The organism is Nocardiopsis deserti (assembly GCF_008638355.1).
In the GTDB taxonomy this organism is placed as follows: Bacteria; Actinomycetota; Actinomycetes; order Streptosporangiales; family Streptosporangiaceae; genus Nocardiopsis; species Nocardiopsis alborubida.
Window position 1 is genome coordinate 517,453 of the sequence record NZ_VWVS01000004.1, and the last position, 44,321, is coordinate 561,773.

Annotated in this window: 38 protein-coding genes, 1 other RNA gene and 2 pseudogenes (1 of these 41 running past the window's edge); 18 read left to right on the forward strand and 23 right to left on the reverse strand. The window is 73.5% G+C overall.

Annotated features, from left to right (window positions below):
- A protein-coding gene (locus FYW99_RS14930; protein ID WP_150252630.1) for an ATP-binding cassette domain-containing protein crosses the window boundary here: on the forward strand, window positions 1-212 show its end. It extends 763 nt beyond the left edge of the window; the window shows 212 of its 975 coding nt (coding positions 764-975); its start codon lies off the left edge, out of view; its stop codon occupies window positions 210-212.
- Window positions 209-1,042 carry an ABC transporter permease gene (locus tag FYW99_RS14935; RefSeq protein ID WP_150252631.1) on the forward strand — a complete coding sequence of 278 codons (834 nt, stop codon included), beginning with the start codon at window positions 209-211 and terminating at the stop codon, window positions 1,040-1,042. Before FYW99_RS14930 ends, FYW99_RS14935 begins: the two co-directional genes overlap by 4 nt.
- A 124-nt stretch (window positions 1,043-1,166) precedes the next feature.
- Here the strand turns inward: FYW99_RS14935 and FYW99_RS14940 are convergent, their stop codons facing one another.
- A complete protein-coding gene (locus FYW99_RS14940) occupies window positions 1,167-4,439 on the reverse strand; it encodes an AfsR/SARP family transcriptional regulator (RefSeq protein ID WP_150252632.1) in 3,273 nt (1,090 codons plus the stop codon).
- Between the two features lie 324 nt (window positions 4,440-4,763).
- Here FYW99_RS14940 and FYW99_RS14945 point away from each other — a divergent pair, with 324 nt between their 5' ends.
- The 3 genes from FYW99_RS14945 to FYW99_RS14955 all read left to right on the forward strand — a co-directional run bounded on the left by FYW99_RS14945 (window position 4,764) and on the right by FYW99_RS14955 (window position 10,665).
- Window positions 4,764-5,420: a YbhB/YbcL family Raf kinase inhibitor-like protein gene (locus FYW99_RS14945; RefSeq protein ID WP_150252633.1), complete on the forward strand. Its 657-nt coding sequence runs from the start codon at window positions 4,764-4,766 to the stop codon at window positions 5,418-5,420.
- Window positions 5,421-5,772: 352 nt separating this feature from the next.
- Window positions 5,773-7,962: a hypothetical protein gene (locus FYW99_RS14950; RefSeq protein ID WP_150252634.1), complete on the forward strand. Its 2,190-nt coding sequence runs from the start codon at window positions 5,773-5,775 to the stop codon at window positions 7,960-7,962.
- Window positions 7,963-8,301: 339 nt separating this feature from the next.
- Window positions 8,302-10,665, forward strand: a complete 2,364-nt coding sequence (locus FYW99_RS14955) for a SulP family inorganic anion transporter (RefSeq protein WP_150252635.1) — start codon at window positions 8,302-8,304, stop codon at window positions 10,663-10,665.
- Here FYW99_RS14955 and FYW99_RS31785 read toward each other — a convergent pair.
- The 6 genes from FYW99_RS31785 to FYW99_RS14980 all read right to left on the reverse strand — a co-directional run bounded on the left by FYW99_RS31785 (window position 10,614) and on the right by FYW99_RS14980 (window position 15,025).
- A complete protein-coding gene (locus FYW99_RS31785) occupies window positions 10,614-10,763 on the reverse strand; it encodes a hypothetical protein (RefSeq protein ID WP_017567933.1) in 150 nt (49 codons plus the stop codon). The two genes, FYW99_RS14955 and FYW99_RS31785, sit on opposite strands and share 52 nt — an antisense overlap.
- A gap of 426 nt (window positions 10,764-11,189) precedes the next feature.
- Window positions 11,190-11,575: RNase P RNA component class A (gene rnpB / locus FYW99_RS14960), an RNA gene on the reverse strand.
- Between the two features lie 52 nt (window positions 11,576-11,627).
- A complete protein-coding gene (locus FYW99_RS14965) occupies window positions 11,628-12,269 on the reverse strand; it encodes a histidine phosphatase family protein (RefSeq protein WP_150252636.1) in 642 nt (213 codons plus the stop codon).
- Window positions 12,266-13,027 carry a zinc ribbon domain-containing protein gene (locus tag FYW99_RS14970; protein ID WP_150252637.1) on the reverse strand — a complete coding sequence of 254 codons (762 nt, stop codon included), beginning with the start codon at window positions 13,025-13,027 and terminating at the stop codon, window positions 12,266-12,268. Before FYW99_RS14970 ends, FYW99_RS14965 begins: the two co-directional genes overlap by 4 nt.
- Before the next feature lie 118 nt (window positions 13,028-13,145).
- Entirely contained in the window at window positions 13,146-14,009 is an 864-nt protein-coding gene (locus FYW99_RS14975; protein WP_150252638.1) for a Nif3-like dinuclear metal center hexameric protein, read from the reverse strand.
- A gap of 53 nt (window positions 14,010-14,062) precedes the next feature.
- The gene (locus FYW99_RS14980) at window positions 14,063-15,025 is read right to left on the reverse strand and encodes a helix-turn-helix transcriptional regulator (RefSeq protein WP_150252639.1); all 963 of its coding nucleotides are present in this window, start codon (window positions 15,023-15,025) and stop codon (window positions 14,063-14,065) included.
- A gap of 62 nt (window positions 15,026-15,087) precedes the next feature.
- Between FYW99_RS14980 and FYW99_RS14985 the strand changes: the two genes are divergently transcribed.
- Window positions 15,088-16,491: an FAD-binding oxidoreductase gene (locus tag FYW99_RS14985; RefSeq protein WP_190394667.1), complete on the forward strand. Its 1,404-nt coding sequence runs from the start codon at window positions 15,088-15,090 to the stop codon at window positions 16,489-16,491.
- Window positions 16,492-16,659: 168 nt separating this feature from the next.
- Complete coding sequence (locus FYW99_RS14990; protein ID WP_150252641.1) at window positions 16,660-17,523, forward strand: deoxyribonuclease IV; 864 nt, start codon at window positions 16,660-16,662, stop codon at window positions 17,521-17,523.
- A gap of 15 nt (window positions 17,524-17,538) precedes the next feature.
- Here FYW99_RS14990 and FYW99_RS14995 read toward each other — a convergent pair whose 3' ends face one another.
- Together FYW99_RS14995 and FYW99_RS15000 are read right to left on the reverse strand one after the other, a co-directional pair.
- Complete coding sequence (locus FYW99_RS14995) at window positions 17,539-18,201, reverse strand: ArsR/SmtB family transcription factor (protein WP_150252642.1); 663 nt, start codon at window positions 18,199-18,201, stop codon at window positions 17,539-17,541.
- Window positions 18,202-18,296: 95 nt separating this feature from the next.
- A complete protein-coding gene (locus tag FYW99_RS15000; RefSeq protein ID WP_150252643.1) occupies window positions 18,297-19,598 on the reverse strand; it encodes an MFS transporter in 1,302 nt (433 codons plus the stop codon).
- A gap of 228 nt (window positions 19,599-19,826) precedes the next feature.
- On the opposite strand from FYW99_RS15000, the gene FYW99_RS15005 reads away from it, so the two are divergent.
- Both FYW99_RS15005 and FYW99_RS15010 read left to right on the forward strand, forming a co-directional pair.
- On the forward strand, window positions 19,827-20,177 hold the full coding sequence (locus tag FYW99_RS15005) for a hypothetical protein (RefSeq protein ID WP_150252644.1): 351 nt from the start codon (window positions 19,827-19,829) through the stop codon (window positions 20,175-20,177).
- A 392-nt stretch (window positions 20,178-20,569) separates the two neighbouring features.
- Entirely contained in the window at window positions 20,570-22,978 is a 2,409-nt protein-coding gene (locus FYW99_RS15010; RefSeq protein ID WP_150252645.1) for a Tex family protein, read from the forward strand.
- 297 nt (window positions 22,979-23,275) lie between these two features.
- Here FYW99_RS15010 and FYW99_RS15015 read toward each other — a convergent pair whose 3' ends face one another.
- The 3 genes from FYW99_RS15015 to FYW99_RS15025 all read right to left on the reverse strand — a co-directional run bounded on the left by FYW99_RS15015 (window position 23,276) and on the right by FYW99_RS15025 (window position 28,312).
- Entirely contained in the window at window positions 23,276-25,309 is a 2,034-nt protein-coding gene (locus tag FYW99_RS15015; RefSeq protein WP_150252646.1) for a CocE/NonD family hydrolase, read from the reverse strand.
- The gene (locus FYW99_RS15020; RefSeq protein WP_150252647.1) at window positions 25,309-26,610 is read right to left on the reverse strand and encodes an ATP-grasp domain-containing protein; all 1,302 of its coding nucleotides are present in this window, start codon (window positions 26,608-26,610) and stop codon (window positions 25,309-25,311) included. Before FYW99_RS15020 ends, FYW99_RS15015 begins: the two co-directional genes overlap by 1 nt.
- 196 nt (window positions 26,611-26,806) lie before the next feature.
- Window positions 26,807-28,312: a carboxylesterase/lipase family protein gene (locus FYW99_RS15025; protein ID WP_150252648.1), complete on the reverse strand. Its 1,506-nt coding sequence runs from the start codon at window positions 28,310-28,312 to the stop codon at window positions 26,807-26,809.
- Between the two features lie 199 nt (window positions 28,313-28,511).
- Between FYW99_RS15025 and FYW99_RS15030 the strand changes: the two genes are divergently transcribed.
- A complete protein-coding gene (locus FYW99_RS15030; RefSeq protein WP_150252649.1) occupies window positions 28,512-29,468 on the forward strand; it encodes a quinone oxidoreductase family protein in 957 nt (318 codons plus the stop codon).
- A 158-nt stretch (window positions 29,469-29,626) separates the two neighbouring features.
- Here the strand turns inward: FYW99_RS15030 and FYW99_RS15035 are convergent, their stop codons facing one another.
- A complete protein-coding gene (locus tag FYW99_RS15035; RefSeq protein ID WP_150252650.1) occupies window positions 29,627-29,920 on the reverse strand; it encodes a GNAT family N-acetyltransferase in 294 nt (97 codons plus the stop codon).
- Between the two features lie 150 nt (window positions 29,921-30,070).
- Between FYW99_RS15035 and FYW99_RS15040 the strand changes: the two genes are divergently transcribed.
- The 4 genes from FYW99_RS15040 to FYW99_RS15055 are packed head-to-tail and all read left to right on the forward strand — an operon-like array spanning window position 30,071 to window position 33,842.
- Window positions 30,071-30,826 carry an SDR family oxidoreductase gene (locus tag FYW99_RS15040; RefSeq protein WP_150252651.1) on the forward strand — a complete coding sequence of 252 codons (756 nt, stop codon included), beginning with the start codon at window positions 30,071-30,073 and terminating at the stop codon, window positions 30,824-30,826.
- Between the two features lies 1 nt (window position 30,827).
- Entirely contained in the window at window positions 30,828-31,604 is a 777-nt protein-coding gene (locus tag FYW99_RS15045) for an SDR family oxidoreductase (protein WP_150252652.1), read from the forward strand.
- Window positions 31,601-32,626: a phosphotransferase family protein gene (locus FYW99_RS15050; protein WP_150252653.1), complete on the forward strand. Its 1,026-nt coding sequence runs from the start codon at window positions 31,601-31,603 to the stop codon at window positions 32,624-32,626. The genes FYW99_RS15045 and FYW99_RS15050 overlap by 4 nt, the downstream gene beginning before the upstream one ends.
- A gap of 1 nt (window position 32,627) precedes the next feature.
- Window positions 32,628-33,842 carry an acyl-CoA dehydrogenase family protein gene (locus tag FYW99_RS15055; RefSeq protein WP_150252654.1) on the forward strand — a complete coding sequence of 405 codons (1,215 nt, stop codon included), beginning with the start codon at window positions 32,628-32,630 and terminating at the stop codon, window positions 33,840-33,842.
- Window positions 33,843-33,933: 91 nt separating this feature from the next.
- Here FYW99_RS15055 and FYW99_RS15060 read toward each other — a convergent pair whose 3' ends face one another.
- The 4 genes and pseudogenes from FYW99_RS15060 to FYW99_RS15070 form a co-directional block, all read right to left on the reverse strand.
- A complete protein-coding gene (locus tag FYW99_RS15060) occupies window positions 33,934-34,548 on the reverse strand; it encodes a TetR/AcrR family transcriptional regulator (RefSeq protein ID WP_150252655.1) in 615 nt (204 codons plus the stop codon).
- 98 nt (window positions 34,549-34,646) lie between these two features.
- Window positions 34,647-34,988, reverse strand: coding sequence for a glyoxalase/bleomycin resistance/dioxygenase family protein (locus FYW99_RS32355; RefSeq protein ID WP_223839049.1), 342 nt, complete (start codon window positions 34,986-34,988; stop codon window positions 34,647-34,649).
- Window positions 34,989-35,150: 162 nt separating this feature from the next.
- Window positions 35,151-35,402, reverse strand: a pseudogene (locus tag FYW99_RS32360) (HD domain-containing protein); the annotation flags it as partial.
- A 63-nt stretch (window positions 35,403-35,465) separates the two neighbouring features.
- Complete coding sequence (locus FYW99_RS15070; protein ID WP_150252657.1) at window positions 35,466-35,882, reverse strand: VOC family protein; 417 nt, start codon at window positions 35,880-35,882, stop codon at window positions 35,466-35,468.
- 84 nt (window positions 35,883-35,966) lie between these two features.
- On the opposite strand from FYW99_RS15070, the gene FYW99_RS15075 reads away from it, so the two are divergent.
- Both FYW99_RS15075 and FYW99_RS15080 read left to right on the forward strand, forming a co-directional pair.
- On the forward strand, window positions 35,967-36,563 hold the full coding sequence (locus tag FYW99_RS15075) for a TetR/AcrR family transcriptional regulator (RefSeq protein WP_150252658.1): 597 nt from the start codon (window positions 35,967-35,969) through the stop codon (window positions 36,561-36,563).
- 100 nt (window positions 36,564-36,663) lie between these two features.
- Window positions 36,664-37,155 (forward strand): GbsR/MarR family transcriptional regulator, encoded by a 492-nt coding sequence (locus FYW99_RS15080; RefSeq protein WP_150252659.1) that lies wholly within the window; start codon window positions 36,664-36,666, stop codon window positions 37,153-37,155.
- An 82-nt stretch (window positions 37,156-37,237) separates the two neighbouring features.
- Here FYW99_RS15080 and FYW99_RS15085 read toward each other — a convergent pair whose 3' ends face one another.
- Genes FYW99_RS15085 through FYW99_RS15100 form a run of 4 tightly spaced genes read right to left on the reverse strand, consistent with a single transcriptional unit; the run spans window position 37,238 to window position 41,187 of the window.
- Complete coding sequence (locus FYW99_RS15085; protein WP_150252660.1) at window positions 37,238-38,023, reverse strand: ABC transporter ATP-binding protein; 786 nt, start codon at window positions 38,021-38,023, stop codon at window positions 37,238-37,240.
- Entirely contained in the window at window positions 38,020-39,126 is a 1,107-nt protein-coding gene (locus FYW99_RS15090) for a FecCD family ABC transporter permease (protein ID WP_394350362.1), read from the reverse strand. The genes FYW99_RS15085 and FYW99_RS15090 overlap by 4 nt, the downstream gene beginning before the upstream one ends.
- Window positions 39,123-40,148: a FecCD family ABC transporter permease gene (locus tag FYW99_RS15095; protein WP_150252661.1), complete on the reverse strand. Its 1,026-nt coding sequence runs from the start codon at window positions 40,146-40,148 to the stop codon at window positions 39,123-39,125. The genes FYW99_RS15090 and FYW99_RS15095 overlap by 4 nt, the downstream gene beginning before the upstream one ends.
- Before the next feature lie 7 nt (window positions 40,149-40,155).
- On the reverse strand, window positions 40,156-41,187 hold the full coding sequence (locus FYW99_RS15100) for an iron-siderophore ABC transporter substrate-binding protein (protein ID WP_150252662.1): 1,032 nt from the start codon (window positions 41,185-41,187) through the stop codon (window positions 40,156-40,158).
- A 290-nt stretch (window positions 41,188-41,477) separates the two neighbouring features.
- Between FYW99_RS15100 and FYW99_RS15105 the strand changes: the two genes are divergently transcribed.
- Together FYW99_RS15105 and FYW99_RS15110 are read left to right on the forward strand one after the other, a co-directional pair.
- Window positions 41,478-41,702 carry a hypothetical protein gene (locus tag FYW99_RS15105; RefSeq protein WP_150252663.1) on the forward strand — a complete coding sequence of 75 codons (225 nt, stop codon included), beginning with the start codon at window positions 41,478-41,480 and terminating at the stop codon, window positions 41,700-41,702.
- Between the two features lie 292 nt (window positions 41,703-41,994).
- The gene (locus FYW99_RS15110; RefSeq protein WP_150252664.1) at window positions 41,995-42,801 is read left to right on the forward strand and encodes a cyclase family protein; all 807 of its coding nucleotides are present in this window, start codon (window positions 41,995-41,997) and stop codon (window positions 42,799-42,801) included.
- A 26-nt stretch (window positions 42,802-42,827) separates the two neighbouring features.
- Here FYW99_RS15110 and FYW99_RS15115 read toward each other — a convergent pair whose 3' ends face one another.
- Complete coding sequence (locus FYW99_RS15115; protein ID WP_150252665.1) at window positions 42,828-44,048, reverse strand: PP2C family protein-serine/threonine phosphatase; 1,221 nt, start codon at window positions 44,046-44,048, stop codon at window positions 42,828-42,830.
- A gap of 94 nt (window positions 44,049-44,142) precedes the next feature.
- Window positions 44,143-44,321, reverse strand: a pseudogene (locus tag FYW99_RS15120) (ATP-dependent Clp protease ATP-binding subunit ClpX); the annotation flags it as partial.

Below are 44,321 nucleotides of genomic sequence, written 5' to 3' on the forward strand. Positions count from 1 at the left end.
CGGTGTCCTCCGACGGGCTGCTCGCCAGCGTCCCGGTCACCGACTCGGGGATCCTGCCCGAGGTGGTGCGCCGCCTGGACGAGCAGGGCGTGACCGTCGCCGAACTGTCACTGCGCAAGCCCAGCCTGGACGAGGTCTTCCTCGCCCTGACCGGGCACGCCGCCGAGGAGGAGACCCCGCGGGAGTCCGTTGACGAAGGGACACGAACATGAGCGCCGTGACGACCCGGACGCCGTCGGCGCGGCCGGATGACGCGCCGACCACGCCGGAGCGGATCAGTCCGCTGATCACCGTGCGCAACGGCCTGCAACTGGCCTCGCGCAGCGTGCTGAAGATCAAGGCCAACCCCGAAGAGGTCTTCGGGCTGATGTTGCAGCCGGTCATGTTCGTGACCCTGTTCGTCTTCGTCTTCGGACAGGCGATGATGGGCGACTGGCAGACCTACCGCGACTTCCTGATGCCCGGCATCATCGCCCAGTCGGTCATCTTCGCCACGCTGGGCACCGGCTTCTCCCTCAGCGAGGACGTGGAGAAGGGCATCTTCGACCGCTTCCGGTCCCTGCCCATCGCCCGATCGGCCCCGCTGACGGGCGCCATCCTCGGCGACCTGGTCCGGTACTCGATCACCGTCGTGATGGTGCTGGTGGTGGGCCTGGCCATCGGGTTCCGCCCCGAGGGCGGTGTGGTGGGCGTGGTCGTCGCGGCCGCCCTGGTGCTGCTGTTCGCGTTCGCACTGTGCTGGATGTCGGCCTTCATCGGCATGATCGTGCGCACCCCCATGGCGGTGCAGGCGTTCGGGATGATCCTGATGTTCCCGCTGACCTTCAGCAGCTCGGCGTTCGTCAGCCCCGACGACATGCCCAGCTGGCTGCGGGTGGTGGCCGCCAACAACCCGGTCACCCACGTTGTGGACGCCATGCGCGCCCTGATGCTGGGCTCGGGCGAGGCCACCGGCCCGGTGCTGTGGACCGTGGTGTGGGCCGCGATCATCACCGCGGTCTTCTTCCCGCTGGCCGTGTGGGCCTACCGGCGCCGCACCTGACCCGCTTCCCGACGGGACCGAACGGGTGCGCGGCCGCTCCGGGGCTTCCGGGGCGGCCGCGCGCCGTTCGGGAGCGCCTCCCGGACGGGGCGCCGGGGCGGCTCCGGACACGGCGGGCAGGGGGTCAGGGGCGCTCCGCGCCGCCGGGCGCGTCCGCGGCCAGCCACGCGTCCACGAGCCCGTGGATCAGGTCGGCGCGGGTGTCCCGGACCCCGGCGACGACGAGGTCGTACTCCCGCCCGCCCAGCTCCCGGCGCACGCTCTCGCGGGCCCGCACCACGAGGGGCGTGGCGGTGTCGGCCATGCCGCGCAGCGCCTCGGCACAGGCCAGCAGCCAGGCGCCGCGCCGCGGGTCCCGCCCGACGACCATCACCGCGAGGGTGTCCAGGATCTCCGCGCACACCGGGCCCAGGCCGTGGTCGGCCAGCCGCCACGCGCGCCGGGCGTGCTCCCAGGCCTCCCCGGTGTCACCGGCCTTCCAGGCGACGGTGGTGTACAGGGTCCGCCAGCCCGCCTCCACGTAGACGGGGGAGAACCCGCCCAGGCCCTTGAGGTCCTCGCCCGCCCGCTCCAGGACCTCACGGGCCGCGTCCGGGTCCCCCGCGTCCCGCAGCCACTGGCCCTCGGCCAGGCGCAGCAGCACCATGTGCTCCTTCTCCACGGGACGCTCGGAGCCGAGGAGCTCCCACAGGTCCTCGCGCGCGGCCTCCAGGTCGCCGAGGTCGGTGAGGACCTGGGCCCGGCGGACGCGGAACACCCAGGCCAGGGCCTCCAGCCCCGAGTCCTCGGCCCTGCGCACACCGAGGGAGAGCAGTTCGCGGCAGCGGTCGAGGTCCTCGAACCGGTATACGTCCACGACCTGGACGAGCGCCTGGCACTCACCCCAGGTGTCGCCGCACGCGCGGAACTGCTCCAGAGTGGCGTTCGCGCGCTCGGTGGACCGCCCGACGCGCCCGTTGACCGCGTCGAACAGGGACAGCAGCAGTCCCACGAGGGCCCGCATCCACGGGTCGGGCTGGTCGGCCGCGGCGGCGAGGCGTTCGTGGGCGGCGCCGGTGTCCCCCTCCAGCAGCGCCCTGTACACCAGGCCGTAGACGAGCATGTGGTGCTCCTCGGCCCGCTGCCCGGCCTGGTCCAGGACGGCCTCGGCCTCGCGTATACGCTCCAGCACCGCCTCGTGGTCGATGGTCGTGTCGGCCCGCTGGAACAGACAGCTGGCGTAGGCGACCGCGCGCCCCTCGGGCACCCGGTCGCCGACCATGTCCAGGACGTCCACGGCCCACTGGTGGAGCTGGCGCCAGGAGCCGCACAGGGTCCAGTACCACTGGGTGCACTCGACCAGGTCCAGGGCCAGCCCGGTGTCGCGCTGCTCGACGGCCCAGCGTACGGCGGCGCCGCAGTTGTCGGCCTCGGCGGCCAGGCGGGCGAGCAGCTCCCCCTGGCGCGGGCCGCGCAGCAGCGGGTCGGCCCAGCGCCACAGGTCGCGGACGTGGCGGGCGTGGGCGTCGCGGACGCGCTCCTCCTCCCCGCTGCGCGCCAGGCGTTCGGCGGCGTAGGCGCGCACGGTCTCCAGCTGCCGGTAGCGGGGCGGGGTGTCGTCCCGGTCGGGGTTGTCGGCGACCACCAGGGACTTGTCGACCAGGGCGAACAGGACGGTCCACGCGTCGTGGCCGCCGACCTCCCCCTCGGTGCCGGGGTCGGCGCAGACCCGTTCGACGGCCTCCAGGGTGGCTCCCCCGGCGAAGATCGACAGGCGGCGCAGCAGGCGGCGCTCGGGTTCGTCGAGGAGGTCCCAGCTCCAGTCGACGACGGCGCGCAGGGTGCGGTGGCGCGGCAGCGCGGACCGGGCGCCCCCGGTGAGGAGCCGGAAGCGGTCGCGGAGCCGGTCGGCGAGCTGGGCGGTGCTCATGGAGCGCAGGCGCGCGGCGGCCAGCTCCAGGGCCAGCGGCAGGCCGTCCAGCTCTCGGACGACGCGGACGACGTGGGCGACGTTGTCGGGGGTGACGCGAAAACCCGGGCGCGCGGCGGCGGCGCGTTCGGCGAACAGGATGACCGAGGAGCAGGCCGCGGCCCGGTCCGCGTTGGCGCCCTCGGGCGGCAGGTCCAGGGAGGGGACGGGCAGGAGCTGTTCGCCGGGCACACCCAGGGGTTCGCGGGAGGTGGCCAGGATCCGCAGGCCGGGGCACCGGGCCAGCAGCGTCGCCACGGTGGGGGCGACCTCCTCGACGACGTGTTCGCAGTTGTCCAGGACGAGGAGGACGGAGCGGTCGCCGACGAAGGAGACCACCCGTTCCAGGAGCGGAACGAACGCGGCGGGGGCCGTGGGAGCGGCGGAGCGCGCCTGGAGCACGGCGTGCTCGCGCAGCTCCAGCGCGGAGGCCAGGGCCTGGGGGATGTCCGCCGCCGTCCTGGAGGCGAGTTCGACGAACCAGCCGCCGCGGGAGAGCAGGGAGGGCGCCCGCAGGGCCAGCGCGGAGGCGCTCTCGATCGCCAGGCGGGTCTTGCCCGCGCCGCCGGGGCCCAGCAGGGTGACCAGGCGCTCGCGGGTGAGCAGGTCGACGGCGGTGCCCACCTCGGTGTCGCGCGGCACGAAGCTGGTCAGGGCGGCGGGCAGGCGCAGGGCCGGAGGCGGAGCGGAGGGCTCGGCGGAGCGGGTCGCGTCGAGTTCGCCGCGCAGCAGCCTCAGGTGCAGGTCGCGCAGTCGGGGCGAGGGGTCCAGGCCCAGTTCGTCGGCCAGGCGGGAGCGGAAGCGCCCGTAGGCGGCCAGGGCGTCGGCAGTGCGGCCGGTGGCGGCCAGCGCGCGCACCAGGAGTACGAGGGGGCCCTCACGGTGCGGTTCGCGTCGGCACAGGGCCTCCGCCTCGGGCAGAACCTCGGTGTACAGCCCCAGGTCGGCCAGGGCCGTCAGACGGTCCTCCAGGGCCGCGCGGCGGGTCTCGGCCAGGCGCAGCGCGGTGTCCTCGGCCAGGCCGTGCGCGGTCAGGTCCGACAGGGCAGGTCCGCGCCATAAGGCGAGGGCCTCGCCCAGGTCGCGGACGGCGTCGGCGGCCCTCCCCGCGGCGAGTCCGGCCCGCCCCCGCCTGACCAGGGACTCGAACTCGACCAGGTCCACCTGGCCGGGCTCGACCGCCAGCCGGTAGCCCGAGGCGTCCCCGTCGATGCGCGCGCCCTCCCCCAGCGCGCGGCGCAGGCGGGAGACCAGGGCCTGGAGGGCGTTGCCCGCCGACGCGGGCGGACTCCCCGCCCAGACGGCGTCGGTGAGCTCGTCGTTGGCGATCCGCTGGCCGGGCCGGAGCAGGAGGAGGGTGAGCAGCGTGCGCAGGCGCGCGCCGCCGATGGCGACGGGCCGCCCGGACGCGTCGTGGACCGCCAGGGGCCCGAGGATGGAGAACCGCACCGCCCCATGATCACCGATCGTACGGACGAACGCTCTCCGTTACGGCACCGCCCGCGTCCCGTTCTCGCCGGGCTGAAACCGGCGGGGCACGGATGGGAGCGCAGGGGCGCGGTCGCGGGTGTCCGCGGCCCGTGAGGGACCGCACGGGCGTGGACGGGAGACCGAACGCCCGCCTGATCGCAGTAAGGTTCGCTGGGGAACGTGTCGTCGGCGCCCGCCCGCGGAGCCGCCCGTTCCCCGCCGGTCCGGCGCCGGGTCTCCTCCGAGCGCCGCGCCCGCGTCACCGAGATGCCCGCCTCCACGGCCCGAAAAGCAGGAGTCCCATTGTTCCCGGCCCTCCCCTTCCCCCGGACCACCGGTGCACCGCGTACGGCCCGCCCGTCCCCCGGTACGCGCGCGGGCGCGGTGGCGGCCGGGGCCGTCGTGGCCCTGACCACGGGCTGCGGGATCCTCTCCCCCGCACAGAACGGCGACATGCCCGACGACATCAACGTCACCAGCCCGCTGATGCAGGAGGGCGAACCGCTTCCCGCGGCCTACTCCTGCGAGGGCGCGGCCGAGACCACCGCGGAGGGTGAGGGCGACACGGGCGGCTCCGAGGACCCCGAGGAGGCCCAGCAGGCGTACTCGCCGCCGCTGAGCTGGTCGGGGCTTCCCGACGAGGCCGGGTCGATCGCGCTGGTGATGGACGACCCGCAGGTGGCGCAGGTGTTCTGGGTGGTCTACGACCTGGACCCGGAACTGGTCGAGCTGCGCCAGAACACCGTGCCGGCCGACGCCAAGCAGGGCCAGAACAGCATCGGCGAGTCCACCTACGACCCGCCCTGCCCCGAGCCCGACGAGGCCTACGAGTACCGGTTCACCGTGTACGCCCTCCGGAGCCCGCTGGACCTGCCCGAGGGCGCGGCGCTGAGCGCCTCCCTGGAGGCGATCGCGGAGCAGGCCGTCGCCCGCGGTTCGCTGGTCACACGCAGCGAGTGACATAGTTCACCGCGGGCGTTCCCTCCGGATCGGCCCCGGATGACCCGACGGATCCGGGGTCACGGTGATTCCTGCAGGAAGCTCCCGTCGCCCTCTGCACACGGAGCACGACAACGCATACAGTGGGTCTGTGCCCCCGCCCCATTTCAGATGACCGATACTCGTCCACTCGCCGCGCGGCGCCCTGACCCGAAACCGCACCGGACCGCCTGTGTCCCCCCGCAAGCGCAGGCCGAACCCACCGGATCACCGCGGTCCCCGGAGGTCACCGCCTCCCCCCGACCGGCCTTCTCCTGGCCGGTCACCGGTGCGACCCGGGCGCGGCCGACCTCCCCAAGGTAGTGCGTACACCATGACCGTCACCGTCATCATCATCATCGCCGTCATCGTCGTGCTCGCCGTGCTCGTGCTCCTGCTGCTGGGCATGCGCGCGTTGAGCTCCGGCTCCCGCGAGGACGACTACGACGACGAGTACGAGAACGAGGACGCCGAGGGCGACGACCGCGACGAGGAGCGGCCGCGCGGCCGCGGCCGGGAGCGGGCCCGCGACCGGAGTCGGGGCCGCGACCCCGACCAGGACGAGGACGACGGGGAACCTGAGCCGCGCGGACGCGGCCGCAGGTCCCGCCAGGGCGGCGGCGCCAGGGCGGAGCGGCGTCCCCGGGGCAGGCGCAAGCTCGACGCGGACTGGGACGACGATGACGACTCCCTCTCCGACAACGACTTCTGGTCGAGCCTGGGCGAGGACGGCCCGGCCCAGCGGCCCTCCGGGGCACGGGACGGGCGCGGGGACCGGGACTCCGCCGTCACCGTGACCGCGCACGAGGACGAGGACGACGACTACGACGACGGGTACGGGGACTACGAGGACGAGGAGGCGTCCGGGCCTCCCGGAGCCACCACGGTCCTGCCCGCCGCCGGAGGCCGCAGGAGCAGCGATCCCTCCGCGGACCTGGCCATGCTGGCCAGCCTGGGCCAGGGCAGCGGGCCCCAGCCGGCGGAGGACGAGGAGGAGCCGTCGCGGAGCCGGGGCCGCAGGCGGCGCGGGGCCGAACCGCCCGGTGAGGACGAACGCGCCCTGCCGCCGGGGGCTCCGCCGCGTTCCGCGCTTCCCCCGGCGCGGGAGGCCACACCCCCGCAGGGGGTTCCCCAGCCCTCCCGGCCCGCCGCACCGGCGGCCTCGGCCGCCGACGATCCCCTGGGCACCGGTTCGTGGTCGCCCCGCGCCTCCTCCTACTCACCCTCCCCGACCGATCCGCTGGGGTCCTCCGCAGGTGCGCGCGACCCGCTGGGCTCCTCGTCCGGTAACCGCGACCCGCTCGGGTCCTCCCCGGGACGCGACCCGCTGGGGCCCGCCTCGGGACGCGACCCGCTGGGGCCCGCCTCGGGACGCGACCCGCTCGGCGGGTCCGGCCCCGTCCCGTCCGTGGGAGACCCGTTCCAGGGCCGCTCTTCCTACGACAGCGGGTCGATGAGCCGCTCGGACTACCCGGGGACCGCCGGTGCGCGGGGCACGTCCCCTGGCGACCCGCTCGACCCGACGTTTCGGCCCTCGGCTCCGGCCCCGGCACCGGCTCCGGACACCAGCACGAATTCGCCGATATGGTCCAGCATGGACACCGGCGCGCACCAGCGCTCCGAGCTCGGCTTCGGCGGCGGGCAGGGCGGCGCGGGCGACCCCTCCGACCCCCTGACCGGCGGCTACCGGCCGCGCTCGGAGACGTCCCACGACACCGGAACCCACCACCGCTCCCCCCACGACAGCGGGACCCACCACCGCTCCCCCTACGACACCGGAGCGCACCAGCGGTCCTCCTACGACACCGGCGCCCACAGCCACGCGGACTACGGCATGCCCGGCACCGGACGACCCGAGTTCGACACCGGCAACCACACCCGCCCCTCCTACGACACCGACTCCTTCAACCGCAACGACTACGACACCGGAACCCACCACCGCTCCCCCTACGACACCGGCAACCACAGCCGTCCGGCCCAGCCGGACCCCAACCCCCCGCTGTGGGGCGGCCAGGAGGAGGGCGGCGCCTTCGGGACCCCCGGCGTCCACGGTGCTCCCGGTGCGGCGGGCTTCCCTGGCGGGACCGGCGGTTCCGGAACCCCGGAACCGCCGACGCCGTTCGGCCAGGGACCGGTCGGCCAGCCCGGCTACCCGTCCGCGTTCCCCGGTGAGGCTCCCGGGTACCCGCAGGACGGCTACCCGACGGGCGGCTACCCGGTGGACCAGGTGCGCGGGGACGCCGTCGCGGGCTACGGCGAACAGTCCCCGTTCGGCTACCCGGCCGCGGGCACCGGCGGCTACCCCGGGACCCCGGGCGGCTACCCGTCCGGCGGCCAGCCCCAGCAACCGCGGCAGCCCGGCTACGGCGGCTTCCCGCCCGCGCGGAACTGGCAGTCCGGCGAGGAGGAGCGGCACCCCGGCGGGCCGCAGGCACCGGGACCGTACCCGGCCGACTCCCGCGACCCGCACGGCCACGACCGCAACCGTTACGAGGGCGGGTACGAGGACGGCCGCTTCATCTGACCTTCCGGACATCCGTAACACACCGTAGTGGCCCTTTCCGGGCCTCAGGCCGCACGAGAGGTACATCACTTCACACCCCGAGGCAGCGGGAGATCCCGCCACCTCGGGGTTTTCTCTGTCCGGGTTTGTCCCCGGGACATGTGAAGACAGGAAAATGGCTACCAAGCGAACAACAGACCGTAACACTCCGTGGCGGAAACTGGCTACAGTTGGTGATGACGAGGACACCCTCAGAGACGCCCTCTCATTCCGCGTCTCCACGCACACCCCCCGATCCGGACACCGCAGTCCCCGTGCGCCCACGCATCACTTGCCTGGTCCAACCCGAACGGAGTAACCATGCGCAACGACGCCCAGGGAGTCACACCCGAGAGGCCGCCCACGGCCTCACCCGGGCACCGTCCCGACCGCCACAGGGGGATCGCCGCCGACGTCGGCGCCTCGCTGGTGGTCTTCCTGGTCGCCGTCCCCCTGTCCCTGGGGATCGCCGTCGCCTCCGGCGCCCCTCTCATCGCCGGGATCATCGCCGCCGTGGTCGGCGGGATCGTCGCCGGACTCGTCGGCGGGTCCGTGGTCCAGGTCAGCGGCCCCGCCGCCGGTCTGACCATCATCGTCGCCGACCTGGTCATGACCTACGGCTGGCGGGTGACCTGCCTGATCACCCTGCTGGCCGGGCTGGTCCAGCTCGCCCTCGGCGCCTTCCGCATCGCCCGGGCGGCCCTGGCCGTCTCCCCCGCCGTGGTGCACGGCATGCTCGCCGGGGTCGGCGTCACCATCGCCCTGGCCCAGCTGCACGTGGTCCTGGGCGGCGAACCGCAGAGCTCGGCGATGGCCAACATCGCCGACCTGCCCCACCAGATCGCCAACAACCACACTCCGGCCGTCGCGGTCGGCGTCATCACCATCGCGATCATGTTCACCTGGAACAGGCTGCCCTCCCTCGGGCGGTTGCGGCCCGCCGTGGTGCCCGCCGCGCTGGTCGCCGTGGCCACCGCGACCCTCATCTCCACCACGAGCGGCTGGCAGGTGCAGACCGTCGCCCTGCCCGGCTCCCTCGCCGACGCCTGGAACGGCCCGATGCTGCCCGAGGCCGGGCAGTGGGACGGCATCGCCCTGAGCGTGGCCGCCGTGGCCATGGTCGCCAGCGTCGAGTCCCTTCTCGCCGCGATCGCCGTGGACCGCATGCACAGCGGCCGCCGGGTGATGCTCAACCGCGAGCTGTGCGGCCAGGGCGCAGCCAACACCCTCAGCGGCGCTCTGGGCGGACTGCCGGTGGCCGGTGTGATCGTGCGCAGCACCACCAACGTGCGCGCCGGGGCGCGCAGTCCGCTCTCGACCATCCTGCACGGCGTGTGGATCCTGCTGTTCGTCGCCCTGTTCGCGCACGTGGTCGAGCTGATCCCGATGCCCGCGCTCGCGGCGCTGCTGGTGTTCATCGGCGTGCAGATGGTCTCGGTCGCCCACCTGCGCGACCTGCGCCGCCACCACGAGGCCAGCGTCTACCTGGTGACCCTGTTCGGCGTGGTGTTCCTGGGGCTCCTGGAAGGCGTGTTCATCGGCTTCGGGCTGGCCATGATCGTTTCCCTGCGCAGGCTCACCAAGCTGACCGTGACCACCGAGGAGCTCGACGACCGGGTGCACATCACCGTGCACGGCTCGCTCACCTTCCTGGGCGTGCCCCGGCTGGCGCACGTGCTGCGCACCGTCCCCTCGGGCTCCCGGGTCGACCTGGACCTGCACGTGGACTTCATGGACCACGCCGCCTTCGAGGCCATCCACGCCTGGCGGGTGGACCACGAGCGCACCGGCGGCAGCGTCGACATCGACGAGGTGCACGAGAAGTGGTACACGCGCAGCTCCACCAGGTCGGCGCCCGCCGCCAAGACCGCACCCGGCGGCCTGGCCCGCGGGTGGGCCCCCTGGGGGATGCGCGGTGACGGCGACCGCGGGCTGAACGCGCTGGGTCTGCTGGCGGCCGGTGCCCGCGAGTACCACGCCAGCACCACCGACCGGATGCGGTCGGTGATGAGCCGCCTGTCGCACGGCCAGAACCCGACCGCGATGTTCGTCACCTGCGCCGACTCGCGCGTGGTGCCCAACCTCATCACCGCGAGCGGACCCGGCGACCTGTTCACCGTGCGCAACCTCGGCAACCTGGTGCCGCCGCGCGACGCCCCCGACAACGGGTCGGTGGGAGCGGCGATCGAGTACGCGGTGAACGTGCTGCGCGTGCCCTCGATCGTGGTGTGCGGCCACTCCCACTGCGGCGCGATGCAGGCCCTGCTGGAGAAGGCCCACCTGGAGGCGGACGAGGCGGCATCGCACATGTGCCGCTGGCTGTCCAACGGCTCGGAGAGCCTGGTGCGGGTGGGCGAGGAGTCGGGCGCCCTGGCGGGCCTGCCCACGGCGGAGGCGCTGCGCCGCCTGGCGCAGGCCAACGTGGAGGCGCAGATCGGCAACCTCATGAGCTACACGGTGGTCCGCGAACGGGTGGAGGCGGGCGAGCTGACGCTGACCGGGATGTACTACGACCTGGAGACGGCGAGGGTGCACCTTCTGGACGCCGAGACGGGGGAGTTCGCCCCCGTGCAGGGCGTCCAGGACGTGGACGACCCCGTGCCCCACCCGAGGCCGGATGCGGACCACGGGGATCAGCTGGTGGAGGAGTCCTCGTCGGGCGCGTCGTCGCGTCCGTCCTGCTGAACGCCTGAGGCCTGGTAGGAGGCGAGCAGGACGATCACCACGATGGCCAGGACCGGCAGACCGAAGAGAGCCACCCAGAAGGCGGTGGAGTCGAACAAGAGTCACCCATTCCCGTGAACGCGGATGCCCGCTGGGCCCGACCCCGGACGTCGGCCCACGGGCGTACGCGCTCCGGAGCTCGCCCGGGATAGGGAGCGCAGGGGCCAATCTATCGGTGTGCACGGGCACGGGGCCATCACCGGTGGGCTGTAGGACTGTACCCGTGCGCCGGGAGCGGTCCCCCAGGCCGGTCGGCGCACCGCCCCGACGCGTCGCTCCGGAAAAGGGCACGGCCCCGGCACGCCGCCCGGGGCCCGCACGGGCCGGAACGCCACGGGCGGGCCGCACCGTCCCGGCCCGTGCGGGGAGGGACGCGGATCCGGTGAGGTCGGCCTGCTCCTGCGGTCCGGCTGATCCGCCATCCGGGACAGAACCGGAACACGGCCGTCTCCCCCGCGCTACGCCGCTGGTCAGGAGGGTGTGTGAGGGGGAGTCGGCCGGTAAGCCGGATTCTGTCGGTTCCGAGGAACCGGGCGGCCATCCATCTGGGACCGTCGTTGCCGACGGCCTCGGTGCGGTCTACCCGCGGACTCGGGCGGGCCGCCCTCGAACATCCGCGCGGGAACCCGGAGGTTCCCTTTTTGACCTTGCTCCGGGTGGGGTTTACCGAGCCGACCGGATCACTCCGGCCGCTGGTGGTCTCTTACACCACCGTTTCACCCTTACCACCGCGAGCGGTGGCGGTCTGCTTTCTGTGGCACTGTCCCGCGGGTCACCCCGGGTCGGTGTTACCGACCACCCTGCCCTGTGGAGTCCGGACTTTCCTCGAACACGCGCACCAGGCGCGGTCCGCGACCGCCTGGCCGACTCCCCTCGCCGCCCATTCTACGCCCGCCGCAACGGCCTCGTTCCCCCTCGAACCCTCACACCAGATGGGCGGTGTCGTTGAGGGATCGCACCACCATGGGGCCGTCGGCGAACACGTCCACCTCGGTCAGGCACGCGGTGTCCAGGTGCATCCGGTACAGCGCCTCCACCGGGGCGAGCAGGGCCTGCTGCACCACCGCCTTGATGGGGGTCACGTGGGTGACCACCAGGACGGTGCGCCCCCGGTGCCGCTCGACCAGGGCCCGGCGGGCGGCGGCCACCCTGCGGGACGCCGCGGCGAAGCTCTCACCGCCGGGCGGCGCCGTCTCCGGGTCGGCCAGCCAACGGTCCACCTCGGCCGGGGCCTGCGCCCGCGCCTCGGCGAACGTCATCCCCTCCCAGGCCCCGAAGTCGGTCTCGACGAACCCCTCGTCGATCTCCACCGGCAGCCCGAGCGCCTCGGCGGCGTGGGCCGCGGTGTCCCTGGTGCGCCGCAGCGGCGAGGACACCACCGCGTCGAACGGCCGCGGGGCCAGGCGGCACGCGGCAGCCTTGGCCTGCGCGTGCCCGTCCTCGGTCAGCGGGATGTCGCCCCTGCCCGCGAAACGACGCTCCACCGACAGCGGTGTCTGCCCGTGCCGCAGCAGGACGAGCCGGGTCGGTGCGGTGTCGGGCGGCGCCCCCCAGCCGGTGCTCACTGCTCGGTCCGGCCGCCCAGACCCGACTCCTCGGTGCGGACCAGGATGCGGCGGCAGTCCTCGCAGCGCACGACCTCGTCGGCGGCCTGGGCGCGGATCTCGTTGAGCTCGACGGTGCTCAGCGCGAGCTTGCAGCCCCCGCAGCGGCCGTAGCGCAGCGGCGCCGCGCCCACGCCGTCGTACTGGGCGCGCATCTTGTCGTAGAGGGCGAGCAGGTCGGCGGGGATCTCCTCGGCCACGCGCTCGCGGTCCTGGGTGGCCCGGGTGCGGTCCCACTGGATTCCGGCGGCGGCGGTGTCTCGGCGGGCCACCATCTCGGTGTACTCGGCCACGACGCGCTCGCGTTCGGCGGTCAGGCGGGCCACCTCGGCGTTGAACTCCTCGGCGCGCTCCATCACCTCCAGGACGATCTCCTCCAGCTCGGCCTGGCGGCGGCCCAGAGAGGTGATCTCCGACTGGAGGTTCTGTAGTTCCTTGGCGTTGGTGATCTGCCCGGACTCCAGGCGCCTGGCGTCCCGGTCGGCGCGCGTGCGCACCTGGTCGACGTCGCTCTCGGCCTTGCGCTGCTGGCGTTCGACGTCGGACACCCCGGTCTGGGCAGTGATCAGCTCGCTGTCGATCTGGTCCACCCGCTCCTTGAGCCGGGCCGCCTCGGCGACCTCGGGCAGGGTACGCGCGCGGTGGTCCAGGCGCTGGAGGTCGGTGTCCAGGTCCTGGAGGGTGAGAAGTCTGGCCTGTGCGGCGGGTTCGGCTTTCACGTGTGACGTCTCCTGTGATGGCTGGGGAGGGCGAGTACGCCGCCCGCGCTCTACTCTGTCCAGTTTGGTCGGCGACCCTGCGGGGCCTGTGGGCTCTCTCAGGGGCCTGTGGGCTCTCTCAGACGTGTGAGACGGCCTGTGACCAGGCGTCCGTGACCGTCGTCGAGACACGGACCTCCACGTTAGCCCCATCCGGGCCGCCCGCGCGCCCGAGTGCGTCGACCAGGTGGCGCGCACCGTCGGCCAACCAGGGCCACTCGCTGGCGAAGTGGGCGGTGTCGACCAGGGCGGGACCGCCCGGGTCCTCCACGAACTCCGAGGCGGGGTGGTGGCGCAGGTCGGAGGTGACGAACACGTCCACGTCGGCGGCCCGGGCCGCGCCGAGCAGGGAGTCCCCGGCTCCCCCGGACACCGCGACCGTGCTCACGAGGCGGTCCACGTCCCCCGCCACACGGATCCCGGCGGCGGTGGCGGGCAGCCCGCGGGCCACCTGCTCGGCGAACTCGCGCAGGAGCACCGGCCGCTCCAGGGCGCCGATCCGGCCGATGCCGCGGCGCCCCTCGGGGTCGGTGGCGTCGGGGTCCAGGGGCCGCAGCGGCCCGGTGAGGCCGACCGCGCGGGCCAGCGCGTCGGACACGCCGGGCGAGGCGGTGTCGGCGTTGGTGTGCGCGGTGTACAGGGCGGTCCCCGACCGGATGAGCCGGTGCACGATCCGCCCCTTGGGGGTGTTGGCGGCCACGCTGGTGACCCCGCGCAGCATCAGCGGGTGGTGGGTGATGATCAGGTCGGCGCCCCAGGTCAGGGCCTCGTCGACGACCGCGTCGACCGGGTCGACGGCGAACAGGACCCGCGCGACCGGCTGCGCGGGATCGCCCGCCACCAGCCCGACCGCGTCCCAGGAGGCGGCCCACGCGGGAGGATAGACCCGCTCGAAGGCGGCGGTCACGTCGGACAGGGTCAGGTGCGCGGAATCGGTGTTCACGGCCCCGACCCTAGCGCTCCTCCGGCCGGTCGCGGTTCACAGCCGACCGCGGTTCACGGAGGGGCCAGGCGCGCGCCGATCTCCCGCAGGCGTTCGGCGACCTCGGGCGGGGCCTCCAGGGCGAAGGGGGCGCCGAGGGCCAGGACCGCCGCCGTGTACTGGCACACCAGGTCGAGGGAGTCGGCGCTGATCCGGATCCGGCAGCGGTGACCGTCCAGCGGCTCGACCCGGCCGGGCAGGGGGCCGTGGAAGCGGGTGTGGAAGGCCTCGGCGGACAGCTCCAGGGTGATGTGCGCGGTGTGTCTGTAGACGCCTGCGGCGAAGAGGCGGGTGAGGAAGGCCGCCGGGTCGGGCGTGGGCAGCGGCCTCGGCTCGAACCGCCGGTGGGTGGGCCGCGGGCCGCTGACGCGGTCCACCCGGAAGGTGCGCCAGTCGTCGCGGTCGGTGTCGTGCGCGATCAGGTACCAGTGCCCGCCGTGGGAGACCAGGTGGTGCGGCTCGACCCGGCGTTCGCGGGCGTTGCCCTCACGGTCGCGGTAGTCGAAGTCGGTGACGGCGAGGTCGCGGCAGGAGGAGGCCAGCACCCCCAGGACGGAGGGGTCCACACCGGGGACGTCGGGGTGGGGCACCGCGCTCGTGGCGCCGCCCACGGCGGCCAGCCGCGGGCGCAGACGGGCGGGCAGGACGCGTTCGAGCTTGGCCAGGGCGCGCAGCGCGCTGTCCTGGACCCCGGTGGCGGTGACCAGGCCCAGCGCGATCGCGACGGCCTCCTCGTCGTCCAGCAGCAGCGGGGGCAGGTCCCGCCCGGAGGCCAGGCGGTAGCCGCCCGCCACGCCGGGCGTGCCCTCCACCTGGTAGTCGAGCCCGCGCAGCCGTTCGACGTCGCGGCGCAGGGTGCGGGCGCTGACGCCGAGCCGCTCGGTGAGCTCCGCGCCGCTCCACTCGCGCCTGACCTGGAGCAGCGACAGCAGTCGCAGCAGCCGTTGCGGCATCTCCCCGCGTACGGATTCGCCCATGGACGCAGACTGCCAGAGATCGCGGCCACGTTGTGACCGCATGGGTTCCTACGGTGGCCGGCATGGACGAGACCACGAGCGCCAAGAGCACGACGAGTGACACGGACATGCTGGGGGACCTGGCCGGACGGGTGAGCGGGCCGGTACACGCGCCCGGGACCGACGCCTACGACGAGGCCCGCACCGGAATGCAGCTGCTGGACCGGCACCGGCCCGACGCCGTGGTGGAGGCGGACGACGCCCGGGACGTGCGCGCCGCCGTGGCCTGGGCGTCCGAACGGGGACTGCGGGTGTCGGCCCAGCTCACCGGACACGGACTCGGCGCGGGTATGGCGGGCGGCGTCCTCGTCGTCACCCGCCGCCTGAACGGAGTGCGGGTGGACCCCGGCCGGAGCACGGCGTGGGTGGAGGCCGGAGCCACCTGGCAGGCGGTGGCCGACGCGGCGGCCGAGCACGGACTGGCGCCCCTGTCGGGCAGCTCGCCGGGGGTGGGCGCGGTCTCCTACACGCTCGGCGGCGGCGTGGGACTGCTGGCCCGCCGGTACGGGTTCGCCGCCGACCACGTGCGGCGCGTGGACCTGGTCACCGCTGACGGCCGCCTGCGGCAGATCACCAAGGACAGCGACCCGGACCTGTTCTGGGCGGTGCGCGGCGGCGGCGCGGGCGCGTTCGGCGTGGTCACCGGCATGGAGATCGACCTGTTCCCGGTTGCGCGGATCTACGGCGGAAGCCTGCTCCTGGACGCCGGAGCCGAACCGGGCGCGCTGGAGGCCTGGCGGCGGTGGACCGAGACGGTGCCCGAGGAGATGACCTCGGGGGCCTCCGTGATGGTCTACCCGGACGTGGAGGGCGTGCCCGAACCGATGCGCGGGCGCCAGGTGGCCCAGGTGTCGGTGGCCTGGTCGGGCCCCGTCGAGGAGGGGGCGAAGGTGGTGGAGCCGCTGCGCTCGGCCGCCCCGGTACTGGCGGACACCCTGCGCGAGCTGCCCTACGGCGAGTCGGGCGCGGTCTTCGACGAGCACCACGACCAGGCGGGTTTTCGCGGCCGCAGCGTGCTGGTGGACCGGTTGGACGGGGAGGCGCTGGCCGAGCTGGCCCGGATGACGGGCGAGGCGCCGTTCTTCTGCGTGGTCTGGCTGCGCCACCTGGGCGGGGCGCTGGCCCGTGAGCCGCGGGTGGCCAACGCGGTCGGGCACCGGGGCGCCGCCTACGCGCTGACGGTCCTGACCTTCGCCGAGGACGAGGACACCGAGGGGATGCGCGACCTGCGCGAACGGGCCGCGGCGCTGTTCGAGCCGCACACGGTGGGCCGCTCGTCCACGCTGGGCTTCGGGCCGATGGACGAGGCCGAGGTCCGCGAGGTCTTCGACGACCGCGACCGCGCGAGGCTCGCTCAGGTCAAGGCCGAGTACGACCCGCGCGCGGTGTTCCACTCCAACCGCCCGATCCCGCCCGGGGGCTGGTAGGCGGGAACGCGCACGGCCGTGACACAGGCCGTTCCGGCCGCATCGCGGGGAGTTCGCGGTGCGGCCGACGGCCCCGGCACCCGGGCACCGCCGCGTTCCGCACGGGCCGATCGGTGTGAGCACCGGCACGGACCCGCTGCTTCGACCGGCCCCTAAGCTTGTTGGGCTATGGAGAAGAGCGAGCAGCAGCGGCCCCCGTCCCCGGTCGGCGCACACGTCCCGGTCGCGGGCGGCATGGCCGACAAGGGCCTGGCCTACGCCGAGGAGATCGGCGCCGAGACCGTCCAGGTCTTCGTGTCCAACCCGCGCGGGTGGGCGACCAACGGGGGCGACCCCGCGCAGGACGCGCGGATGCGCGAGCGCACCGACCTGCCCGTGTTCGTGCACGCCCCCTACCTGATCAACCTGGGCACCCCCAGCGAGGAGACCGCCGAGAAGTCGGTGCGCTCCCTGGAGCACGCGCTGCGCCGGTCGGCCCAGATCGACGCGCTGGGCGTGGTCGTGCACACTGGCTCGGCCGTCTCCGGCGGACGCGAGGTCGGCCTGTCGCGCACCCGCGAACGGCTGATGCCGCTGCTGGAGAGGCTGGGCGAGGACGTGCCGCCGGTGCTGCTGGAGCCGATGGCCGGTCAGGGCCAGGTGCTGTGCGCGACCATCGACGACCTGGCCGCCTACCTGGAGGTGCTGGAGTGGCACCCGCGCGTGGGCGTGTGCCTGGACACCGCGCACATGTTCGCCGCCGGGCACGACATCTCCACGGCGGAGGGCATGCGCGCGGCCCTGGACCGCTTCGGCGAGACGGTCGGCGCCGACCGGCTGAGGGTCGTGCACTGCAACGACTCCAAGGCCGCGTGCGGCAGCTGCAGGGACCGGCACGAGAACATCGGCGCCGGGCACATCGGCGCGGAGCCGTTCGGCGAGCTGTTCCGCCACCCGGTGAGCGCCGGGGTGCCGCTGATCCTGGAGACCCCGGGCCCGGCCGGTCCGCACGCCGCCGACGTGGCCGCGCTCAAGAAGCTGCGCGAGGCCTGACCACCGCCGGAGAGCTCAGGCCTCCTCGGCTGCGGCCCCCTCCGACCTGCCCTCGGCCTCGGGCAGGATCGGGAAGAGGGCGGTGTCCACCTGGACGACGTCGGTGTCGGGGTGGCTCTCGGGGGTCCGCCCCTGGAAGCGCCTCCCCCAGGAGCGGAGGAAGTCGTTGAGCGCGTCGGCGAACTCGGCCGCCTCCTCCGGGGTCATCCGGGCGTGGCTCGTGGAGTCGTTGGCGGCGTCCTTCCAGCGACGTACCGCGGGCAGGTCCGGACTGTCACGGACCAGCGCGGTCCAGTCCGCGAACCGTGTCTGCTTCTGCTGGTAGAGACGGCTGAGGACGGCCTGGGCGGCGTCCCGGGTCTCGGGGTTGCTGAGGAACTCGTGCCCGGACATGCTCCAGCCGCCGGGCCGCAACCGCCACCAGCGCTCGCGTCCGCCCTTGCGCCCGGGTTCGTTCTCGATGAACCCGTAACGCGACAGCTGGCGCAGGTGGTAGCTGGTGGCGCCGCTGCTCTCCCCCAGGCGCTGGCCCAGGATGGTGGCGGTGGCCGGGCCGTTGAGCCTGAGCTCGTCCAGCAGGCGGGCCCGCAGGGGGTGGGCCAGGCCCCGCAGCGCCTGGGCGCTGACCCGCATCCGCTGGTGGGAGTCGGCGGGGACGTCGGGGTCGTCGTCGGTCATGGACCTCACCGTACTGGGGGAACCTCTCCGCAAACAGTGTGCTGCAAAGTTCTCTTTGCAGCGTGGGCGAAGGTGCGCCGGAAGGCGGGACGGGATCAGCGGTCGCCAGCGGCGGACGCTGTGGCCTCGTCGGACAGCCGCGCGCACCCGGCGACGGCCCTGCGGAAGACCAGGGGCGTGACCACCATGACCAACCCGCCCACCAGGAAGGGCAGGGCGAGGTCGATCCGGCCCAGCAGACCGCCGAGCAGCGCGCCGACCGGGGACAGTCCCCAGCCGACCATGCGGAAGGCGGCGGCCGCCCGACCGCGCAGGTGGGAGGGGAGCACGGCCTGGAAGAACAGGGAACCGGACACGTTGGTCACCGTCATGCACAGACCCAGCACGCCCCAGGCGAGGGCGGCGGACCAGACGTTGGGCACCAGGCCCACCCCCAACAGGCACGCCCCCATCCCCAGGTAGCCGCCCATCATGGCCGTCCTGCGGCCGAGGCCCGCGACGAGCCGGGAGGCCAGCACCGCCCCCAGGACGCCTCCGACCGCGATCGACGCCAGGAAGAGCCCGTACAGGGCCGCGGGAACGCCCAGCACGCCCCGGGCGTAGAGGACCAGCACCGAGGTGGCCATCTGGATGCCGATCATCATTCCGGCGTTGTTGAACGCCAGGCCCCGCGTCAGCGGCTGGCCGAAGACGTGGGCGAAGCCCTCCCGCAGGGAGCGCAGTACGCCCCGGCCGGACTCCGTGCCCTCACCGCCCTCCGCGGCGTCGGTGGACTCGGCCGGGTCGGGAACGCGCCGCAGCATGAGGGCGACGGTCACCACGAGCACGGCGCACAGGGCGTAGGACAGGGCCGTCCCGGCCACGGGCAGGGCGGCGGCGACCGCGAAGAGCACCCCGGCGACGGGGGTGGCCACACAGTCCTGGGCGACCAGGCGACCGCCCTCCAGCCTGCTGTTGGCGCGGTCCAGCAGGCGGCCGGGCACGATCCGCGACACGGTGATCCGGGTGACGGGGTCGGTGACCGTCTCGCAGCAGATCACCACGAAGATCGTGGCGTACAGGGCCCACAGGGTGGCGCCGCCGGTGGCGATCAGCACGGCCAGGGCGGCGACGGCGATCGCGGCGACGGTGCTGGAGACCGTCATGGCGCGGAGGCGGTCGACCCGGTCCAGCAGCACGCCCGTGAACGGCGCGACGAGCAGCCAGGGCAGGAACCGCGCCACCACCAGCCCGGAGACGGCGAGCGGGTCGTGGGTGAGGGTGGCGGCGATCAGCGGCAGGGCGGTGGCGAGCATGCCGTCGCCGAGGTTGGTGAGGGTTCCGGCCGCCCAGAAGCGGTGGAAGACCCCGCCGAGGCGTTCGGTACGCGTCGGCGGGGCGGAACGTTCGGCGGCCATGGATGTCCTCCTGGATTCGGGGGTGCCACCAACGTAAGACAAAGAATCCTTTGCAAAGAGTTACGTGCAAAGTTTTCTCTGCGTTACTTTCGGAGGCACCGCCATCACGCAGGAGAGCCGTGGGAAGCGGGGTCGGCCCCCCGCGCCCACGGGCGCGTCATGGGCGACAATGGGGAGGACGCCCCAGGATCGGGGCGGGTTCCGGCTCAAGGAATGAGGTGTCGCCGGATGGATCCGGTCTCCATGGTCTTCGGAGCCACGATCGCTCTCGGCGGGTTCCTGTTCGGCCGCCTGCTGACCAAGCGCCAGACGCGGGAGGCGCTCGACCAGCAACGCAGGCAGGAACAGGCCAGGGCCCTGGGCCCACCGCAAAACCCCCAGCCCCTCTGCGGCTGCGGCCACCACCTGGTCTTCCACGACCAGCAGACCAAGAGGTGCCAGACCCAGGTGGTCATCCCCGGCCGCTGGACCGGACAGGCCAGCTCCACCTACCGCCAGTGCATGTGCCAGGGCTACCGGGGTCCCCTCCCCCTCGACGAGTACTACGCCCCCGACTACCTCAACGAGACCGACGGCTGACCCGGCACGGGCACGTCCCGTGCCCCTCGGCGGGGTCGCGGCACGGTTGTCCACAGGCGGTGACGGGGGCTGGCGCCGACCGGCCCCTTCCGCTTTCCTGGAAGCGGGGAACCCGGGCGCCGCCACCCCCGGGCTCCCTCACCCCGACCGCCTCCGACCGCAGAGACCGGCCCCGCGCACGGGGGCCGTTCCGCCCCGTTCTTTGCGAAACCGCCCCGCCGAAGGCCCCGCGCCGCGTCCGCCGCTCCCCGCGCGGGAGCCCACATGAGAGCGCGTGCGAGAGCACCGCCACAGTGCGCGAACCTGGGACACGGGGCCAACGGGATGACAATGTCCTTCCCCGCCACCAGAATGTCCCCGCACCGAACAGCCAGAGAGTGGACGTTTAACCAGTGACGACGCCTGTGACACCCACGATCGACCAGCGCATCGCCGAGGAACTCGGAGTGGGCGCGCACCAGGTCACCGCCGCCGTCGGCCTGCTTGACAGCGGATCGACCGTGCCCTTCATCGCCCGCTACCGCAAGGAGGTCACCGGCGCGCTGGACGACGCCCAGCTGCGCGCCCTGGAGGAGCGCCTGCGCTACCTGCGTGAGCTGGCCGAACGCCGGACCGCGATCCTGGAGTCGATCCGTTCCCAGGGCAAGCTGGACGAGGCGCTGGAGGCCAGCATCCACGCGGCCGACTCCAAGGCCCGCCTGGAGGACATCTACCTCCCCTACAAGCCCAAACGGCGCACCAAGGCCCAGATCGCCCGCGAGGCGGGGCTCGAACCGCTGGCCGAGGGACTGCTGGCCGACCCCACCCAGGACCCCCGGGAGGCGGCCGCGGCCTACGTCGACCCCGACAGGGAGGTGGCCGACGTCAAGGCCGCCCTGGACGGGGCCCGCGCCATCCTGGTGGAGCGCTTCGCCGAGGACGCCGACCTCACCGGCGTCCTGCGCGAGCGGCTGTGGGAGAGGGGCCGCCTGGGCTCGGCCGTGCGCGAGGGCAAGGAGGAGGCGGGCGCCAAGTTCGCCGACTACTTCGCGTTCTCCGAGCCGCTCACCGAGCTGCCCTCCCACCGCGTGCTGGCCATGTACCGGGGTGAGAAGGAGGAGGTCCTCACCCTCACCCTGGAGCCGGAGGACGCCCCGGCCGAGAACCCCGACGGCACCACGCCCCGCAGCACCTACGAGAACGCCATCGCCCACCACTTCGGGATCGTGGACCGCGGCCGCCCCGCCGACCGCTGGCTCCAGGACACCGTGCGCTGGGGCTGGCGCACCCGCATCCTGGTGCGGCTGGACATCGACGTGCGCATGCGGCTGTGGCAGCGGGCCGAGGACGACGGCGTGAACGTGTTCGCCGCCAACCTGCGCGACCTGCTGCTGGCGGCCCCCGCCGGAAGCCGCGCCACCCTGGGCCTGGACCCGGGCCTGCGCACCGGCGTCAAGGTCGCGGTCACCGACGCCACCGGCAAGGTCGTGGCCACCGACACGGTGTTCCCGCACGCGCCCCGCCGCGACTGGGACGGCGCCATCCACAGCCTGGCCAGGCTGTGCGCCGCCCACGACGTGGAACTGGTCGCGATCGGCAACGGCACCGCCTCCCGCGAGACCGACAAGCTCGCCGCCGACCTGATCAAGCTCCACCCCGAACTCAAGCTCACCAAGGTGATGGTGTCGGAGGCGGGCGCGTCGGTGTACTCGGCCTCGGCCTACGCCTCCGAGGAGCTGCCGGACCTGGACGTGTCGCTGCGCGGCGCCGCCTCCATCGCCCGTCGCCTCCAGGACCCGCTGGCCGAGCTGGTCAAGATCGACCCCAAGTCGATCGGGGTCGGCCAGTACCAGCACGACCTGGCCGAGACCAAGCTGTCGCGTTCCCTGGACGCGGTGGTCGAGGACTGCGTGAACGGCGTGGGCGTGGACGTCAACACCGCGTCGGTGCCGCTGCTGACCCGGGTGTCGGGCGTGACCTCCACCCTGGCGCGCAACATCGTCGCGCACCGCGACGCCAACGGCCCCTTCCGCACCCGCGAGGCGCTGCGCTCGGTGCCGCGCCTGGGACCGAAGGCCTTCGAACAGTGCGCGGGCTTCCTGCGCGTGCCCGGTGGCGACGACCCGCTGGACGCCTCGGCGGTGCACCCGGAGGCCTACCCGGTGGTGCGGCGCATCCTGGACCGGGTGGGGACCGACCTGCCGTCGCTGATCGGCAACAAGGACCTGCTGTCGCGGGTGCGCCCCCAGGAGTTCGTGGACGACACCTTCGGCCTGCCCACGGTCACCGACATCCTCGCCGAGCTGGACAAGCCCGGCCGGGACCCCCGCCCGGCCTTCACCACCGCCACCTTCAAGGAGGGCGTGGAGAAGCTCCAGGACCTGACCCCGGGCATGCTCCTGGAGGGCGTGGTCACCAACGTGGCGGCGTTCGGCGCGTTCGTGGACGTGGGCGTGCACCAGGACGGCCTGGTGCACGTGTCGGCGCTGTCGTACAAGTTCGTGGAGGACCCGCGCGACGTGGTCAAGCCGGGCGACATCGTGAAGGTCAAGGTCCAGGACGTCGACATCCCGCGCAAGCGCATCTCCCTGACCATGCGCCTGGACGACGAGGCCCCCGCCCGCGGCGGCCGGGGCGGCCGCGAGGAGCGCGGCGGCAACGGCGACCGCGGCGGCAACGACCGCCGCGGGGGCAACGGCGGCGGTGGCGGCGGTCGTCGGAACAACGGCGGCGGTAACGGACGCGGCCGGAACAACCGCGAGGGCGCCGCCCAGCAGGGCGCGATGGCCGAGGCGCTGCGCCGCGCCGGTCTGGGCACGTAGCCCCCGGGCCCGGGTCCCGGCGGTGACGCGCCGCCGGGACCCCCGGGGCCGCGGGCCGGTCCCCGGAGCCGCGGGTCCAGCCCCCGAGCCTCTTGGGGTCGCTCCCGTACAGCACGGGCCCCTGGGAACAGCGCTCCCGCCGCCCGGCCACGACACGGGCTCCGGCACACGCCGGACAGGTGGTCCGCACAGCGCGGCGGACCCGCACAGACACCACGCGCGTCCTCGCTGCCCCGGACCGGGCATCACCCTCCCCGGGCATTCGGCACCGGTCCCCCCGGCCGGTCCCCGCCCGGCTCAGACGCAGTCCCGCGGGATCACCGAGGTGTAGATCTTCGTGGCCACGCGCCTCGTGCCCTCGTAGGCGTCGAGCGTCGCGTGCAGGTGGAAGTCGGTCGCCGTGGACGTGAGCACCGTGTGGGTCCTGGTCCGCACGGACCAGTCGCCGCGTGCGAAACCCATCGTCCACACCGCCTCGCCCCGGACCGAGTCGTGGTCGTCGCCGACCCGGCTGTAGCACTCCTGCGCGCGACGGGTCACCTCCAGGCCGATGTCGTCGAGGCGCACCGTCCCCAGGTCCTTGACCACGTTCAGCGAGGACTCGTAGTTCACGAGGTCCTGGTTCAGGTCCCACCGTTCCTCGCCCGCCTCGATCCGGCTCGTCGTGACGGGGGCGGTGCCCTCGGGTTCGCCGAAGGGCGCCACCTCGCGCCCGTCGCCCCCGCTTTCGGCGGGGCGTACCGGAAGGTGGACGCGGGTGTGCTCCCCCTGGAACACGGAGAGGGTCACCGGTTCGGGCGAGGGCCACACGAGCGGCCAGTAGGAGGTGGAGACCGAGATCCGCACCCGGTGCCCGGCCGGGAAGGCCTGCGCCACACCGTTGAGGGGGACCGAGACGCGGTACCTGCGCCCCGGCACCAGCCTCTGCGGCCTCTCGTGACCGCTGGCGTGGGTGAGGTTCAGCAGCCCGTAGGTCACCCGCGTGGCCTGCCCCTTGGGCGTGACGTCGCTCAGCCGTACCGCGACCATCGCGTCGGGCCGGTCCACGGCGAGTTCGAGTTCGACCACCGCGGAGCCGAGGATCTCCAACCGCTCGGGGAGCGGCACGCTGTCGAAGACGATGGAGCCGCCGTCGTCCTCGCGCTGGTCGTAGGGCAGGTCCGGAGGGGCGTTGTAGGAGCACCACTTGCCCGCGTGCTGTCCCGTGGACAGCGGAGAGGACAGGGTCAGGGCGTCCTCCCTCCTCTCCCGCTCCCCCTCTCCGAGCACCCGGCCGGCCCCCAGCGAGCGTGACTCGAACACGATGTTCGGTGACGGCCACTCCCGCTCACCGACCCAGCGCCCGGGCCGATCCTCGTAGGCGGTGGAGGGGATCACGCTCTCCTGCATCCAGGCCCGCAGGGCGGGTGCGTCCATCACGTCGTTGTCGACGCCCTTGAGCCAGCGGTCCCACCAGCGCACCATCTCCTGGAGGAAGCCGATGGCGGGGCCGGGCTGGCCCAGGTGCGGGTACTTGTGCGACCAGGGACCCAGCAGCCCGAGGCAGGGAACCCCCAGACCCGCCAGCAGCCGGAAGACCGAGTTGGAATAGCCGTCCGCCCAGCCGCTGACGGCCATGACGGGCACCTGGATCGCGCCCAGGTCCTCGATCACCGAACCGTGCCTCCAGTACGCGTCCCGGTGCTGGTGGCGCAGCCAGGTGTCGAGCCACAGGCCGCTGTGCTCCAGCCGCTCGTGCCACATGTCGCGCCAGCGTTCACCGACCAGGGCCGGATCGGGCGGGCAGGAGTTGTAGGCGAACATCGTGGAGGCCCAGGACAGGTTGTCCCCCAGCAGGCACCCGCCCATGTAGTGCACGTCGTCGGAGTAGCGGTCGTCGGTGGAGCAGGCCGTCACGATCGCCCGCAGGCTCTCCGGTCGCCGCGCGGCGACCTGGAGGGCGTTGAACCCGCCCCAGGAGATGCCCATCATGCCGGTACGGCCGTCGCACCAGGGCTGGTCGGCGAGCCAGGCGAGCACCTCCTCCGCGTCCAGGAGCTCGCGTTCCAGGTACTCGTCGGTGAGCACCCCCTCGGAGTCACCGCTGCCGCGCAGGTCCACTCGGACGCACGCGTACCCGTGCCCGGCCATGTAGGGGTGGTGCACCGAGTCGCGCTGCGCGGTCAGATCGCGCCTGCGGTACGGGATGAACTCCAGGACCGCCGGCACCGGGGCCCCCTCGCTCCCCACCGGACGCCAGATCCGCGCGGCGAGCCGGACCCCGTCACTGATCGGGATCAGGACGTACTCGTCCTCGCGGATCTCGTGGGGCAGGTCACTGACGGTCCTCATCACCGGATCCCCCCGTATCGGGCCTCGTCGTCGGTGTCACGGATCGTGAAAGGCAGCTCCGCCACGCAGGCCCGGTACCTGCGCTCGCACTCCGCGCTGTCCTCTGCGCCCACGAACACGTGGGCCAGCTCGAAGCTGTAGCTGTCCTGGATGGGCAGGTCGGAGAGCCACTGGCCCTGGCGTGCGACGATCTCCACCTTCGTCCCCGGCGCCGTCTTCTCCGCGCGCGCGACGTCCTCGGCGGTGGGCACCGCCGCGACGAAGCCGTCGCGGAAACGGCGTAGGAACCACTTGGCGGCCACCGCGTACCGACCGTCGCGTTCCAGATCGGGTTCCTCCCCCAACGCGACCCTCAGACAGATCTCGTGGTTGGACACCCCCCGCACGAGCTCGAACAGCCGGGCGTGCGACTGGGAGTGGCGCGGATTGATCTCCAGGAGCCGGACGGCGCCGCTCCGCGGGTCGTGGAAGTACTCGATGTTGAAGGTGACGTCGTCCAGGCCGACACGGGATACCACGCGCTCGGACAACTCGGTCAGGCGCGCGCCGACCTCTTCGGACACCGTGGACGGGTACTCGTAGCGCAGGAAGCTCGACGTGCCCGGATAGCGGTGGGAGTCGACGATCCCGTAGACGTGGGGAACACCGTCACGGACGTAGCCCTCGACGGTGAGCTGGTCACCCGTCGCCTCCTCCTCGGCCAGGGCGGCCGTGCCCCCGCACCCGGCGACCTCCGGGGGGAGCCTCAGCAGGTCCATCACCCACTGGAAGGACGCGCCGAGGCGTCCGGCGCCCGCCCTGATCCTGTCCATCGCCGCACGGAACTCGTCGTCGTCGGCCGCGCGGAAGGCCAGCTCGGAGGAGAACGACTTCACCGGCTTGACCCACAGCGGGTAGGACAGCCCCTCCGGTTTGGCCGTGGCGTCGAGGCCGACCTCGGCGAACCGGGGAACGGCCTCGGGGATGACGGCGCACTGTTCCAGACGGCTCCAGTACTTGTGCTCGCACCGGATGACGGCCTCCAGGGGCGCGCACGACAGCCCCCGCTCGCGGCAGAGCAGCGGCACCAGCGAGCTGACCGGGAAGTCCCAGAACCCGATGACCGCGTCGACCCTGCCCTCGAAGGAGTCCAGCCTCTTGGCCGCCAGCGCGAGGACTCCGGGCACGTCCACCTCCCGGTGCTGGCCGATCTCGTCGAGGTCGAGCAGCGGGAGGAAACGGTAGCCGCGGTCGGCGGGCAGCGAGAGCAGGACCTCCCGGTTCTGTTCGTCGAGTCCCAGGACGAAGACGTTCGTGGTCATCGCGCACCTCCGGCGGGGTGGTGTCAGCCGATGGCCACGCCCCCGCACCGGAGGTCGTCTGCCCGGTGCGCCCGGACACCGGCGCCACCCACTCCTACCTGTGAGGATGCCCCTCTCCCCCACGGGTCCCGGTCAGGCTGCGTGGGGTTTTGCGAACCTTTACCGGCCGCGGGTCCAAGCGGGACGGCGCGCGGCCCTACCGGGGGACCAGGGACACCCCGGCCCACAGTTCGCGCGCCGGCGAGGCGTCGCTGGCGTGCAGCAGGTCGTCGGTGTCCCACACCTTGACCGCGGTGGCCTCGGCCGTCACCGCGGGCCAGCCCGGGTCCCCCGTGGCGGCGAAGTCGCGCCAGGCCGCGACCATCCGCCCCGACAGCGCCCGGTGGGCCTCCGTGGGCTCGCCGCCGAGCAGGAACCGCCCGAAGTCGGTGTCCAGGTTGCCGAACGCGAACGGCAGGTCGAAGGCGTGGCAGGCTCCCAGGCGCCCCTCCATGGCGGGGCTCTCCGCGGCCAGCCGGAAGAAGTGGGCGCGGCCCCCGGCCGCGGCGTGCGCCTCGGCGAAGCGCACCGTGTACTCGCAGAACAGCGCGTCGCCCTGGATCGCGGCGAACAGCTCGCGCAGCGTGGCCCCGGGGTGCACCGACCGGTAGGCGGCCACCGCGTCCTCCCCCAGCCCCAGACGGGATGCGGTCACCGCCAGGGAGGACTCGTCGTCGATCTCCACGCTCTGCCCCAGCTCGGTGAACAGCCGGTACTCGTGGGCGTTGTGGCCGACCAGCAGGTCCACCCCCGAGGCGGCGCCGCGCGCGACCGCCTCCAGCGGGGCCTCGGGCAGATCGGGCCCGCCGACCACGGGCGCGAAGCAGGTGAAGGGCTTGGTGCGCACGCCCCCCGAACCCCTGGCAGGAGCGGAGTCGAGCACCGCGTCGGTGGCCTCCAGCAGCTTCTCCGGCGCCAGCGCGGCCAGGGCGTCGGCCTCCGGCGGCACGCCCGCGGCCGCGGCGATCCGCTCCGAGACCAGCCGAGCGGTGTCCGCGGTGAGCATGTCCCCCGGAACGCTGTGCGCGATCGCGCGCCGGAAGAGCCCACGGGCCCGCGGCGAGGCCATCAGGCACGCGACCGAACCGGCACCGGCGGACTCCCCCGCCACCGTCACGTTGTCGGGGTCTCCCCCGAAGACGGAGACGTTCTCCCGCACCCACCGCAGGGCGGCGGCCTGGTCGAGAAGGCCGCGGTTGTCGGGGTGCCCGGGTACGTGGCCGAACCCCTCGAAGCCCAGCCGGTAGTTGATCCCCACCACGACCAGGCCGCTCTCGGCGAGCCGGGTGCCGTCGTAGGTGACTTCGGAGGCCGCTCCGACGATGTAGGCGCCCCCGTGGATCCACACGAGCACGGGGGCGCGGTCACCCTCGCGGGCGGCGGTCCACACGTTGAGCGACAGGCAGTCCAGGGACGTCTGCGGGGTCCAGGGCGCCGCGCCCAGGAGCTGGTTCCCCTGCGGGGGCGGCGGGCCGAAGGAGGTGCAGTCGCGGACGCCGTCCCAGGGGGCCGGGGGCGCGGGGGCGGCGAAGCGTTCTTCCCCGAAGGGTGCGGCGGCGTAGGGCACACCCCGGTAGACGGCGACCCCGCCGCTCTCGGAGCGCGGCGAGGTGGTGCCCCGGATCCGTCCGGCTGCTGTCGTCACTGTGTGCTCGGCGTCCACGTGCGTCCTCCCCATCGGTGCGCGGCACCCCACACCTAACAACGTTAGGCAGACGGGCGCAAGACCCCGGCGACGGCCGCGCGGCGCCGCACCCGCCCGCGACACCCGTCCGATCAGCCGGGACGCCGTGGGCTCCGGAGGCCGACCGACGGGTAACATACCACCTGGTCGGTATGAACAGACGAAGGAGAGGTCGCCCATGCGCGCCATCCAGATCACCGAGTTCGGCGGACCCGAGGTCCTGAACCTCACCGAACTGCCCGATCCCGAGGCGGGGCCCGACGAGGTCCTCGTCGACGTCACCCGCGCCGGGGTCAACTTCGCCGACACCCACCAGGCCGAGAACAGCTACCTGGCCCCCGCCACGCTTCCGCTGGTCCCGGGCATGGAGATCGCCGGACGCACCCCCGACGGCCGCCGCGTGGTCGCCCTGACCACCAGCGGCGGCTACGCCGAGAAGGCCACCGCCGCCGCCGACATGGCCTTCGACATCCCCGACGGGGTCTCGGACGAGGACGCGCTCGCCCTGATCGTGCAGGGCGCCACCGCCTGGGTGCTGCTGCGCAGGTCCGTACGGATGGACCCGGGCGAGTCGGTCGTGGTGCACGCGGCGGCCGGCGGCGTGGGTACGCTCGCCGTCCAGCTGGCCAAGCGGTTCGGCGCCGGACGGGTCGTCGCCGTGGCCAGCAGCGAGGACAAGCGCGCGCTGGCCACGGAACTGGGCGCGGACGCCGTCGTGGACTCCTCCGCCCCCGACATGACCGAGGCGCTGATCGGGGCCAACGGCGGTCAGCGCGTGGACGCCGTCCTGGACATGGTGGGCGGCCGGGTCACCGACCAGAGTGTGCGGGCGCTGGCTCCGTTCGGGCGCCTGGCCTTCTACGGAATGGCCTCGCGCGAACTGCCCAGTCCGGTGCAGCCCGCCAACCTCATGCGCTTCTCCACCAGCGTGAGCGGCATGTGGCTGCCGCACGTGTGGACGCTGCCGGGCGACGTGATGAGCCGGGCGATGGCCGAGCTGTTCACCCTGGTGGCCGAGGGACACCTGAGGCCTGTGCTGGGCGGCGCCTACCCCCTGGGGGAGGCCGCGCGGGCGCACGAGGCGCTGCGCTCCCGGGGAACCATCGGCAAACTCACCCTCGACACCACCGCATAGAGAACCGCACAGAAAAGCGCCACCTTTACCTCGTAGATCACGAAATGTCCGACGTGTCGGATTTCGTCGGTCTCCATGCGGACCGGCGCGGGCGCGGTGGGCGCCGCGCCCGCGCCGGTCCGCCACGGCAGCCGCGGGGGAGCTCCGCGCGGGCGGCCCTACTCGTCGGCGGTGCGGTAGACCAGGTCGGCGTAGTCGGGGTGGCGCTGGATCCACCCCTTGACGAAGGGGCACAGGGGCAGCACCGCCAGACCCCGCGGACGCACGTCGTCCAGGGCCTCCCTGACCAGGGTTCCGCCCAGGCCGCGCCCCTCGTAGGCGGGGTCGATCTCGGTGTGGGTGAAGGTCACCAGCTCGTCGGTGAGGATGTACTCGGCGAACCCGGCCACCTCCCCCTCGACCCTGATCTCGTAGCGTTTCCGTTCCCGTACGTCGACCACGTCGGTCGTCATGGAAGCCCTCACTTTCCGGTCCGCGGGGGGACGTCGTCGGCCCGCGCCGCCATTGTCGCGCCTCGGCGTCCCTTTCGCCCCTTGCGGCACGCACCTCCCCCGACATAGAGTCGCCATGCCATACCGACCAGTCGGTCTAAGGAGAGCGGAATGACATCCCGGTTCGGCGGGCGGACCGCCATCGTCACCGGTGCGAGCCGGGGCATCGGCCTGGCCATCGCCCAGCGGCTCGTCGACGAGGGCGCGCGCGTGTGCGTCACGGCGCGCAAGCCCGAGCCCCTCAAGGAGGCCGTCAAGGCCCTGGGCGGACCCGAGCACGCCATCGGGGTCCCCGGCCGGGCCGACGACCCCGAGCACCAGGACGCGGCCGTGGCCGCCACCCTGGAGGCCTTCGGCAGCGTCGACATGTTCGTCAACAACACCGGCATCAACCCGGTCTACGGGCGGATGGTCGACCTGGACCTGAACGCGGCCCGCAAGATCTTCGAGGTCAACGTGCTGTCCGCGATCTCGTGGACGCAGAAGGCCTACCACGCCTGGATGGCCGAGCACGGCGGCGCCGTCGTCAACGTCTCCTCCGTGGCCGGGACCAAGCCCGCCCCCGGCATCGGCTTCTACGGCGCCACCAAGGCGACGCTCATCCACGTCACCGAGGAGCTGGCCGTCGAGCTGGGCCCGGGGGTCCGCGTGAACGGCGTCGCCCCGGCCGTGGTCAAGACCAGGTTCGCCTCCGCCCTCTACGAGGGCCGCGAGGAGAAGGTCGCCGCCCAGTACCCCCTGGGGCGCCTGGGCGAACCCGGGGACGTGGCGGGAGCGGTGGCCTTCCTGCTCTCCGACGACGCCTCCTGGATCACCGGCCGCACCCTCGTCCTCGACGGCGGCGTGACCCTCACCGGAGGCGTGTGACATGGAGCTGAACGACACCGGAGCCGTCGTCACCGGCGCGGGCAACGGCATCGGCGCCGCGATCGCGCGCAGGCTCGCCGGGGCCGGGGCACGCGTGGTGGTCAACGACCTGGACGCGGGCGCGGCCGAGGCCGTGGCCGCCGAGATCGGCGGAGTGGCCGTCCCCGGCGACGCCGCCGGTGAGGCGGGCGTCACCGCGCTCGTGGCCGAGGCCGGGGCGCACCTGGGCGGCATCGACCTGTACGTGGCCAACGCGGGCGTGGGCGTGGGCGGCGGCCCCGAGGCCCCCGAGACCGACTGGGACCTGGCCTGGCAGGTCAACGTGATGGCCCACGTGCGCGCCGCCCGCGAGCTGGTGCCCGGCTGGCTGGAGCGCGGGCGGGGCCGCTTCCTGACCACCGTGTCGGCGGCGGGCCTGCTCACGATGCTGGGCAGCGCGCCGTACTCGGTGACCAAGCACGCCGCGCTGGCCTTCGGCGAGTGGATGTCGGCCACCTACGGCGACCGCGGGATCACCGTGCAGTGCGTGTGCCCGATGGGCGTGCGCACCAACCTGCTGGAGAGCAGCGGCGACACCGGCAGGGCCATCCTGTCCCCGGAGGCGATCACCCCCGAGGAGGTCGCCGACGCGGTGATGGTCGGCCTGGCCGACGAGCGCTTCCTGATCCTGCCGCACCCCCAGGTCGCCGACCACTACGCGGCCCGGGCCGACGACACCGACCGCTGGCTCGCGGGGATGCGCCGCCTCCAGGCCAGGGTCTTCGAGGGGCAGGCGTGAGCGGCGAGCACACGGACGAACTCCCGGGCCTGGACCTCACCAGCCTGCGCGCCTACCTGGACGCGGCCGCGCCCGGCCTGGTCGCGGGTCCGTTGGAGGGCCGGGTGGTCGCGGGCGGCAAGTCCAACCTGACCTACGTGGTCACCGACGGCACCGGCAGCTGGGTGGTGCGCCGCCCGCCGCTGGGCCACGTGCTGGCCACCGCGCACGACATGCCCCGCGAGTACCGGGTGATGAGCGCGCTGCGCGACACCGCCGTGCCCGTCCCCCGCACACACGTGCTGTGCGAGGACACCGGGGTGCTGGGCGCGCCGTTCTACGTCATGGAACACGTGGCGGGCACCCCCTTCCGCACCCGCGACGAGATCGCCCCGCTGGGCGCCGGGGCCGTCCGCGGCGTGGCCGAGGCGCTGATCGCCACCCTGGGCGAGCTGCACGCGGTGGCGCCCGAGGAGGTGGGGCTGGGCGACTTCGGCCGCCCGCAGGGGTTCCTGGAGCGCCAGGTGCGCCGCTGGGGCAAGCAGCTGGAGGCCTCTCGCAACCGGGACATTCCCGGCATCGACGAGCTGCACGGGAAACTCGCCGCGACGCTGCCCGAGCAGTCGGCGCCCGCGATCGTGCACGGCGACTACCGCCTGGACAACGTGCTGGTCACCTCCGAGGGGCGCATCAACGCGGTCCTGGACTGGGAGATGGCCACGCTCGGCGACCCGCTCGTGGACCTGGGCCTGATGCTCGTCTACCAGGCGCAGCCCGTGGGCGTGGGCGCCGCGCCCGCCACCTCCGCCGAGGGCTACCCCTCCCCCGAGGAGCTGGTGGGCATGTACGCCGCCGCGACCGGCCGCGACGTGTCCCGGCTGGGCTGGTACGTGGCCCTGGGCTGCTTCAAGCTCGCGGTGATCGCCGAGGGCATCCACTTCCGCCACAGCCAGGGGCTGACCGTCGGGGCGGGCTTCGACCGGGTCGGCGAGATGGTCGCACCCCTGGTGGAGCGCGCGCACACCATGCTCAAGGAGGACTGAAATGGACTTCGCCCACGACGAGGAGACCGAGGAGCTGCGCGAGCGGCTGCTCGCCTTCATGGACGAGCGCGTCTACCCGGCCGAGGCGGTGCTGGAGGAGCAGCTGGCCGCGCGCGGGGACCACTGGTCGACCGCGCCGGTGGTGCGCGAGCTCCAGGCCGAGGCGCGCGGGCGCGGGCTGTGGAACCTGTTCCTGGCGGGCCACCCCGAGCACGGCGGCCTGCCCAACCTGCGGTACGCGCCGCTGGCGGAGATCACCGGACGCAGTCCGCGCCTGGCCCCGATCGCGCTCAACTGCGCCGCGCCCGACACCGGGAACATGGAGGTGCTGACGATGTTCGGCACCCCGGAGCAGCGCGAGCGCTGGTTGGAGCCCCTGCTCGACGCCAGGATCCGGTCGGCGTTCGCGATGACCGAGCCCGCGGTGGCCTCCTCCGACGCCACCAACATCACCACCAGCATCGTCCGCGACGGCGACGAGTACGTGGTCAACGGGCGCAAGTGGTACATCACCGGGGCCCTCAACCCCGAGTGCGCCGTGTTCATCGTGATGGGCAAGACCGATCCCGGCGCCGAGCGGCACAGGCAGCAGAGCATGGTGCTGGTACCGCGCGACACCCCCGGGCTGACGGTCAGGCGGGGCATGACGGTGTACGGCTACGACGACAGCGACCACGGCGGCCACGCCGAGGTGGTGTTCGAGGACGTGCGCGTGCCCGTCTCGAACCTCGTCGGCGGCGAGGGCGAGGGGTTCGCCATCGCCCAGGCCCGGCTGGGGCCGGGCCGCATCCACCACTGCATGCGCGGCATCGGCATGGCCGAGCGGGCCCTGGAGCTCACCTGCCGCCGGGTGCTGGACCGCGTGGCCTTCGGGCGGCCGCTGGCCGACCAGGGCGTGGTCCGCGAGTGGATCGCCGAGGCGCGCGTGGCCATCGAGCAGCTGCGGCTGCTGGTGCTCAAGACCGCCTACCTGATGGACACGGTGGGCAACAGGGGCGCGCACACCGAGATCCAGGCGATCAAGATCGCCACCCCGCGCACGGTGGAGTGGATCCTGGACAAGGCGATCCAGGCGCACGGTGCGGCCGGGGTCAGCCAGGACCTGCCCCTGGCCGGATGGCTAGCGGGGGTGCGGTCGCTGCGGCTGGCCGACGGGCCCGACGAGGTGCACCTGCGCTCGCTGGGCCGAGCGGAGCTGCGCAAGTACCGCAAGTAGTGCTTCCTTCCGGGGCTCCTCGCCCGGGAAGCGCGGGAGGGGTCGGACGCGGGCTGCGCGTCCGGCCCCCTCGCCGTCAGGGTCCCCGTGCTCAGGCCCCGGGGCGCAGCCCCGCCACGAGCAGGTCGGCGAAGTGGCGTCCCACGTCCTCGCCGCTGAGAGCGCCGCCCGGGTGGTACCAGGTGCTCAGGTGGTGCACCGAGCCGAAGAAGTAGTTCACCACCAGGTCCGCGGAGACGTCGGCGCGGAAGACTCCCTCGTCCTGCCCCTGGGCGACCATGTCCCGGAAGATCTCGTGGTAGCGGCGGCGCTCGGCGCGCACGGCGCGCTGCTTGTCCTCGCTCAGCTGGTGCATGGAGCGGAAGAAGATGACGGTGTCGTCGAGGTTGGCGACGCTGGTGACGATGACGTCGGCCGCGGCGGCGTGCACGCGGTCGGCCACCGGCTCGTCCCGGGAGGCGATCCGCACCAGGTGCTCGGTCTGCATGCGCAGCACGCGCGCGTAGACCTCGTAGAGCAGGTCGTCCTTGGAGCCGAAGTAGTGGTACATGGCGCCCTTGGTGACGCCAGCGGCGGCCACGACCTCCTGCACGGAGGTGCCCTCGTAGCCGTTGGAGGCGAACAGGCGCGTCGCCGCCCCCAGGAGGCGCTCGGGCACCGACCTTGTCGGTGTGTCGGCCTCGGCCGTCTGCTGTCCTCGCGCCATGTGCTGCCCCACCTCGTGCCCCGTCAGTCCCGGAAATACCGGCCGGGACAGCATACCGACCGGCTGGTACCCGACGCCACGCACACACGTGCCGCTGCTCACACCACCCGCAGGTCGACCTTGCGCCCGTCGGGGTCGGTGAGCACGCGGCGCCCCGGTTCCAGGGGCGGGACGGCGCGACCTCCGTGCACGGTGAACCCGAGGCGCACCGCGCCCGTGGAGCGCTCGGCGGTGGCCGGGTAGATCTCGACGACCATGCCGTCGGCCAGCTCGGCCGCGTGGTGCTCGGGCCCCGAGCCGTGCCGCTCGCGGACGAAGCGCAGACCGAGCCCGGCGTAGAAGGCGCGGCACTCCTCGACGCGGTCGGTGTAGAGGACCAGGAGCGTGGCGCGCGGGAGCGCCGCCCCGGAGCACTCGTCCTCCTCCGCGCCCTCCTCCAGGATCCGCCGGGCCCGGGCGTACTTGGCGCGCAGCCGCCGGACCTGCTCGACGGGCAGCAGGGCCAGGCGGCGCTCGTCGGAGTTGTGGGCGTTGTCGGCGAGCTTGACCAGTCTGCCCAGCGGGTCGGCGGCGGCGCGGCGCACCATCTCCTCGTAGGGCTCCCCCGCGCGCCGGGTCACCGACTCCACCGCGCGCACGACCTCCTCCGGACAGCCCCTGGCGCGCAGGTCGTCGGCGGTGAGCGGGGTGTCCTCCAGCACGTCGTGCAGCGCCCCGGCCGCCTGGGCGCGCTCACCGTGTCCGGTGAGCAGGTCGCGCACCGCGAACACGTGCTCGGTGTAGGGCCGACCGGCCCGGTCGACCTGCCCGGCGTGGGCCTCCTCCGCCAGGCGCGAGGCCTGTTCCAGCATCATCACCACCGTCTTCGCCCCTCCCCGCGTCACGCCGACCGTATCGGGCGCGGGGAGGGGCTGCCCTCAGCCCTGCACGAAGTTGTCCCCGTACTCCTCCGAGGGCGCGACGGGTGTGATGACGTCGACCAGGACCCCGCCGGGGTCGGCGACGATGAAGTGCCGCTGGCCGAAGTCCTCGGTGCGGATCCCCAGTTCGGGGCGCAGGCCGCCGCGCACCACCAGGCGCTCCCACTCGGCGTCCACGTCCTCCACCTCGAAGTTGAGCAGCAGGCCCTGGACGGGCCTACGGTAGCCCTCGGGGACGGTGGGGTGCCCGGGGTCGAGCAGGGCCAGCTCGTACTCGGGCGGGCCGGGCCTGCGCAGACTCACGTACCAGTCGGCTGCGAAGGTCTCCTCGAAGCCGAACAGACCGACGTAGAAGTCCCGGGACTCGGCCAGCCGGGGCGTGCCGACCACCGGATAGAAGCTGTTGAGCCGCATGGCCCCACCTTTCACGTACCTTCGGTATGTGAGGGTACGCTATTGGCATACCTTCGGTATGTCAACAAGGGGGAGGTACAGGACATGGCCGCGGAACCGGGAAGCCGCGCCCGGCAGCGGGAGCGCACCAGGCGGGTCCTGCTGCGCGAGGCCCGCAGGCTGTTCGCCGCGCACGGGTACGGCGGGGTGGGGCTGGCCCGGATCGTGGCGGACTCCGCGGTCACCAAGGGCGCCCTGTACCACCACTTCGAGGGCAAGCCGGACCTGTTCCGCGCGGTCCTGGAGGAGGTGCAGTCCGAGGTCGGCGACGCCGTGGCGCGGGCGGCGGACGCGCACCCCGACCCGTGGGACCGGCTGACCGCCGGGTGCCGGGCCTTCCTCACCGCCAGCACCGCGCCGGACGTGCGGCGGATCATGCTGGTGGACGGTCCCGCCGTCCTGGGCTGGAGCGCCTGGCGCGCCCTGGACGAGGCCGCGTCGGCCCGCCACCTGGCCGAGGCGCTCTCCGCGCTGGTCGAGGCGGGCGTCCTGGAGCCGCGGCCGGTCGCGCCCGCGGCCCACCTGCTCTCGGGGGCGATGAACGAGGCCGCGCTGTGGCTGGCCGACAGCGACGACCCCGGGGGTCTGGAGCAGGTGTGGGCGGCGCTGTCGCCCATGCTGGAGTCCCTGCGCCGTCCCTGAACCACGGGCGCCCCCCGTCCGGCGCCGGGCGGGGGGCGGGGGCGGGCCAAGCCCTCGGGCGGGGCCCGGAACGCCCCGTCCCAGGCGCTATCGTGGCCCCATGGCGGAGAGCACGCAGACGGACGAGGACACGCGTTTCCGCGACGACTTCGTCGGGCGCTTCTCCGAGTACTGGCAGTCCCAGGGCCGTCCCCGCGCCGAGGGGCGCATCGTGGGCTACCTGCTCGTCGCCGACCGCGAGGCGGTGAGCGCCGAGGAGATCGCCGACGGCGCCCGGGTCAGCCGGGGGTCGGTGTCGCAGTCGGTGCGCCGCCTGCGCGAGATGGGCTTCGTGGAGCTGGTCGCCTCCCCCGGGCGCCGCTCGCGGTTGGTCGCCATGGACGAGGACGTCTGGGGCGGGTTCCTGCGCAACGAGCGCTCCTACCTGCGGCGGCAGAGGGAGCTCGCGGCGTCGGCCCTGGAGCGCCTGCCCGGCCTGAGCCCGCCCGCGCGCACCCGGCTGCGCAACATGTACGACTACATGACCTGGCTGGACGACTACCACGACACCCTGCTCTCCTCCTGGGAGGAGTACAAGGCCCGGCGGGCCTGAGGGGGTCAGGCCCGCCCGTCGCCCGCCACCGCCCGGGAGCCGCTTCGCGGAGGGCGGAGCACCCCCAACCGACGCCTCCGGCTCAACACCTCCTCTCGTGCGGGATGACCAGCGGCGTGCGGGTGCGCGGATCGGGCACCACGTCGCAGGGCAGCCCGAACACCTCCTCCACCAGGCGGGCGGTCACGACCTCCTCCGGAGGGCCGTCGGCGACCACCCTGCCCGCCTCCATCAGCACCAGGCGGGTGGCGAACCGGGCGGCCTGGGCCAGGTCGTGCAGGACCGCGACCACCGTGCGCCCCCGGCGGTGCAGGTCGGCGAACAGCTCCAGCAGGTCGTACTGGTGGGCGATGTCCAGGTAGGTGGTGGGCTCGTCCAGCAGGAGGACGCCGGTGTCCTGCGCCAGGACCATCGCCACCCAGGCCCGCTGGCGCTGGCCGCCCGAGAGCGAGCCCACCTGGGTGTCGGCCAGGTCGGCCAGTCCGGTCAGCTCCAGCGCGCGCCCGATCGCCGTCTCGTCCTGGGGGCTCCACTGGCGCACCAGCGTGTGGTGCGGGAAGCGGCCGCGGGCGGCCAGGGCCCGCACGGTGATGCCCTCGGGAGCGGTCGGGCTCTGCGGCAGCAGCGCCATCTGGCGCGCGACCGCCTTGGCGCGCTGGCCGCGCACGTCCCTGCCGTGCAGCAGCACCCGCCCCGAGACCGGCTTGTTCACCCGGCCCAGGGCCTTGAGCAGCGTGGACTTGCCGCAGCCGTTGGGGCCGACGATGACGGTGAACTCGCCCTCGGCCACTCCCAGGTCGAGGTCGCGCACGACCGGTTCGGCCCCGTATCCCAGGGTCAGGCCCTCCGCGGACAGCACCAGACTCACAGCACACCCTTTCGCCATTCACGAACCAGCAGACAGCCCAGGTAGACGCCGCCGAGCCCCATGGTGAAGACGCCGACCGGCAGCCCGTCGCCGACCGGGGACTGCTGGACGGCCAGGTCGGCCGCCACCAGCAGCAGGGCCCCGACCAGGGCCGACAGCACCATGTTGGGGCCCGGCGCGGCGGAGAGCCGGCGCGCGATCTGCGGTGCGGTCAGCGACACGAACGCGATCGGACCGGCCACGCTCACCGCGGCCGCGGACAGCACCACCGACAGCCAGACGGCGGCGGTGCGGGTGGGGGCGGCCCGCGCGCCGAGGGCGTCGGCGAGTTCGTCGCCCATCTCGTTGACGGAGACCGGTCCGGCCAGCGCCGCCACGAGGGGCAGCGCCAGCAGCAGGACCGCCCAGATGGTGGTGGCGTGCTCCCAGGAGCGGGCGCCCAGGCTGCCGTTGACGTAGGCGGACAGGACGCTGGCCTGGTCGCGGGCCATCACGGACACGACGAAGTGGGTGAAGGCCTGTGCCATGGCGGCCACCCCGATGCCCGCCACGATCAGGCGGCCGGGGTGGCGCAGCCCGGTCCCGGTCACCGTGGCCACGACGGCCATGGCCAGGGCGGCTCCGGCCAGGGCGCCCAGCGGCACGGGGAGCACCCCGGGCAGGACGAGGGCGGCGAAGGCCGCGCCCGCCCCCGCACCGGCGCCGAGGCCGATGACGTCGGGGCTGCCCAGGGGGTTGCGGGTGACGGACTGGAAGAGCGTGCCCGCCAGGCCCAGGGCGGCGCCCGTGCCCGCGGCCACGGCCAGGCGGGGACCGCGCAGCCGTTCGAGCACGAAGGTCTCGGTGGCCTCGCCCCCGCCCGTCAGGACGGCGGGCAGGCGGGTGAGGGGCACGCCGAGCCTCCCGAGGGCGAGCGTGGCGGCCGCGGCGGCGACCAGCAGGAGCAGCAGCCCGGCCGCCCACAGCAGCGAGCGGGGGTGGACGGGCAGTGCGACCGGGCCCAGCCTCAGCACGGGCTGGGAGGCCTCCAGGGGACGGGTGTGCCCGTGCTCGCGCCGGGCCGGGGCCGTCGGGGCCGGGGTCGTGCGGGTGGTTCGGGTCATGGGGTACTCCGCATCCTGCGGACCGCGTACAACAGGACGGGCGCACCGACGAACGCGGTGACGACGCCGACCATGAGTTCGGTGGGGCGCACGACGGTACGGCCGACGACGTCGGCGAGCAGCAGCAGGGTGGGGCCCACCAGCAGCGCGAAGGGCACCTGCGCACGGAAGTCGACGCCGACCAGGGCGCGCACCACGTGCGGCACGGCCAGGCCGACGAAGGCGATGGGCCCGGCGGCCGCGGTGGCCCCCGCGGCGAGCAGGGTCCCCGCGACGAGCCCCGCCGAGCGGGTCCACACCGTGTTGGCGCCGGTGGCGATCGCGGCCTCCTCACCCAGGGCCAGGGCGTTGAGGCCGCCGCGGACCACGAACGCGAGCAGGACGCCGACGCCGATGACCGGCAGCACGGACAGGATGACGTCGTAGCCGCGCCCGGCCAGGGAGCCGACCACCCAGTAGCGGTAGCTGTCGAAGGTCTCGGGCAGGCTCAGGGCCACCGCCTGGACGTAGGCGGTGAGCACGGCGGAGACCACCGCGCCCGCCAGGACCAGGCGGACCATGCCGCCGTCGCCGCCGCGGCTGCCCACCGTGTAGGCGGCCAGCCCCGCGACCAGGGCCCCGGGCAGCGCCCACCAGACCGTTCCGGTGACCGAGGTGGGACCGAACAGCGCGGTGGCCGTGACCACCGCGGCTGCGGCCCCGGCGTTGACGCCCAGCAGGCCGGGGTCGGCGAGGGGGTTGCGGGTGACGCCCTGCATGAGGGTGCCCGCCAGGGCCAGGGCGGCCCCGGCCACCACCCCCAGGACGGTGCGCGGGTAGCGGCTCTCCACCACCGTGGTGGTGAAGGAGTCCGCCCCGCCGGTGAGCGCCGCCCACACGTCGGCGACCGGTGTGGGTCTGCTGCCCATGACGAGGCTGAGCAGGACCGCCCCCGCCAGGGCCGCGACGCCCGCACCGAGCATGAGCGCGGTGCGGGCGGGACGCGTGCGGGGCGCGGCCGCGGATGTCTTCGCCCTGACCATGGAGGGGCTAGTTCCCGATGTTCTGGGCGGCCTCTTCGATCATGGGCACGTAGCGGTCGATGACCCAGGGGACGGTCAGCGGGTTGATGATCGAGGAGGCGGTGACGAAGGAGTTGTCCTCGGAGGCGACCACGGCGCCGCTCTCGACGGCGGGGATGGCCGCGTACAGCTCCTGGGCCTCGATCTCGGCGCGGGTCTCGGGGTCGGTGTAGAACGTGAAGAGCAGGTCGCTCTCGGAGAGCTGGTCGGCGTTCTCCAGGCCGATGATCGCCGAGTCGGTGCCCTCGGTCTCGGGGAAGGTCTCCACGACCGGGTCGACGGTCAGGCCCAGGCCGCGGACCATGGCCACGCGCTGCTCGTCGGGCAGGAACACGCCGAGGGTGCCGGGGCCGTCGGTGTAGACGTAGGAGAAGGTCAGGTCGGCGAACTGCTCGTTGGCCGCCGCGGCCTCGTCGAACTGCGTCTCGATGTCCTGGATGAGGCCCTGGGCCTCCTCGGGCTGGCCGAGCGCCTCGCCGATGATCTCGATCTGCTGGTCCCAGTCGGTGCTCCAGGGCAGCTCGGGGTAGGCGACCGTGGGGGCGATGTCGCTCAGGATGTCGTACTGCTCCTGGGTGACGCCGGACCAGGGGGCGAGGATGACGTCGGGCTCCAGCTCGATGATCGCCTCGAAGTCGATGTCGTCTGCACCGGTGAACTGGGCGGGCAGTTCCTCGCCCGCCTCGGTGACCGCCTCGTGGATCCACGGCAGGTAGCCGGTGTCGTCGCTGCCCCACTCGTAGCTCTCGACGCCGACGGGCACGACGCCGAGGGCGATGGCGGTCTCGGCGGAGCCCTGGCCGAGGGTGACCACACGCTCGGGCTGTTCGGGGATCTCGGCGGTGCCCAGGGCGTTGTCGATGCTGACCGGGAACTGGCCGCCGGCGGTGCCGCCGCCGCTCTCACCGTTGTCCTCCTCCGTACTGCCGCACGAGGTGAGGCCGACGGCGAGGAGGGCGGTGAAGGCGATGCCGCTGACACGGCGAAGGGTGGAGGCCATGCTCACACTGCTTTCTTCGTCACGGGGAGCGGCCACGCCGTGTTCCGGCGGGCCGTTTCCGCGCATGGGGCGCCCCGAGGGGAAACATGGAGGACAGAACGGGAGGATCCCGGCAAAACCAAGGTTAGTCTAACCTCACTCGGTTCGGATTTCAAAAGTTCTGAACTCCGGACGCGGACCCCGCACGCCTCTCCCTGCCTCCGCCTGACACACCCTTGACCTGCCATGGAGCTTGTCCGACCTCTCCTCGGGAAGTGCCTCTAGAGGCAACCACCAACGCGAGGAGCACCATGATCGCCAAACTGTCCGAGATGGGTGTCACGTCCGAGATGGCCTACGGAGCCGGGCTCGCCTCCATCGGGCTCAGCTTCCTGAGCTGGACCGCCTCCCTGAAGAAGGAGGAGGGGACCGGGCTGGCCCGCGCCGACCGCTGGGGGATCTTCATCGGCGAGTGGGCGCCCACTTTCTTCGCGGTCGGCGTCGCGCTTCGGCTGGAGGAGTCCACGAAGAAGTAGGGCCGCGCCGTGGCGTCCGGGGACCCGGACGCGACGCGGGCGGACGGGTCGCGCGCCCGGTCGGAGCAGCTCCGGCCGGGCGCGACGCGTGTCCGGCCCCGGGAGGCGTGGGGACCCGGTACCCGGCGCGGGGGCCGCCGCCACCCGCGGTCGCCCGGTTGTGGACACAGGGCTTCGCGCCTCGCGTGGACCGTGGCCGCGGGGCGGAGTTGTCCACAGGAGGTCGGGGACAGGTTGGCGGGCGCCGCTGGCCGGGCATACGGGAAGCGACACACACGACGAGGGGGATCCCATGTGCCTGAACGGAACCGGTGAGACCGTCCGCTCGCGGAGCGGCGAGGCCGGGTCGGGACCCGCCGGACCGCCCGGTTCGCCGGGCCAGCCGCGCCCGTGGCCCACGGGCTTTCGCAGGGTGGCCGACCTCAGCCACGTCCTGTCGCCGACGATGCCCTCGTGGGGAGAGGACAAGCCCCGGCGCGAGAGCCTGGGCGAGCCGGTGCCCGAGGGCGAGTTCGGCTTCTACCTGCAGCAGTGGACGCTCAGCGAGCACTCGGGCACGCACCTGGACGCGCCGGGGCACGTGATCGGCGGCGGGCGGCTGGTCCCCGACATCCGTCCGGACGAACTCCTCGCCCCGGCGGCGGTGATCGACATCCGCGCCCGTGCGGCCGAGGACCCCGACACCACGGTGACGGTGGACGACGTGCTGTCCTTCGAGCGCGCGCACGGACGGATCCCGGCGGGGGCGGCGGTGCTCATGCACTCGGGGTGGAGCGCCCGGTGGGCGCGGGGCGACGACGCGGTGCGCGGGGTGGCCGCGGACGGCTCCTGGCACTTCCCGGGGTTCGGCCCCGAGGCCTGCGAGTTCCTGATCGAGCGGCGCGGAGTGGTCGGGGTGGGTGTGGACACGCTGAGCACCGACCCGGGCGACTCCACCGACTTCCCCGCGCACGAGGTGGTGGGCAGGGCCGACCGCTGGGGGCTGGAGTCGCTGACCGGGCTGGAGCAGCTGCCGCCGAGCGGGGCGCTGATCAGCGTCGGGGTCATGCCCGGTCTGGACGCCTCCGGCGGGCCCAGCCGGGTCCTGGCCATGTGGTGAAGCGGTCCCGGCCCGCGTCAGGGAGGTCAGCAGCCCTCGACCCGGGGCATCGCCCCGCCTTCGGGACGCCACTCCAGCAGCATGATGGTGGCGTCGTCGGTGAAGCTGCCGCGCTGGTGGTCGTGGATGGCGTGGATCAGGCGCCGCAGCGTCTCCGGGGCGGGTTCATCGGCGGCGGTGGCGCGGATGATGGAGTCGGCGAACCGTTCGAGGCCGAACATCCGCCCCTGGCTGTCGTGCGCCTCGGTCACCCCGTCGGTGTAGAGCAGGATCCGGTCACCGGGTTCGAGCAGGACCCGGTGCACGGTGCGCGGTTCGGCCTCGCCGAGCACACCGCCGAGCCCGAGCGGTACCTCGGGGGACCGCTCCAGGGCGTCCTCCAGCAGGCGGCCGCGCCGCAGGAGCAGGGGCGCGGGGTGGGCGCAGTTGACCCAGGTGAACTCCCCGGTGGACAGGTTCAGGGAGGTGAAGACGGCCGTGCAGAAGCGGTCGGGGGGCCAGGAGGTGAGTGCCCTCTCCACGCTGTCGGTCAGCTCGGCGAGGTCGGCCCCGTTGCGCCGGGCGTTGCGGACCCCGGCCATGGCCACCGAGGCGGTCAGCCCGGAGGCCAGGTCGTGCCCCATCGCGTCGAGGATGGCGGCGTGCAGGGTCTCCTTGGTGATCGAGTGGTCGAAGGCGTCGCCGCCCAGCTGGTAGGCGGGTTCGAGGACGGCGGTGGACACGCCCCGCGAGGTGCCCAGGGTGCGGGGCGGCAGGAAGGCCCGCAGCATCTCGGTGCGCAGGTCCATCGACTGGGTGCGGGTGTGGCGGACGTAGGTGTCGCTGTAGGCGCGTTTGGAGGTGACGACCAGGGCCAGCAGTGAGGCCAGCGCGTGGCAGCGGCGCAGCGTGGACTCGTCGAGCACGGGGGCGCTGATGTGCACGACCCCCATGCGGTCGGCGCCGTCGCGCAGGGGCAGCCACAGGCTCAGCTCACCGTCGCCGCCCTCGACCAGCCGCAGTGTCTCGGAGCGGTAGGCCTCCCCGGCCACGCTGGAGTCGACCTTGAGCGTCGGGCCGCCGAGCAGCGGGACGAGGAGGCGCTGTTGCAGGTCGACCAGGTGCACGGAGATGCTGCTGAGTCCGATCCGCTCGCCGTAGCGGCCGGCGGCTTCGAGGACCTCGATCGGGGCGCACCCGTGCACGGACCTGACCAGATCCTCGAACAGCTGCTCGGCCCCGGCGACCGGGGTGGTCGTGTCGTCCATGTGCCCACCTCCCCCAGCAGTCTCACACCACGGGCGCGGGCGGGAGGGTTGCGGCGGGCCGCGTGTCCCGCGGCGGGGCGGTCTTTACCCGGAATCAGGCAGAGCGGTCGCGGCGCTCGCCGTCCCGGTCGGAGCGGATGCGGGGAACGATGGTGGGGTTGACGTTGTCGATCACCGTCTCCCGCGTAATGATCACCTGACCCACATCCTCACGAGAAGGCACCTCATACATCACCGACAACAACACCTCCTCGATAATCGCCCGCAACCCAC

Coding starts and splice junctions, on each gene's coding strand:
- FYW99_RS14935 (WP_150252631.1), top strand. CDS start 209: ATGAGCGCCGTGACGACCCGGACGCCGTCGGCGCGGCCGGATGACGCG.
- FYW99_RS14950 (WP_150252634.1), top strand. CDS start 5,773: ATGACCGTCACCGTCATCATCATCATCGCCGTCATCGTCGTGCTCGCC.
- FYW99_RS14955 (WP_150252635.1), top strand. CDS start 8,302: ATGCGCAACGACGCCCAGGGAGTCACACCCGAGAGGCCGCCCACGGCC.
- FYW99_RS14980 (WP_150252639.1), bottom strand. CDS start 15,025: ATGGGCGAATCCGTACGCGGGGAGATGCCGCAACGGCTGCTGCGACTG.
- FYW99_RS14985 (WP_190394667.1), top strand. CDS start 15,088: ATGGACGAGACCACGAGCGCCAAGAGCACGACGAGTGACACGGACATG.
- FYW99_RS14990 (WP_150252641.1), top strand. CDS start 16,660: ATGGAGAAGAGCGAGCAGCAGCGGCCCCCGTCCCCGGTCGGCGCACAC.
- FYW99_RS14995 (WP_150252642.1), bottom strand. CDS start 18,201: ATGACCGACGACGACCCCGACGTCCCCGCCGACTCCCACCAGCGGATG.
- FYW99_RS15000 (WP_150252643.1), bottom strand. CDS start 19,598: ATGGCCGCCGAACGTTCCGCCCCGCCGACGCGTACCGAACGCCTCGGC.
- FYW99_RS15005 (WP_150252644.1), top strand. CDS start 19,827: ATGGATCCGGTCTCCATGGTCTTCGGAGCCACGATCGCTCTCGGCGGG.
- FYW99_RS15015 (WP_150252646.1), bottom strand. CDS start 25,309: ATGAGGACCGTCAGTGACCTGCCCCACGAGATCCGCGAGGACGAGTAC.
- FYW99_RS15020 (WP_150252647.1), bottom strand. CDS start 26,610: ATGACCACGAACGTCTTCGTCCTGGGACTCGACGAACAGAACCGGGAG.
- FYW99_RS15030 (WP_150252649.1), top strand. CDS start 28,512: ATGCGCGCCATCCAGATCACCGAGTTCGGCGGACCCGAGGTCCTGAAC.
- FYW99_RS15035 (WP_150252650.1), bottom strand. CDS start 29,920: ATGACGACCGACGTGGTCGACGTACGGGAACGGAAACGCTACGAGATC.
- FYW99_RS15040 (WP_150252651.1), top strand. CDS start 30,071: ATGACATCCCGGTTCGGCGGGCGGACCGCCATCGTCACCGGTGCGAGC.
- FYW99_RS15045 (WP_150252652.1), top strand. CDS start 30,828: ATGGAGCTGAACGACACCGGAGCCGTCGTCACCGGCGCGGGCAACGGC.
- FYW99_RS15055 (WP_150252654.1), top strand. CDS start 32,628: ATGGACTTCGCCCACGACGAGGAGACCGAGGAGCTGCGCGAGCGGCTG.
- FYW99_RS15060 (WP_150252655.1), bottom strand. CDS start 34,548: ATGGCGCGAGGACAGCAGACGGCCGAGGCCGACACACCGACAAGGTCG.
- FYW99_RS15070 (WP_150252657.1), bottom strand. CDS start 35,882: ATGCGGCTCAACAGCTTCTATCCGGTGGTCGGCACGCCCCGGCTGGCC.
- FYW99_RS15075 (WP_150252658.1), top strand. CDS start 35,967: ATGGCCGCGGAACCGGGAAGCCGCGCCCGGCAGCGGGAGCGCACCAGG.
- FYW99_RS15080 (WP_150252659.1), top strand. CDS start 36,664: ATGGCGGAGAGCACGCAGACGGACGAGGACACGCGTTTCCGCGACGAC.
- FYW99_RS15090 (WP_394350362.1), bottom strand. CDS start 39,126: ATGACCCGAACCACCCGCACGACCCCGGCCCCGACGGCCCCGGCCCGG.
- FYW99_RS15095 (WP_150252661.1), bottom strand. CDS start 40,148: ATGGTCAGGGCGAAGACATCCGCGGCCGCGCCCCGCACGCGTCCCGCC.
- FYW99_RS15100 (WP_150252662.1), bottom strand. CDS start 41,187: ATGGCCTCCACCCTTCGCCGTGTCAGCGGCATCGCCTTCACCGCCCTC.
- FYW99_RS15105 (WP_150252663.1), top strand. CDS start 41,478: ATGATCGCCAAACTGTCCGAGATGGGTGTCACGTCCGAGATGGCCTAC.
- FYW99_RS15110 (WP_150252664.1), top strand. CDS start 41,995: ATGTGCCTGAACGGAACCGGTGAGACCGTCCGCTCGCGGAGCGGCGAG.
- FYW99_RS15115 (WP_150252665.1), bottom strand. CDS start 44,048: ATGGACGACACGACCACCCCGGTCGCCGGGGCCGAGCAGCTGTTCGAG.